Raw genomic sequence first — 48514 nt, 5'->3', positions numbered from 1 at the left:
GCGATCCCGAGCAGGTGGTTGACGAGGGAGCCGGCGCCGGACCCGCGGGCGGCCACGCGGACGCCCCGCACCAGGGCGTGGTCGGCGGCCCGGCCGGCGAAGACGATCCGCCCGTCGGGGAGCCGGCGGGCCAGGTCGCCGGTGGCGAACAGGCGTGCGCCGGGCTCGCCGCCGAACGGGTCGGGCAGGAAGCGTTCGGCGGTGCGGCTCCCCCGGTCCAGGTAGCCGCGGGTGACGGCCGGGCCGCCGATGTGCAGCTCACCGATCGCGCCGGTGGCCGCGATCGCGCCGCGCGGGTCCAGGACGTACGCCGTGGCGCCGGCCGGCAGTCCCAGCGGCAGGGGTCCGTGGTCCTCGCCCTCCGGGGCCCGCGCCGGGCCCGCGAGCGCGGGTCCGGCCGTCTCGGCGCAGCCGTACAGCTGGTGCACGTCCGTGGCCCCGGTGGCCACCGCGGCCGCGAGGGTGCCGGGGAACAGCGGCTCGCCCGTGGTGAGTACGGGGACCCGCGCGCCGCCGGTGAGCAGCCCGGCCAGCTCGGCGGGGGCCGCGAGGACGGTGGCCTCGTCGCCGCCGGTGGGGACGACCGCGCGGCCGCCCCGGGTGAGCGGGCCGAACAGCTCCAGGAACGCGGCGGGCGAGTCCGGGGCCGCCAGCTGGGCGACGGCCTCGAAGACGGTGGCGGGCAGCTCGCGGTGGGCCCAGCGCAGTCGGGACACCAGGTTGCGGTGCTCGGCGACGACCGCGCGCGGCTCGCCGGTGACACCGGCCGTGCGCAGCACCCAGGCGGCGCCCCGCGCGGTGACCCGTACGGTCTGCGGCGCCGCCCCGTCCTCGTCGGCGGCGGCGTCCTCCGGGTCGAGGACGTCGACCCTGGTGTGGTCGAACAGCGCGCCGGAGTACGCGTCGGCGAGGACCGTCCGCAGCCCCGCGTCGTCCACGGCGAGCCGCAGCAGGAACGCGGGCAGCTCCGGGTCGAGCGGTACGCAGGTCCCGCCCGCCCGGACCACGCCGAGCTGGGCGGCGGCCAGCGCGAAGGACTTCGGGGCGCACACCCCGACGGGGGTCTCGGGGCCGACGCCGAGCGCCTGCAGGCGCGCCGCCACCCGGTCCGCGGCGCGGTCGAGTTCGCGGTACGTCCAGGTGCGCGCCCCGGCGGCCACGGCGACCGCGTCGGGGGTGCGGGCGATCTGCTCGGCGACCAGCTCGTGGAGTGTGCTGTCGTCCTCGTACGCGGCCACGGGCGCCGGGGCCTCGGTCCGCAGCAGCGCGGAGACCCGGGCCGTCGGGTCCGCGCCGATCCGCTCCAGGACCAGGCGCAGCCGGTCGAGCAGCAGCCGGACGGTGGCCTCGTCGAAGAGGTCGGTGCGGAAGTCCGCGAGGGCCAGCAGGCCGTCCCCGGTCTCCACGGTGTCGATCGCCAGGTCGGTCTTCATGGTGGGCAGGCGCAGCTCGGCCGCGCCGAACCGGGAGCCGGCGGCCTCGTGGACGGGCGCGGCCGGCGCGTGCGTGTACATGACCTGGTAGAGCGGGTGGTAGCTCGGGTCGCGGGCGAGCCCGAGCCGGTCCATGACCTCGTCGACGAGCAGGTCGGGGTGGTCGAGGGCGTCCAGCAGGTCCCCGCGGACCCGGCCGATCAGATCGGTGAACTCCGGGTCGTCGGCCAGCTCGCCGCGCAGGACGACGGGCCGGGTGAGGTAGCCGATGACGCCGGCGCTCTCGGTGGTGTCGCGGCCGGAGACGGCCATGCCGGTCAGCACGTCGGTGCCGCCGTACTGGCTCAGCACCACGTCCACGGCGGCCTTGAGCACCATGAACAGGCTGGCGCGCCTGCCGCGGGCCAGCCGGCGCAGGGGCTCCACGACCGGCTCGGGTACGACGGTGGTCACCCGGGCCCCGGCGTGCCCGGCCCGCGCCCGGCGGGGCCCGGCGAGCGGCAGTTCGAGGAGTGCGGGGGCGCCGGCCAGGCGCTGCGTCCAGTAGGCCAGCCGTTCGGGCCTGGCCTCCTCGTCCTGTGCGGTGCGCGCGGCGAGGAACTCCCCGTACCCGACGGCGGGCCGGGGCAGCGGGTCGACCCGGCCGGCCGCGAACGCCTCGTAGAGGGCGACGAGTTCGGTGGTGAACAGGTCCAGCGAGGCCCCGTCGAACACGATGTGGTGAACGCCGACGAGGAGCTGGTGGCTCGTCGGGGACAGGCACAGCAGCTCGGCCCGCAGCAGCGGCCCGCCGTCGAGGTCGAAGGGGGTACGGGCGAAGGCGTCCGCGCGGGCGGCCGCCTCCTCCCGTGTCACGTCGACCGGGGCGAGGGCGACCGGTGCGGGCGCCCCGATCTGCTGTACGGGCTCGCCACCGGGGTCCCGCACGATGCGCACCCGCAGCGCGTCGTGCCGCCGGACGAGGGCGTCCAGGGCGCGCCGCAGGGCGTCGGCGTCGAGCGATCCCTCGATGGTGATCGCGAAGGGGATGCTGAAGAACGGGTCGGCGGGTCGGAGTTGGCCCAGCGCCCACAGCCGCCGCTGGGCGGGGGTCAGGGGAAGGGCGGGCAGGGGAAGCGTGCTCATGCGACGGCCTCCGGTTCCGGGGCGCCCGCCCGCCCGCCGCGGCCGCCGCGCAGCCGGGGGACGAGGAGGACGAGGGCGGCGACGATCAGGACGGCGCCGGCCACGACGATGGACGCGGCGATGCCGACGAGACCGGCGAGCAGGCCTCCGACGACCACGCCGAGGACGGTGAAGTTGACCATCAGGGCGTTGAGCAGGCCGACGCCCCGGCCGCGCAGCTCCTCGGGCAGGTCGCTGAGCAGCGTGTTGGCGACCGGCACCTGGAAGAGCCCCGAACCGAGCCCGGCCAGGACGCACCAGAGCAGGACGACGATCAGACCGAGGACGCCCTGGTCGGTGGCGTCCCACACGGTGCCCGTGGGGGCGAGCAGCAGCAGGGAGGCGCCGAAGAGCACGATCGACCCGATGAGCAGCCCCCGGTCGGAGTACCGGCGCACCAGCGGCGGACCGGTGAGCGCGCCGATCACACAGCCCGCGCCGAAGCCGGCCTGCGCCAGCCCGTACTCGAAGGCCGGCAGCTCGAAGACGCTCAGGAGCTGGGAGTTGAGGTTGGTGGTGAACAGGCCGAGGACCAGCATCACCGGGACCATGACGATCGCCAGGAAGCGCAGCGAGGGCACGGCGAGCACGCCGGAGATGCCGGTGCGCAGCGACTGCCAGTACCCCTCACGGCCGCTGTCGGCGCCCCGCACGGGCACCTCCCGCAGGACCGCCATGCCGGCCAGCAGCACCGCCGAGAGCACGAACGTCACGGCGTCGAGCACGAAGACCGTGGTGACGCTGCCGAAGGCGATGAGCAGCCCGCCGAGCGCCGGGCCCACCAGGTTGAGGGTGTGGTTGGTGGACTGGAAGAGGGCGACCGCCGTGGGGATGCTGTGCCCGCGCACGATCAGCGGGATCGCGGTGATGCGGGCCGTCTCGAAGAGGGCCTTGGCGATGCCGCTGAGCAGGATGAGGACGAGCAGCAGCAGCGGGGAGTCCCGTACGACGATCATCGCGAGCACCAGGACGACGCGGACCAGGTCCGAGCCGACCATGAGCAGCCGGGCCGGCAGCCGGTCGGCCAACGGACCCACGAACGCGCCGAGCACGCCGAAGGGCAGCAGCTGCGCGATGACGACCAGGGAGACGTACAGGACGGGGTCGTCGGTCTCGGTGGCCACCACGTAGATCAGGGTGATCTTGGTGATGGCGTCACCGAGGAAGGAGGCGACGACGGCCAGCCAGTACCGGATGTAGGTCCGGTCCTTCAGCAGCTCAAGCATGGTCGCCCTCACCGTTCCCGGCAGCGCCGTTCAGTACCTGGTTGAGGACGTCGGCGACGCCCTCGATGTGGGGGTGGCGCATCATCGTGTAGTGGTTGCCGCCGACCGTGCGGACGTCGAAGTGCTGCCCGGTGAGCTCGTTCCAGGAGGTGGCGAGGTCCCACTCCTCCTCGTCGGCGCGGATCAGCGTGACCTTGCCCTTGACGGGGTCGGGCCGGAAGTTCCACACCAGGCGCAGGTTGGCGACCCACAGCTCGTAGATGTCGCGGATCTGCTCACGGCCGGCGTCCGGCGGCAGGTAGTCGCAGTCGCGGGCGATGCCGAGCAGGTAGTCGAGGTGCGCGTCCTCGTCCATGGCCTGGAGTTCGGCGAGCGGCTTGAGGCGCTGCCCGTAGTCCCACTGCAGGTTGGCGGCGATCGCCTCGACGATCTCGGCCGGGTCCGGCTCGGAACCGGCCGGCACGATGGCGGGCGCGTGCGCGTCCATCATGACCACCGACACCTCGGCGCCGCTCTTCTCCAGCTCCCCCGCGACGGCGAAGGCGTTGGCCCCGCCGTAGCACCAACCGGCCACCGTGTACGGGCCCTCGGGCTGGGTCTCACGGATCAGCGCGGCGTACTGGGCGGCGCGGTCACCGAAGCCGGTGAACGGCAGCTCGCCGTCGACGGGCGGCGGCGAGGCCAGGGCGTACAGCGGGCGCCCGGCGGGCTCGACGAGCGCCGCGAACGGCATGTAACAGACGACCTCGCTGCCGGCCGGGTGGGCGAAGAACACCGGGGAGCCGGTGCCGTCGCCGGAGCCGAGCTCGACCAGGTGCACCCCGGTCTCGTCCTGGTAGCCCTCGCGCAGCATCCGGGCGAACCGCTCGACGGTGGCTCCCCGGAAGATCGCCGCCATCGGGAGCTGCCGGCCGAACCGCTTCTCGATCTCCGCCATCAGGCGCAGCACGAGCAGCGAATGGCCGCCCAGGTCGAAGAACCGGTCGTGCAGGCCGATCGGGGAGACCCCGAGGACCTCCTCCCAGATGTGCGCGACCTCCAGCTCGACCGCGTCGCGCGGCGGCACGTAGCTCGCCGCGTCGCGCTCGACGGCGGGGGCGGGCAGCGCCCGGCGGTCGATCTTCCCGCTGGTGTTCAGGGGGAAGGTCTCCAGGCGGACGATCGCGGCGGGGACCATGTAGTCGGGCAGGAAGCCGCGCAGGTGCTCGCGCAGCTCCTCGGCGCCGAGCGCCTCGTCGGCGGACTCGACGTAGCCGGTGAGCCGCTTGTCGCCGGGGCGGTCCTCGCGGACCAGGGCGACCGCGCGGCGCACCGCCGGGTGCTCCTCCAGCCGGGCCTCGATCTCGCCCAGCTCGATGCGGAAGCCGCGCAGCTTGACCTGGCCGTCGTCGCGACCGAGGAAGACGAGCGTGCCGTCCTCGCGCAGCCGCGCCTTGTCACCGGTGAAGTAGAGGCGGGCGCCGGGGCGGGCGCCGAACGGGTCGGGCACGAACCGCTCCGCGGTCAGGCCGGGCCGGCCGCGGTAGCCGCGGGCGACACCGGTGCCGCCCAGGTACAGGTCACCGGGCATGCCGACGGGGACCGGCGCGAACCGGTCGTCCAGGACGTACACCTGGGTGTTGTCGAGCGGCCGGCCGATGGAGATCTGCTCGCTGCCGCTGTCCAGGCGCCGGCACGTGGACCAGATGGTGGTCTCGGTGGGGCCGTACACGTTCCAGGTGCGGCCGGGCTCGCGGACCAACTGCTCGGCCAGGGCGGGCGGCAGGGCCTCGCCGCCGACCAGGACGCGCAGCGAGCCGTCGTTGCGCCAGCCCGCCTCCACCAGCAGGTGCCAGGTGGCCGGGGTGGCCTGCATGACGGTGGCACCGGTCTCGGCGAGCAGCTCGGCGAGCCGCAGGCCGTCGACGGCCTGCTCCTTGGTGACGACGTGCACCCGGGCGCCACTGATCAGCGGGGCGTACAGCTCCAGGCCCGCGATGTCGAAGGTGACGGGGGTGACGGCGGCGAGCGTGTCGCCGGGGGCGAGCGCGGTCTCCCGGGCCATCGCCAGCAGCAGGTTGACCAGGTTGCGGTGGGTCACCTCGACGCCCTTGGGGCGGCCGGTGGAACCCGAGGTGAAGATGACGTACGCGAGGCGGTCCTCACCGGAGGCGGGCTTCGCCGGGACGGCGGGCGCGGCGGCGATCGCCTGCGCGTCGGTGTCCAGGCGGATCCGCTCGCCGGGGCAGTCGGCGAGCGCGCCGAGCAGACCCTCGCGGGTGAGCAGGAAGCCGGTGCCGGCGTCGCCGGTCATGTCGGCCAGGCGCTGCGCCGGGTAGGCGGCGTCGAGCGGCAGGTAGGCGCCGCCCGACATGATCACGCCGAGCAGGGCGACGACGAGGTCCACCGAGCGGTCCAGGCAGACGCCGACGACGGTCTCGGGGGCGACGCCCCGCGCCTGCAGGTGGGATGCCAGCCGGCCGGAACGGTCCAGGAGTTCGCCGTACGTCAGGCGCTCGTCGCCGCAGGAGACGGCGACCGCGTCGGGGGTGGCGGCGGCCTGGCGGCGTACGAGTTCGTCCAGGCCGAGGCCGGGCTCGCGCTCGGCCTCGGTGCTGTTCCACTCGACGAGCAGGGTGTGCGCCTCGTCGGCGTCGACCAGGGACAGGTCCTCGACGGTGCTTCCGGCGTCCTCGGTCATCTGCTCCAGGAGCCGCACGACCTGGCGGGCCATCCGCGCCATCGTGCTCTCGTCGAACAGGTCGGTGTTGTACTCGAACAGGCCGTGCAGGTGGTCGGCGGCGAGCTGCGGGTCGTCGAGGAACCCGAGGAACACGTCGTCCTTGGCGGTGGCGTTGTCGAGCATCAGCTCCTCGACGCGCAGCCCGGCCATCGGCGGCGGGTCCTCGTGGACGAAGTCCACCAGGATGAAGGAGGCCTGGTAGATCGGCGTCCGACTGGGGTCGCGGGGGATGTCGAGCTCGTCCAGCAGGGTGCCGAACGGGATGTCGAAGTGGTCGAAGGCGCCCAGCATGGTGGAGCGGGTCGCCTGGAGCAGCTCGCGCACCGTCATCGCGGGCGAGACCGTGGTGCGCAGCGGCAGCATCGTGAGGAAGTAGCCGATCATCGGCTCGGTCTCGGGCCTGCCGCGGGTGGACGAGGTGGTGCCGACGACCACGTCCTGCTGGCCGGTGAGCCGGTGCAGCAGCGTCTTCCAGGCGGCGAGCAGCACGATGTTGATCGTGACGTCCTCGCGCTTGGCGAGGTCGCGGATCGCCTGGGTCAGCTCCGGGGTGAGCGGGAACTGGTAGCGGGCGCCGTTGGAGGTCATGACCGGCGGGCGCGGCCGGTCGGTGGGCAGCTCCAGGACCAGTTCGGCGCCTTCGAGCTGCTTCTTCCAGTACGGCAGGTGCTTGTGCCGGACCTCCTCGCGCAGCCACTGCGGCTGCCACTCGGAGTAGTCCGCGTAGTGCACCTCGACGGGCGGCAGCTGCGGCTCGCGGCCCGTCGCGAACGCCGTGTAGAACTCGGCGAACTCGGCGTTGAAGATGCCCATCGAGCCGCGGTCCCAGACCAGGTGGTCGACCGTGCCGACGAGCACGTGCCGGTCGTCGGCGACCCGCAGCATCGCGATGCGCAGCAGCGGTCCCTCGACCAGGTCGAAGGGGGCGCGCATCTCCTCGGTGGCCAGGCGCATCAGCTCCGCCTCGCGCCGCTCCTGCGGTACGGAGCGCAGGTCGACGTGGCGGACCGGCACCTCCATGGCCGGGTGCACGACCTGGACGGGGGCGTGGCCGTCCTGCTCGAAGGTGGTGCGCAGGGCCTCGTGGCGCTGCACGAAGGCGTCGGTGGCGCGCTGGAGCGCGTCCCGGTCCAGCTCGCCGCGCAGCTTCGAGGCGAAGTACACGTTGTAGAGGGGGTCTTCGGCGTCGAACTGGTGGATGAGCCAGATGCGCTCCTGGTCCACGGTGAGCGGAATCCGGTCGCCGCCCGTGCGGCGGGGGATGGGGCCGGCCGTCGCGGGCGTCCCGGCGCGCTCGCGCATCTTCTTGTCGAGGAGGGCCCGCTGGGCGGGGGTGAGGCCGGCCAGCCGGTTGGCGAGTTCGGTCACGACTGGTCTCCTTCGGCGGAGGCCTCGGCGGCCCGGTACCGGTTCTTGAGTTCGGTGAGGTGTTCCAGGCCCTTGACGACCTGGCCCGGTGCGAGGCCGAAGTCGACCAGGCAGGCCACCTCGTCCACACCGATGTCGACCAGGTCCTCGATCAGGGACTCGCACTTGTCGGGCGTGCCGAGCAGCGCGAGCGTGTCGAAGTACCGCTCGAAGGTGGCGTTCAGCATCACGTCGCGCTCGGCCTCGGAGAGCTTGGAGTACTCGCTGCCGAAGCTGTCCTGCTGCGCGAGGAAGGTCTTGAGGTAGCCGGTCAGCGGCTCCCGCACGATCTCCCGGGCGCTCTCGTCGTCGGAGTCCAGGAACGTGTGCACCATCGCGGTGACCTTGGCGCGGGACGGGTCGTGCCCGGCCCCGACGAGCGCCTCGCGGTAGGCGGCGATCTTGTCCTTGAGGTCGGCGGGCCGCTGGGCGACGAGACCGGTCAGCAGGTACGCGCCGGCCTCACCGGCCTTGACGAACGTCTCGGGGCTGCCCTGCGCCGACACCCACACCGGGAGCTCGGCCTGGATCGGGCGCGGCAGGGTGCGTACCGACTGCAGCGAGCCGTCGGCCCGGGGCAGTTCGACGCTCTCCCCGGCCCACAGCCGCTGGATCGTCTCGATCGCCTCGAACATCTCCTCCTTGCGGCGCGGGTAGCGCTGCTGCCCGTCGCCGGGGGCCAGGAGGAAGTCGTCGGGGTGCCAGCCGGAGGCGGCGGAGATCGCGGCCCGCCCGCCGGACAGGTTGTCGACGACCGCCCACTCCTCGGCGACGCGCACCGGGTGGTGCAGCGGCAGCACGCAACTGCCCGCCCGGATCTGGATCGACTGCGTCTGTACGGCGATGGCCGCGGCCAGGACCGACGGGTTGGGGTAGAGCCCGCCGAAGTCCACGAAGTGCCGCTCGGGCACCCAGATCCCGGCGAAGCCGTTGGCGTCGGCGATCCGGGCGCTCTCCATGAGCAGGTCGTACTTGCCCGGACCGGCGGCGGTGCCGTCACCGGAGAAGAAGAACAGGCTGAACTCCATGGTGCTGCCGGGGCGCCGGGCGCGGCGCGGCGCGGCGGCCTGCCGGGCGCCGGTCTTCTCCCCCGCGTCCACGGTGGCGGGCGCCTTGAGGCCGCGCTCGCGCATCGCGCGCAGCAGGACCTCGCGCTGGTCCGGGCTCAGCGAGGCGAGCCGCTCCTGAAGCATGCGGGCCTGCGCCGCCTCGGCGTCGTCGGTCGTCTTCTGGTCAGCCATGGTCAGCTGTCACCCTTCAGCTTGTGCTCGGCCTCGGCGGCGGAGAGGGCTTCGACCTCGCGCAGCATCGCCTCGAACTCGTCCAGACCGATGGACTCGGCCTGGTGGGCGCGGATCGCCGCCGCGAGCCCGGGTACGGTCGGCGCCTCGAAGACGGCGCTCATCGGGAAGTCACCGTGCGCCTGGCGCAGCCGGCCCACGATCTGGATGGCGAACAGCGAGTTCCCGCCCAGGTCGTAGAAGTCGTCGTCCGGGCCGATGGGGGAGGCACCGAGCGTCTCCTGCCACACCCGGGCCACCGACTGGGCGAGTTCGTCGTCCGGCCACACCGTGGCGGGGTCCCAGTCGCCGACCTCGCCCCTGCCGCCGCCGAGCGCGTTCGTGAAGGAGGCCGCGGTCATGCCCTGCTGGTCGGCCAGGACGTCCTGGAAGTCGGCCCGGGACACGACCAGCTGGGGCAGGCCCGCGAAGAGCGCGGCGCGGGCCAGGGCGAGGCCCTCGGCGACGGGGATGCCCTGGCTGACGCGCAGCCGCTCGTACAGCTCGCGCACCTCGGGCAGTCCGGCCATCTGCAGCTCGAACCAGTCGTCCCACTCCCACTGCGACCAGTCGAGGGTGACGGTGTTGCGTCCCTGGGCGGAGCCCGCGGCGGCGAAGGCGTCCAGGAAGGCGGCGGCCGCGCAGTTGTCGGCCTGGCCGAAGCCGCCGACGATGCCGGTCGTGGCCGAACCCGACAGGAAGAAGTCCAGCTCGTCGTCGGCGAGCAGTTCTTCGAGCAGCAGCGTGGAGCGCACCCGCGCCCCCAGTACGGCCTCGAAGTCGTCCCGCGACTTGAGCGCGACGAGTCCGGTGCCCCGGGCGTCCGCGCAGTGCAGGACGCCGTCGACGGCGCCCAGCACGGAGCGGGCCTCCTCGACGAGCGCCCGGGCCTGCTCCGGGTCGGCCAGGTCGGCCGTCCGGTAGGTGACGGCGTCGGGACGGGCGGCGCGCAGCGCGGCGATCCGCTCGGCGCGGGTGCGCTCGGCCCCCGCGGGCAGCGCGGCCCACTCGCTCTCGGCCGGGAAGTGCGGGTCCCCGACGAGCACCAGGCGGGCGCCCGCCGCGGCGAGCTCCTCGGCGAAGCTCAGCCCGGCCTCGCCGGACACGCCGGTGACCAGGTAGCCGGCGTCGGCCCGCCAGGCCCGCTCGACGGGTACGGCGGCCGGCTCGACCGGCGCGAAGGCGCGGGTCAGCCGCTGGGTGCCCCGGTAGGCGACGAGGGTCTCGCCGCCGGGACCGGCCAGTTCGGCGGTCAGCTGCCGGGTCAGACGCGTCCGGGCGGCGGGGTCCGCCGGGGGCAGCACGTCGACGCTCCGGCACGTCAGCCAGGTGTACTCCTGCGGCAGGACGGTGACCGCCCCGTACAGGGCGGCCCGCTCCGGGCGGGTGACGTCCGAGCCGTGCGCGTCCTGCAGCCGGTCGGTGAGTACGTCGACGCGCACCGGGGTGTCGGTGCCGCTCTCGCCGAGGGCCTGGGCCAGCGCGACCAGGCTGTGGAAGCCGGTGGCCACGCCGTCGGCGTAGCGGTCCCCGGCCGTGGACGGGGCCGAGCCGTCCGGTCCGGTGACGGCCCAGCCGTGCACGATCCGGTCCGGGACCGTGCCGTCCTGGCGCAGCTCCCGCAGGACGCGGCCCAGGTGCTCGGCGTCCGCCGGGTCGGCGTCGAAGCCGTGCGCGCAGGTGCGGGCGTACGCGGCCGCCTTGCGCACGGTGGTGACGCTCTCGCCGCGCTCGCGCAGCGCGGCGGCCAGATCGTCGGTCAGTCCGCGGGCGTCGGCCAGCACCAGCCAGGTGGCCGGTCCGGCCTGTTCCGGGGCGGCGGCCAGCGGCGCGCGGTGCCAGACCGGCGCGTACGTCCAGCGCGCGCTGTCGGTGCGGACGTTCGTGGTCCGGGTCGGCTTGGAAAGCAGGTGGCTGCGGCCCTGGAAGGGGTAGGCGGGCAGCGGTACCCGGCGGCGCCCGTCGCCCTCGTGCAGGGCGCTCCAGTCGACGCCGACGCCGTGGCGCCACAGCTCGGCCAGGCCCTCGCGGACCGCGCGGTGCTCGGCGGACGCCTCGGCGCCGGCGCGCGGCTTGCGCAGCAGGGTGACGACGGGGCCCGGCTCCGGGTGGGTCTTGACGAGCCCGCCGAGCTGGCTGCCGGGACCGGCCTCGACGAACACGGCTGGGCCGCGCTGGGCGAGGGCGGCGACGCCGTCGGAGAACCGCACGGGCCGGCGGGTGTGGGCGACCCAGTACGCCGGGTCGGTGGCCTGCTCGTCGGTGATCCAGGTTCCGGTGACGTTGGACAGGAAGGGGATCTTCGGCGCGTTCAGCGTGACCGAGCGCAGCACCTCCTCCAGTCCGGGCAGGGCGGACTCGACCAGCGCGGTGTGGAAGGCGTGCGAGGTCTCCAGCTCGCGTACGGAGGCACCCCGGGCCTCGAGGACCCGGCGGGCCTCGGCGACCTCTTCGGGCGTGCCGGCGACCACGCAGGAGCCGGGCGCGTTGACCGCGGCGATCGTCGCGCGGCCCTCCAGCGCCCGGGTGAGCGCCTCCTCGTCGAGGAGTACCGACAGCATCCGGCCGGGCGCGAGGTCCTGCATCAGCTGGGCGCGGCGGGCGACCACGCGCAGGATGTCCTCCAGGCTGAACACCCCGGCCAGGCAGGCCGATACGTACTCGCCCAGGCTGTGGCCGGTCATCGCGGACGGCTCGACGCCCCAGGAGAGCAGGAGCTGCGCGGTGGCGTAGTCCACGCAGAAGACGGTGGGCTGGGTGTAGAGGGTCTGCCGCAGCCGCTCGCGGGTCTCCTCGCCGTCGGCGGCGAAGGCCACCTCCCGGACGTCCCAGCCGAGGTGGGGCAGCAGGAGCTCGGCGCAGCGGTCGATGGCCGCGCGGAAGACGGGCTCGGTGCGGTACAGGTCGGCGCCCATGCCCGGGTACTGGGCACCCTGGCCGGGGAAGAGGAACACCACCTCGGGCGTCCCCTCGCCCTGCCCGGCGGCCACGGCGGGCCGGTCCTGGCGCAGCGCGGCGGCGGCTGCCTCCCGGCCGTCGGCCACCACGGCACGGCGGTACGGGAGTTCGACGCGGCCCGACTGCAGGGTGTGGGCGGCGTCGGCGAGGGCCGGGCCGCTCCCGGTGAGCGCGTCCGCGAGGCGCTCGGCGGCGGCGTCGAGGGCCTCGGGAGTACGGGCCGACAGGGGCAGGATCTGCCAGTCGCCGGCCGTGTCGGGTTCCGCGGCGACGGCGGGGGCCGCCTCCAGGACCACGTGGGCGTTGGTGCCGCCGATGCCGAAGGCGCTCACCCCGGCGCGCGGCGGGGTCGCGGTCCGCGGCCAGGGGGTGCCTTCGCCGGTGACGACGAAGGGGCCCTTGTCGAGGGCGAGGCGCGGGTTGGGGGCGCGGAAGTGGGCGGTCGGCGGGATGAAGCGGTGCTCCAGGGCGAGCGCGGCCTTGATCAGGCCGGCCACGCCGGCGGCGGCGTCGAGGTGGCCGATGTTGGACTTCACCGAGCCCAGGTGGACGGAGCCGGCGGCCGCGTCGGGACCGAACGCCTCGGTGAGCGCCTGCACCTCGATGGGGTCGCCGAGCGGGGTGGCGGTGCCGTGCGCCTCGACGTACTGGACGGTGCCGGGTTCGACACCCGCGACGGCCAGCGCCTCGGCGATGACCTCGGCCTGGCCGTGCGGGGACGGCGCGGTGAAGCCGATCTTGGCGGCGCCGTCGTTGTTGACGGCCGAGCCGCGGATGACGGCGTGGATGTGGTCGCCGTCGGCGACCGCGTCCTCCAGGCGCTTGAGGACGACCAGGGCGACCCCGTCGCCGGAGACCGTACCGGAGGCGTCCGCGTCGAACGGGCGGCAGTGGCCGTCCGTCGAGAGGATCGCGCCCTCCTCGTAGCGGTAGCCGCGCGGCTCGAACTCACGGACCGCGACGCCGCCGGCGAGGGCCATGTCGGACTCGCGGCCGAGCAGCGACTGCACGGCGAGGTGCACGCCCACCAGGGAGGAGGAACAGGCGCTCTGCACCGTGAAGCTGGGGCCGGTCAGGCCGAGCTTGTAGGAGACGCGCAGCGCGAGCATGCCGGGGTCGTTGCCGATCGCGACCTGGATCTCGTCGGAGATCCGGCCGTCGGTGCCGGCGTCGGCGATCCGCTCGCGCAGGTAGCCGCTGCCCGAGGTGCCGGCGAAGACGCCGGTGCGGCCCTCGAAGGAGCCCGCCGGGTAGCCGGCCCGCTCCAGGGCCTGCCAGGCGGTCTCCAGCAGCAACCGGTGCTGCGGGTCCATCAGTTCGGCCTCGGAGCGGGTCACACCGAAGAACTCGGCGTCGAACCGGTCGAACCCGTCGACGGGGAAGCCCGACTTCACGTAGGCCGGGTCGGTCAGCAGCCGCTCGGGCACGCCCGCCTCGGCGAGCTGCTCGTCGGAGTAGTCGGTGCGTCCCTCTTCGCCCGCCGCCACCATGCGCCACAGGGCATCGACATCGCCGGCACCGGGGAAGCGCCCGCTCATCCCGATGATGGCCACGGACTGCTCGGGCAGCGGCAGATCCGCTTCGTACGTCATGCGTTCTCCCCGTGCGGGTTGGTGGTGGACTGTGCGGCGAGCAGCTCTTCCACGGCCGCCGCGAGTTCTCGGACCGTGGGCAGGTCGAAGAAGATCCGCAGCGTCATGGCGACGCCGAACTGCTCCTTCGAACGCGCCACGACCTGGGTCGCGAGCATCGAGTGCCCGCCGAGGTCGAAGAAGTCGTCGTCGAGGCCGACGCGGTCGACCGAGAGCACGTCGGCCCAGATCTCCGCGAGAGCCTTCTCGACCGGGGTGCCGGCGGCCTCGAAGTCGCCGCCCAGGTCGGGGCGTACGGCCTCGGGCGCGGGCAGGGCCCGCCGGTCGACCTTGCCGTTGAGGGTCAGCGGCAGGCGGTCCAGCGCGACGAAGACGTTCGGCAGCATGTACGCGGGCAGGGTGCGCCCCAGGTGCTCGCGCAGCTCGGTGGTGCTGTCGGCGAGTTCCGCCCCGCCGGACACCCAGTACGCGACCAGGCGGGGCTCGCCGACCGAGTCCTCGTCGACGATCACCACGCAGTCCCGGACGTCCGGGTGGCGGGTCAGGGCGTTCTCGATCTCGCCCAGCTCGATGCGGTAACCCCGGACCTTGACCTGGTGGTCGAGCCGGCCGAGGTACTCGTGGTCGCCGTCCGCACCCCGTCGGGCGCTGTCGCCGGAGCGGTAGCGGCGGGCACCGGGCTCGCTCGCGTCCGGGTCGGGCAGGAAGCGCTCGGCGGTCAGGGAGGGCCGTCCCAGGTAACCGCGGGCCACGCCGGCGCCGCCGACGAACAGCTCACCGGCCTCGCCGTCGGCGGCCCGGGTGCGCTCGGCGTCCTGCGCGCCCTCGACGGGGGCGACCTGCATCGTCCAGCCCTCGAAGGCGCCGCCGATCATGGAACCGGCCCCGGCGTCGAGGTCGGCCGAGGTCATCCGCCGGTAGGTGGAGTGCACCGTGGTCTCGGTGATCCCGTACATGTTGACGAGCTCGGGCCGCACCTCACCGTGCCGGGCGATCCACGGCCGCAGCATCTCGGGCGGCAGCGCCTCCCCCGCGAACACGACCAGGCGCAGCGCGTCGAGGTCGGCCGGTCCGACGCCGGGCGGCTGCTCCTCCTCGTGGCGCACCAGCTGACGGAAGGCGGCCGGGGTCTGGTTGAGGACGGTCACCCGCTCGCGGTGCAGCAGCGCGTGGAACTCCTGCGGGGAGCGCCGGGTCTCCTCCGGTACGACGACGAGCCGCCCGCCGTGCAGCAGCGCGCCCCACATCTCCCACACCGACACGTCGAAGGCGGCGGAGGCGAACATGGACCAGACGTCCTCGGGACCGAAGCCGAAGTGGCCGCGGGTGCCGGTGAGCAGGCTCGTCACGTTGCGGTGCTCGATCATGACGCCCTTGGGGGTGCCGGTCGAGCCGCTGGTGTAGATGACGTACGCGAGGCTCGCCGGGCCGGTGCCCGGGTCCTCGGGAGCGGTGTCCGGGCAGGCGCTCAGGTCGGTGCCGCCGGGGCCGGTCAGGACGGTGTGCGCGGCGGGCAGGCCCCTCCCGTCCCGGTCGGTGACCAGGACGGTGGCGCCGGCGTCGGCGAGGGTGAAGGCGATCCGCTCGTCCGGACTCGCCGGGTCGAGCGGGACGTACGCGCCGCCCGCCTTGAGCACCGCGAGCAGCGCCGTCACCAGGGCGGCGGTGCGCTCCACGCAGACGGCGACCGGCACCTCGGGGCCGACGCCGAGGGAGCGCAGGTGGTGGGCGAGGCGGTTGGCGGAGCGGTCGAGCTCGCGGTAGGTCAGCCGGCCGTCGATGCCGGTCACGGCGATCGCGTCGCCCCGCACCGAGGCCTGCCGCGCGAACCAGGCGTCGATGGTGCCCGTTCCCGGGGCGGCCAGTGGGTCAGCGGTCACGGTGCGTGTTCCTCTCGGTGCCGGACTGTTGGAAGCGGACCGCTGGAAGATCCAGCACGGGCCCGTCCGGGAAGGTGATTGCGTCGTGCAGCGTCTGCTCGTAGGCGGCCAGCAGCGCGGCCGGGGTCTCGGGCCCGAACAGGTCGGTGTCGTATTCGAGGGTCAGCGCGACACCCGCACCGCTCTCCTGCGCGTACAGGCTGAGGTCGTACTTGGCGGTGTCCTGTGGGCCCGTGAGGTCGAGGGAGCAGTGCTCCAGCCCGGCGAAGACCGGGTCCGACTGCTCCTTGAGGAAGCTGAACATCACGCGGAACACCGGCAGGAAGTCCCGGCCGCGCCGGGACACCAGGGCCTCGACCAGCTTGTCGAAGGGCAGTTCCTGCTGCGCGGACGCGTCGAGCAGCGCGGTGCGGGTCCGGGCGAGCAGCCCCCGGAAGGCCGGGTCCCCACCGAGCCCGACACGGACCGGAACCATGTTGATGAGGCAGCCGAGCAGCTCCTGGAGCTCGGGCCGGGTGCGGCCCGCGACCGGGATGCCGACGGTGACGTCGTCGGTCCCGGACCAGCCGGCGAGCAGCGCCTGGAACCCGGCGAGCAGCGTCATGTTGAGCGTCCCGCGCTCTCTCCGGCCGAACTCGCGCAGAAGGGCGGTGAGTTCGGGCCCGAGTGCGCGGGTGGCGACCGCGCCGCGGAAGGACCGGTGGCGGGGCCGGGGGTGGTCGGTGGGTACGGCGAGGGCCTGCGGGTCGTCGCCGAGCACGGCCCGCCAGTGGGCGGTCAGGGCGTCCAGGGTGTCGCCCTGAAGCCGCTCGCGCTGCCAGACGGCGTAGTCGGCGTACTGCAGCACCGGTGCGCCGCCCGCACCCGGGTCGCCGTACAGCTCCCCCAGCTCCCGGAAGAAGATCTCGACGGACCAGCCGTCGATGGCGATGTGATGGAACGTGACCACCAGGTGGTGGTCGTCCGCGGCGAGCCGCAGCAGGTGGGCCCGTAGCGGCAGGTCGGCGGCGAGGTCGAAGACGTACGCGCCCACGTCGGCGGCGACGCGCCCCGCCTCGGCGGCGGGCCGCGCCTCGGCGGTCAGGTCGGTGTACGGGAGCGCGAACTCCCCGGGTGCGGCGACGACCTGGTGGGGCACCCCGGACGACGCCCGGTAGGTCGTGCGCAGCACCTCGTGGCGGGCGACGAGCGCGGTCAGCGCCCGGCCGAGCCGGTCGTGGTCGAGGGCGCCACGCAGCCGCAGCACGGTCGGCACGTTGTAGAGCGTGGTCTCGGGGTCGATCTCCTGCATGAACCAGAGCCGCTGCTGGGCGAAGGACAATGCGGGCCGCTCCGGCCGCGCCCCGGCCCGCGGGCCGGCCGCCGGTGCGGTCGCCACCTTCCTCGCCGCCATGGCCCCGCGCACCAGGCGGGCCATGCCCTCCAGGGTGCCCGCGTCGAGCAGCCCCGCGGGCTCGACGCGGGCACCGAGCTCCTCGTCGATGCGGTCGGCGAGGGTGCCTACGGCCTCCGGCCGCCCGCCGAGGGCCTGCCAGTGCGAGCCGAGCGTCACGTCGGTGGCGTCGAGGATCTCGGCCCACATCTGGGCGAGCTCCTCCTCCACGAATCCCATGACCGTCATATGAGTTGTGTCCCGGGGTGAGAGTGACGCACGGCGTCCTGGAGCAGTTCGAGGAATTTCGGCGGATTGCCGCTGAAGTAGAAGTGGTCGCCCTCGAAGACGTGCACGTCGGCGTCGGCCGTCGTGTGGGCGCCCCAGGCGCCGGCCTCGGCGAGGGGCACGTCGTGGTCGCCGTCGGCGACGAACACGGTGACCGGGCAGCCGACCACGGCGCCCGCGTCGACCCGGTACTCCGCCAGGGCGCGCAGGTCGCCGCGGATGGCCGGAAGCACCAGCTGCATCAGCTCCGGGTGCCCGCTCACTCCGTCGCGCGTGCCCCCGAGGCCCATGATCCGGGCGAGCACGGCCTCGTCGGGCTCGGGCTCGGTCCCGCCGTGGGGTGCGCCCGCGCCGGCGGTCAGCCGGTCCGTACGCACCGAGGGCGCCGAACTGGCCGAGGCGACGAGGAGATGGGGAGCGGTGCCCCCGGCCGCCTCCAGCCGCCGGGCGACCTCGAAGCCGATGAGCCCGCCCATGCTGTGCCCGAAGAAGGCCGGGCGCCGCGGCAGCCGGGTACGCAGCGCCTGGTACACGCCGTCCGCCAGCGCCGCGACCGATCCCGCGGGCTCCTCGAAGAGCCGGTTCTCGCGGCCCGGGTACTGGACCACCAGCATCTCGATGTCCGCGTCGAGCGCGGCCGACAGGTCGAAGTAGTAACTGGCCGACCCACCCGCGTGCGGGAAGCAGACCAGGGTGTACCGGGCCGCCGGCTTCGGGTGGAAGCAGCGGATCCAGGTGGTGGGGGCGGGGCCGGCCGCCAGGAAGCGGACCGGCGCCGTCGGGGCGGGGCCGCCGTCGGGACAGTGGTCGCCGTCGGGACAGTGGCTTTCGTCGGGACAGTGGCTTTCGTCGGCGCCGCTCATCAGGCGTGCACCGCGTCGGCCCGCAGCGACCGGTGGGCCCGGCGCGCCTCCGCGAACTCGACGACCTGGCCGGCCATCGCGGTCAACTGCTGCTGGATGTGCGGGTCGGAGCACGCGCCGTCCGTACCGAACCCGGCCGTCGCGCTGTTGATCGCCACCCCCAGCGGGGTGGTCCAGCCCCGCAGGGCGTGCACGATGTCCCGGAGCGCGGCGAGCGTGGTCACCGCACCCTGCCAGCCCATCCCGACGGACAGGCAGCCGACGGCCCGCTCCGAGAAGTAGGGCCGGGGGTCGCCGCGCAGCTCCTCGGTGTAGTCCAAGGCGTTCTTCAAAAGCCCGGACACCGTGCCGTGGTACGCGGGGCTCGCCAGCACCACCCCGTCCGCCGAGGCCACCTCGTCGAGGAGCCGGCGCGCCTGGGGCGGGCAGCCCGCCACGCGCGGGTCGTACAGCGGCATGACCAGGTCGGCGCCGCTGACGAGACCGACCTGCGCGCCCAGCCGGGCGGCCTCCGCGAGCACCACCCGCAGCCCGAGCTCCGCGGTGGAGCCAGGTCGGGAGGACCCCCCGATTCCGACGACCTTCACGGCCTGCTGCATGAACTCCCCGTTTCGCGTGTTCCGGTCCGGAATCCCGGCTGCCCGTCCTCTCGGCGCGCTGGATTCCCCGGTGGTCGATCTCCCCGGTCGATCAGGACCGGCCACAGCCTTCGGCACGTCAACTTGCAGGTCAACGCCCGCTGTCCGGGGAGATCCGATGGCCTCGTTCGGACATTCCGATGCCGCTCGCGGTAACGCCCGGCGCCCGTCGGCGGCCTCGCCCGCACCGAGCACCCGGGCCGCCGCGACCGATCGCCCCCACTGATGGGAGCCATCGGAGATACCCGTCGACCCACCCTTTGCCGGACCCCCCGGATGCGCGGATCATCGGAGCGGCGCCGATCGCGCACACCGCCCCTTGCCGAACTTCCGGCCCGTACTCGAACAGGGTCATGTCCCGGAATCGACGGCCCGCACGGCCGCCGGCCGTCCGTGTCCCCTGCCCATCGCGGATCCGAGAAGCCCATGCCCCAGGTCGACGACCCCGCCGCACCCCGCATCGCCGTCGTCGGAGCGACCGGCGCGGTGGGCGGCACCCTGCTCGAACTCATCGAGGACCGCGCCCTGCCGTACCGGCACCTTGCCCTGGTGGCCTCCGCCAGCTCGGCCGGCCGCACGATCCGCGTCGACGGCCGCGACCACCGCGTCACCGAGCTCCCCCGGTTCGCGTTCGGCACGGTCGACGCAGCCCTGTTCTGCGCCGGCGAGCAGGTCAGCAGGGAGTGGGTCCCGGTCGCCGTCGCCCACGGCGCCCTGGCCATCGACAGCACCGCCGCCTTCCGGATGACCCCGGGCACCCCCCTGGTCGTCCCGCAGCTCGACGCGGCCGAGCTGGGCCGCCGTCCGGCGGGCGGGGTGATCGCGGTGCCCGGCGCCGCCACCGTGCCCGTGGTCCGGGTGCTGCGGGACGTGGAGCGCCGCTGGGGCATCCGCCGGATCGTCGTCAGTACGTACCAGGGCGCCTCGGGAGCCGGGCACAGCGGTATCGAGGAGCTCCAGGACGGCTCGCGCACGGTCCTGCAGGATCCGCAGGCCACCGTGCCCTCGACGCGGTTCTCGCCCCCGCTGGCCTTCAACGTGCTGCCCGGCATCGGCGAGGTCCTGGAGGACGGCTCGACGCTCCAGGAGCGGGAGGTGGCCGACGAGGTCCGTAAGGTCCTGGGGCTGCCGGGCATCGAGGTCACGGCGACCTGCGTGCGGGTCCCGATGGTCAGCGGGCACGGCGCGGCGGTGTGGACGCAGTGCCGTTCCGCGGTGGACCGCGCCGAACTGGTGGCACTGCTCCGGGCATTGCCCGAGGTCGTGGTCCACGACCCCGGCGGTCCGACCCCGGCGGCGCTGAGCGACCCGGACCAGCTCCACGTGGGGCGGATCCGGGTCTCCACCACCGCCCCCGACGGCTTCTGGGTGTGGCTGGCCACCGACAACCTCCGGGTGGGGGGCGCGCTGGACGCCGTACGGGTGGTGGAGGAACTGCTGGCTCGGGGCGCGTTGTGAGCACGGCCCCGCCGGCCCGCCCGGAGGCGGCTCCGGCGGGGCCGTACAAGGGCCGCGCTCAGCGGCCCTCGGCAGCCACGGCGGCCACGGCGGCCTCGGCCGCCGTCAGCACGCCACCAGCTGCTGCCGGTCCTGCTCCGCGAACCGGACCATCCAGTCGATGAACACCCGCATCTCACGGGTGAGATGGCGCCCGTACCGCCACGCGATCTGGGTGTAGACCTCGAACGGAGCCTTCCAGTCCAGTACGGTCAGCGACTGCGCCTCGATCTCGGCGGCCACCGCCATCGCGGGCAGCACACTGACACCCAGACCGGCCGAGACCCCGCGCTTGATGGACTCGATGTTGCCGAACTGCAGCAGCGGTACGGGCTGCTCGGCACCGCCGTTGAGCTCCGCCTCGAACATCGCCCCGTACGAGCAGCCCGCCTCCGGTGCCAGGATCGGCACCGCACGCAGATCGCCGGTGGAGACGTTGCGGACGCCCGCCAGGACGTGGTCCGGGGCGGCGACCGCGACCAGCGGTTCGGAGCCGAGGATCTCGGTCCTGACCCCGGGGTGGTCGGTCTCGGCCTCCATGAGGAAGCCCAGGTCGAAGGTGCCCTGCCGGAGCGCCTCGCAGGTGTCCCGGCACAGGCTGGGCCGCAGGGCGAGCTGGAGCTGCGGGTAGCGGTGGTGGAAGTACTCGAGGACCGGGGGCATCCGGTAGGACGTGAAGCTCTCCATCGTGCCGATCGTCAGCACCCCCGAAGGCTCGCCCAGGCCGGTGGTCCGGTCCCGGGCCTCATCGACCAGGGACAGGATCCGCTCGGCGTACGGAACGAGACGTTCCCCGGCCGGAGTCAGCCGGATCCGTCCCCGCAGGCGCTCGAAGAGCTCCACCCCCAGCGCCACCTCCAGGCCCTTGACCTGGGCGGTGACGCTGGACTGCGCGTACTTCAGGTCGGCCGCGGCGCGGGTGAAGCTCAGCAGTGTCGCGACCCGGTGAAAGGTGGTGAGCTGCTTCAGATCCATGCGCTGTCCCGGCGGTGCGCCGTCCCCGTGCTGGTGGTGTCGGTCACTGCCAGCCCATGTCCGTCTTCTGGGCGTCCGCCTGAGTGGTGGGCGCGGCGGCGCCCTGCGGTGCTTCGGTGGTGTCGGCCTGCGCGACGGCGGGCGCCATCAGCGCGGCGGTACCGAGGACGACGATCGCTACGGCCTTGCCCATACGAGTGCTAAGCATGAAGAACATCCCCCTGTGACATGCGTGTTTCTTGCGGCTCCAGCATCACCACGCGTCACAGACTCGGGAAAGGGGTTTCCGGTGGCCGGATTGGGTCCTGACCCAATCTGGCCAGCACGGGCCGAACGGGCCGCACCGGAGATAATGGCCTCTGCTGACGGATGGGGGGCCGATGCTCGACGTACTGGGACTGGACAGACCGACCGAAGCCGTTTACCGAGCGATGTTGAGCCACCCGCGGGACGACGCCGAGGAGCTGGCGGAGCTGCTCGGGATCCCCGAGGACGCCGTGCACGAGGCATGGGCCCGACTGTGCGGCCTCTCGCTCGTCCAGTACCCCGCCGACGGACCGGCCGACGCGTCGGCGGTGCCCCGCGCGGTCAGCCCGGAGATCGGCCTGGAGTACCTGCTGGCCCGGCGCCAGGCCGAGCTGGCGCTGGAGAACGAGCGCATCGCGGGCGCCCGGGCCGTGGCCCAGCAGCTGATCTCCGAGTACGAGGACCTGCGCCCGGTGGGGGCACCCGTCAGTGTGGAGCACCTCGCCGACGTCGACGAGGTCCGGACCCGCCTCGCCGTACTCACCGAGAACGTCCGGAACGAGGTGATGGTCTTCGCCCCCGGTGGGGCGCAGACGGAGGCGAACATGGCGGCCTCCCGCCCGCTCAACGAGCGGCTGCTCGGCCGGGGCGTCACCATGCGGACGATCTACCTGGACAGCGTGCGCAACAACCCGGCCAGCGAGGCGCACGCCAAGTGGCTCACGGAGCTGGGCGGCCAGGTCCGTACGATCGCCGTGCTGCCGCTGCGGATGACCATCGTGGACGGTACGACCGCCGTCCTGCCCGTGAACAGCGAGGACAGCGGGCAAGGGGCGGTCGCGCTCACCGGCCAGGGCACGCTCACCGCCCTGTGCACCCTCTTCGAGACGGTGTGGGAGAACGCCCGGCCGCTGGGCCGGGCCCCGCGCCGCGACGAGGCCGAACTGGACCACCAGGAAGCCGCCAGCCTGCGCCTGCTCGCCGAGGGCCACACCGACGAGGGGATCGCCAAGCGCCTCGGCGTCTCCCACCGCACGGCCCGCCGCATCGCCACGGTCCTGATGGAACGCCTGGGCGCCCGAAGCCGCTTCGAAGCCGGTGTCCGAGCGGTCCAGCGCGGCTGGCTCCCCCCGGACGCGTGACCCGGAACCCGTGACCCGGAACCTGTGACGGGCTAGCGCACGCTCAGCGGGCGCTGGTCCGTCCACACCTCGTCGATGTGCTCGAGGCACTCCTCCTTGGTCCCGGTCACGCCCGTGTCCCGCCAACCCAGGGGCACTTCGCGCCCTTCCGCCCAGATCGAGTACTGCTCTTCGCCGTTGACGACAACGGTGAACCGCCCCACTGCGCACCTCCACCTACGCGCCGGCCCGACAGCCCGGCGACCTCATCTGCGGGCCCCAGCCTCATCGGCCCGCCCCGCCACCACAACACCCACCCCATACCGGCTCCCGAACCGCACAATCGCCCCAGCCGATCGCCGGCGGCGTACGCCCCGTTGAGTAGACGCAACGTCTAGTCTAATGTCCACTCAGACGCAACGCACCGTCCAGTCCTACGCCGGAGGCGATCCCATGCCGCACACGACCGACCGACCCGACCGAACCGACCGACCCGACTCCCCGACGACCCGTCGTGGGCTCGCGACCGCCGCCGTGGCCTTCGCCTTCTGGATCACCATGGCGGGGACCACGGCGCCCACCCCGCTCTACCCCGTGTACGGCGAGGAGTTCGACTTCTCCCCGATCACCGTGACCGTGATCTTCGCCGTCTACGCCCTCGGGGTCGTCGTCGGACTCCTCGCCTTCGGGCGCCTGTCGGACCGGATCGGGCGACGCCCCGTACTGGTCGCGGCGACCCTGCTCTCCGTCGGCGCCGCCGGGGTGTTCCTGGCCGCCGACGACGTGGCCGTCCTGCTCGTCGCCCGCGTGCTCTCCGGCTTCTCCGCCGCCCTCGTCACCGGCGCCGCCACCGCCGCGCTCACGGAACTCGTCCCGCAGGACCGAAGGGTCCGGCCCGCGACGCTCGCGCTGTTCGCCAACATGGGCGGCCTCGCCTGCGGCACGCTGCTCGCCGGGATCCTGGCCGATGTCGCGCCCGCACCGCTGCGCACACCGTGGATCGTGATGCTCGTCCTGGCGGCGATCGGGCTCGTCGGCGTGGCCTCGTCCCCGGAGACCGCCGCTCACCGCTCCGGGTTCACCCTCCAGTTCCAGCCGTTGCGCATACCGTCGGAGATCCGCTCGGACTTCCTGCGCTCCGCGATGGCCGCCGGCGCGGGCTTCGCGGTGCTCGGCGTACTCACCGCCGTCACCGGCCTGTTCCTCGGCACGGTCCTCCACCGGAGCAGCCACACGCTCACCGGACTCGTCGTCTTCACCGCCTTCGCCTGCACCGCCCTGGGTCAGCTGCTGGTCCGCCGGATCAAGCCGGGCGCCGCGCTCCGGGTGGCCTGCCTGGGGCTGATCCTCGCCGCGGCACTGATCGCGCTGGCCATGGCGATCACCTCCCTGGCCCCGCTGCTCGTCGGGGCCGCGGTGAACGGCCTGGCCACCGGCATCGCCCTCAGCCACGGCCTCGGCAGCATCACCACCCGCGGCAACCCGCAGCACCGCGGCGCGTCGGTGTCGACGTTCTTCGCGATCCTCTACTCCATGCTCGCCGTCCCCGCGATCGGCGTCGGCGTATTGATCCGCGCCACGAGCCTGCGACCGGCCGGGGCGATCTTCAGCGCCGCGGTCGCCCTGCTCGCGCTCACGGTGCTGCTGAGCCTCGCCCGCAATCGCAGGACGTCCGCGTGATCAGCCGATCGCGACACCGATCCGGTGTGCCAGAATCGCGGCATTCGCACGAAACAAGAGGTGACCGACCATCAGCGCCGCACGGAAGACCGAAGGCCGCCGCGCCCCCTCCCCCGTCGTGAGCCGCACGGGTCCGCGGCGCAGTGAGAGCATCCGCGTCGCGGTGCTGAACGCCGCCGACGACCTGCTGGTGGAACAGGGCTTCGCCGCGACGACGATCGAGGGCATCGCCACCCGGGCGGGCGTCGCCAAGCAGACGATCTACCGCTGGTGGAAGTCGAAGGTCGAGATCCTGCTCGACGCCCTGGAGGAGGACGCCCTCGAAGGGCTGGCCTGGGCCGAGCCGGCCGGAACCCCCGCCGAGGACCTCACCGCACACCTGCATCGCGTCGCCGACTTCTTCCAGGAGCCGGCGGGCCGGGTACTCCAGGCCCTTCTCGGCAACGCGCAACTGGACAAGGACGCCGCCGCCGCCCTGCGCGAGGGATTCCTCCTCAAGCAGCGCGCACGCGACCTGGCCGGCCTGGCCGCGATCATCGAACGCCACACGGGCAGCACCCCGGACGAGGACCACCTCGGCCACCTCGCCGATCTCCTGCTGGGCCCGATCTACTACCGGGTCCTCGTCTTCGGCGCACCGCCCGCCAAGGACCTCCTCGAACCCGCGGCCCACCTCACCCTGAACCTCGCGACCCCGACCGACAACTGAGCCCGCGCGGCCGCGTGCTCGTCGCTCGATTCGTCGCCCGCCCGCCCGCCTCGCCGAGCCTCCCGAAGCGGTGTCCGAGCAGGACGGCATCACATCAGGGCGCGAAGATCATCGCGTTCCGCCCCCGATCGATCGGGGCATGGAAAAGCCCCAGGTCACGGCGAGTGAGTCCTGGGGCTGATCCGAGCCGCCTTCGGGATTCGAACCCGAGACCTACGCATTACGAGCCCCAGACGCTTCCTGTCGGATAGGTTCACAAGGTGCCATCGTGGGGCGGTTTCCACAGGTCAGCGCCATGCGATGGCACTTCCCCGGGCCAACCCGTGCCAACCGGTTCAGGGCAGTTCGGGCACGCGATGGGCACGCATTGGGCACGCGGTGGGCACTCAAAAAGAGGGCCCTGACCTGCGCAAACGGCGCGCCTTCAAACCTCACGCTACACGCTGCCCCGACAGACAGAAGGGGCCGCACGGCTCGTGCCATGCGGCCCTTTGTCATGCGGCCCGGGGGGCGTCTCCCCCGACCCTCGGGCCGCCCCCGCAGGGCTGCTCTTGTAGATGGTTCAGCACTTGTTCTAGCGCCACCGCGCCCGCCGGCGTGATGTGTTGGCCGTCGATAGCGATGTACGTCGTGCCCCTTGTCGCGGTAGCGACGGCCCACACACCAGTATCGAGCGGCGCCCGGATTACAGAGATCATTACCGCCCCCCGCCGTCGCGCCCCTTGTGGGGGCGCTCCCCTTGCGCAGTCTGTCCGTGTTGCCTGTTCTTAGTTCCAAGAGCTGTCGCCGAGGCGCGACATCGTCGACTCGGCGGGCGCAGGCTGGGACGGCGACGGCGTAACGAGGTTCCACGAGCTGTCGTCCGCCCGCACGGGGCGGGGGGCGTCAGGGTCGGCGAGCGCGAGGCCGCCCGCCAGAGCGCCGACGGCGAGCGCTGCGACGAGAGCTTGGCGGATCCTGTTCATGATCATTTAGTGGGTTCCCCTCCCAGATGTTGGATATGCCACCCAGATACACCGGCGACATAGATTCCGGTGCAGCTATGGCCTGACCGCTTCCAGGGGGATCGAACACAGTTTCCACAGGTCAGACATAGGAAGTTCCAAGATCCGAACCGCGGGGGGTCGCGTGCCGTCGTCGTCGTTGTCCAAGACCGAGCTGCATGTCTACGGCCTGATCGCCGAGGGCGAGCCGATCAAGGAACGTGACGCCGCCATCGCCGACCGCCTCGCCTCAGCGGGTCTGATCCTCCGCGATGCCTTCCAACCGAGCGGGTACGCCCCGGTAGAGCTCGACGAGATAGAAGGCCGGTTGCGCAAGTCTGTGCAGCGCGAGCTCGAAGGAGCAGCGCGGCAGCTCGCCGAGATCCCCGGCTTCGTGTCCCAACTTCGCTCGTGCCGAACGGACCGCCTCCGGGCGGCGGGTGCGTCGTCGATGTGGATCGAGGGGAAGGAAGCGGTGAACGCCGCCATCGCGTCCGCCGTCGACGGTGCCCGTCACGAGCTGATCACCGCGCAACCCGGCCCCCGCCCCCGAAAGGTCATCGACCTGTCGACGGACCGCGACCGCTCGGCGGTCGAACGGGGCTGCACCATGCGCACCCTCTACAGCACGAGCACGCGATCGAACCCTGGAGCGATCGACCGCGTGAACCTCTTGACCGCCCTCGGCGCGCAGTTCCGCACGCTCACAAAGCCGTTCATGCGCGTGGTGCTCGTCGACCGGCAGTACGCGATTATCGAGGACCACGCTGACGGCCGACCCAGCTTCGACGGGGCGTACTTGGTTCGCGACCGGGCGACGTGCGGGTTCCTCGCCGCCGCCTTTGACCTCGACTGGCAGATCGGCCTCGACTGGCACAGCGCCGAGCCCACACAGCAGCCCACGATCACCACACCCCTACAGCGCACGATCCTGCGTGCCCTGTGCGCGGGGAAGGATCAGCAGCAGATCGCGAAGACGCTGGGCTACAGCGCCAAGACGATCAACCTCTCGCTGGGCGACCTACGAACCAAGCTGGGACTTGGCACCGTGGATCAGCTCATTGCGTGGTGGATGGGCCCCGACGCAGTCGCCGAGCGGGCGAACGAGCAGCACTAAGGGCTGTCCCGGCCCTCAGGTCTCTACTGGCTTGATAATGACGCGTTCCACGTTTGCGTGATGTGGCGGATCGAACATTTCGTTGTGCGCTTTTGCAACCTGCAGGGCTTTGCCTCTGGTGGCCCAAACCATGCCCTCGATAAAGCCGTCCTTAATGCACCACACTTCCCAACCAATTCTTTCCTGGAGTGGTCGGCTATGTTCCTGTATGGAGTTCTGCGGGCTGGACGCTGTCATCATGATCACCCCTATCGGAAAAGACCGGCTCACTTTGACCGGGGCACGAGACGCCAGAACGGGATCGTCCCGCTCGGAATGCAGCCCGCTGGCGGGATAGCCGAGCCGTGCGCTGTCGCTGTCTTCAACGCTGCAGATCTGCGTTGCGGCCGACTCTCTGGGTACCCGGGAAATCGCTCGGGCGTTCCGTTCATGTTCATCATCGCTCGATGGTCAGCTCGGTGCACATCGACCATGGCGCGCCGCCAAGGGGGATGGGCGGGTGAGGTCTCACCCAGCCGTTGTCGCGCCTGGGGCGCGGACGGTCGCGGGCCGGTCCAGAAACGTACTGGCCGACGGCGCCGCCGTACTCACTACGGACAGATGGGGAGCGCGCGTTAGACATACGGTCGAATCATGGAGAGTCCGCCCATAAATCCTCACTACGTTCGCATTACTTCCCATGCAAGTGGCGGGGTCGTTGCTCTCGATGGCGTCGACATCTCGAACATTGTCGGTTATTACAGCCTGCACCAGATAAGGGCTGCCCCGTAATCCCCGGTGTATCAGCGCACGGCGTCACATGAACATCGCCGACGCGGACGATCAGGACGGGCGCGCCCGCCTCGGTGACCTGCTCGCGTTGGTCGGGGCCGGGAAGGAGAGCATCCCCGATCTCGACGAGACGAAGCGGCGGTTCGGCACCGGCCAGGCGCGCACTCAGCACATGACCGTCGCCGAGTGGCTCGACCTATGGCTCGCCGGCAAGAAGGCGCTGCGCAAGAGCGGCCACGCCCGGTACGAGCTCGACATCCGGTACCACCTGCGCCCCCGGATCGGGCACATCCGGCTCGACCGCCTCACCGTGCCGCACCTCGACGCCATGTTCGAGGGCATCGCCGAGACGAACATCGAGATCACCGAGGCGAACGCGGACCGCCGGGCGGCACTCGCCGAGCTCAAGGCGACCCCGTGGAAGGGAGGAGAGCACCGCGCCCGCCGGAAGGTGATGAGGGACACCATCGACGCGATGGCTCCGTTCCGGCGGGTCACCGGGCCCTCTACGCAGCAGCACATCAGGGCCACGCTGCGGGCGGCGCTCAACACCGCGATAGCCCGGGGCTCGATCACCTTCAACGCGGCGCAGCACGTCGAGCTCGCCCCTGCCAAGCGTCCGAAGGCGATGGTGTGGACCGACGCCCGTATCGCCGAGTGGCTGCGGACCGGCGACAAGCCGAGCTCGGTCATGGTCTGGACTCCCGAGCAGGCGGGCGCCTTCCTGGACTTCCTCGCCGACACCGATCAGCGGCTGCTACCGCTGCTCCACCTGATCACGTTCCGGGGCCTGCGGCGGGGCGAGGCGTGCGGCGTTCGGTGGTCCGACTACAACGCCGCGACGAGCGAGCTCACGGTCGCGACGCAGCTCGTGCAGGACGGTTGGGAGGTCGTCGAGTCGGCGCCGAAGACCGACAGCGGCGAGCGGATCATCTCGCTCGACGAGTACACCGCCGAGGTTCTCGAAGCGCACCGGATCAAGCAGGGGGCCGAGCGTCTCGAATGGGGCGAGGCATGGACCGACAGCGGTCGCATGTTCACGCAGGAAAACGGGGAGTGGCTGCACCCCGGCACGTTGACCGATCAGTTCGAGCGGCTGGTCGAGCTCTCGGGTCTGCCGCCGATCCGTATGCACGACCTGCGGCACGTCGCCGCCTCGCTCATGCTCGCCGCCGGCGTCGATGTCAAGATCGTGTCCGAGACGCTCGGTCACAGCGACAGCCGGATCACGCGGGACATCTATCAGTCCGTCATGCCCAAGGCGGCGCGCGACGCCGCCGAGGCCACGGCCGCCATGGTCCCGAGGGGCACTGTGCGTCGACCCGTTCAGGTCGCCGCCGAACCCGAGGCCGAGGTCGAGGCCGAACCCTCGAACGCCGAGGTCACACCGGGTGTCGGGCACGCAGATGGGCACGCAATGGGCACGCAGGGGGGTGCGAAGATCATTTTGTTCCGCCCCCGTCTGGCCCGGAAATAGCAAAACCCCCAGGTCACGGCGAGTGAGTCCTGAGGGTTCTACAGAGCCGCCTTCGGGATTCGAACCCGAGACCTACGCATTACGAGTGCGTTGCTCTGGCCAACTGAGCTAAGGCGGCACCGCTGGTCAGACAAGTGTTCCCTCGAAGAGGGGCGCTCATCAGCAGCGGCGCCAAGTCTACAGGGTGTGGACGGGTGCCCCGAACCAGGTTTCGCCGAGGGGGGAGGTAGGCCACCTATCGGGGTTGTCCCGGCAAACCGGGCACGCTTCGCCTCCCGGCCGGACGCGGGTCCCGCAGGTGCTCCCGCCGCCCGCTCGGGCGGCCGGCGGTGCTCGGCGCCCGTACGCCACGGGGCGGCGGTCTCAGCATTTCTTGCCGTCCTGCGGAGCCTTGCCCTCCAGGAGGTAGCGGTTGATCGCGGCGTCGATGCATTCGCTGCCGCGCCCGTACGCCGTGTGGCCGTCGCCGTCGTAGGTGAGGAGCGTCCCCGATTCGAGCTGGCCGGCCAGCGCCTGGGCCCACTTGTACGGGGTCGCCGGGTCGCGGGTGGTACCCACCACCACGATCGGCGCGGCGCCCTTCGCGGTCAGCTCCCTCGCCTTGCCCGTGGCCTTCACCGGCCAGTACGTGCAGTTCAACGCGGCCCAGGCCAGGCCCGCGCCGAAGACCGGGGAGGCCTTCTCGAAGGACGGCAGGGCGGTGTCCACGGCCTCCGGGCCGGTGAAGGCCGCGGGCTGGTCGAGGCAGTTGACGGCGGCGTTCGCGAACATCAGGTTGGCGTACTTGCCGTCCGCCTCGCGCTCGTAATAGCTGTCGGCCAGGCTCAGCAGCCCCGATCCGTCGCCGTTCATCGCCGAGTTGAGCGCCTCGCGCAGCTGTGGCCAGGCGCTCTCGTCGTACAGCGCCGCGATCACCCCGGTCGTCGCCAGGGCCTCCCCCAGCGGACGGTCCGGGTCGCCGGTCGCGACGGGCTGTGCGTCGAGCTTGCGGAAGAACTCCTTCAGGCGCGCCGCCACCGCGTCCGGGCCGCCCTTGCCCATCGGGCAGTCGGGCTGCTTCGCGCAGTCCTTGGCGAAGGAGGTGAAGGCCGTCTCGAAGCCCTCCGTCTGGTCCCGGTTCAGTTCGAGCGCGGGCCGGGTGGGGTCCATCGCCCCGTCCAGGACCAGCCGGCCGACCCGGTCCGGGAAGAGGTCCGCGTACGTGGCGCCCAGCAGGGTGCCGTAGGAGGCCCCGACATAGTGGAGCTTCTGGTCACCGAGCACCCCGCGCAGCAGGTCCATGTCCCGGGCGGCGTCGACGGTGGAGACGTGCGGCAGGACCCGCCCCGACTTCGCCTCGCAGGCCTGCGCGAATTCCTTGAAGGCCGCCACCAGCTCCGCCCGCTCGGCCGCGTCGTCCGGCGTCTGGTCCACCTGCGTGTACTTGTCCATCGCCGGACCGTTCAGGCACTCGACGGGGCTGCTGCGCTCCACCCCGCGCGGGTCGAAGGACACCATGTCGTACTGGGCCCGTACGGCCGCGGGATAGCCGATGCCCGCGTACGCCTGGAGGTAGCCGATGCCGGAGCCGCCGGGACCGCCCGGGTTGACCACCAGCGAGCCGAGGCGCTTGCCGGGACCGGTGGCCGTACGGCGCGACACCGCGATCTCGACGTCTTGGCCGGAGCCGGGGTTCGCGTAGTCCAGCGGCGCCTTCATCGTGGAGCACTGGAATCCGGGGACACCGCAGTCGCGCCAGGTCAGCTTCTGCGCGTAGTACGGGCGCAGCGCGGCGGCGTCGGGGGACTGCGGCGCCGAGGGCAGGGAGGCCGCAGCGGCCCCGGGCTCCCCCGATCCACCCGAGGTGCACCCGGAGAGCAGCAGCCCGGCGGCTGCGATCACGGTTCCGGTGGTACGCAGCAGGCGACTGGTGTCCATCCCCGGAGCGTACGTCCTGCCGGTGGACCTGGGCCGGCGCTCCGGGACCGGACGGCCGCACGCCTTCCGTGGCCCGCGCCGGGCGTGGCACGGACCGGGCACGGCCCGGCCTCGACGGCCGGTTCGCCCGTACGGGTGAGCCGGTCAACCGGGTGTGGACCGCCGCCCTGCGGCCCGGCCACGGCCCGGCCACGGCCCGGCCGCAGTCAGCCCGCTGTCAGCCCGCGCGCAGGGCCATCGTCATCGCCTCCACCGCGAGGAGCGGGGCGACATTGCGGTCGAGGGAGTCCCGGCAGGCGATGATCGCCTCGATCCGGCGCAGGGTCCGCTCAGGCCCCGAGGCGCGGGCGATCCGGTCCAGGTCGTGCCGTATCTCCTCGTTGGCGATGGCCACGGACGAGCCGAGCTGCAGGGCCAGGACGTCCCGGTAGAAGCCGGTGAGGTCGGTCAGCGCCACTTCGAGGGTGTCGCGCTGGGTACGGGTGCGACGGCGCTTCTGCCGGTCCTCCAGCTCCTTCATCACGCCCGCCGTGCCGCGCGGCATCCGGCTGCCGGCGCCCGCTCCGGCGCCGAGCGCCGTCCTCAGCTCCTCGGTCTCCTTGGTGTCGACCTCGTCCGCGACCTGCTTCGCGTCCTCCGCGGCGGCGTCGACCAGCTCCTGCGCCGCCTTGAGGCAGGCGCCGATGTCGTCCACCCGCAGCGGGAGCTTCAGGACCGTCGCCCTGCGCTCCCGGGCCCCCTCGTCGGTGGCCAGCCGACGGGCGCGGTCGACGTGCCCCTGGGTGACCCTGGCGGCGGCCAGGGCCACCGTCGGCTCGATGCCGTCCCGCCGCACCAGCATGTCGGCGACGGCCGCGACCGTGGGGGTACCGAGGTTGAGGTGGCGGCAGCGCGAGCGGATGGTGGGCAGCACGTCCTCCACGGAGGGCGAGCAGAGCATCCAGACCGTCCGGGGCGCGGGCTCCTCCACGGCCTTGAGGACCGCGTTGGCGGACTTCTCGTTCAGCCGCTCGGCGTCCTCGACCAGGATGATCTGCCAGCGGCCCGTCGCCGGGGACGTGTAGGACTTGCGGACGGTGTCCCGCATGTCGGCGACGAGGATCTGGCTGCCGACCGCGACCACGGTCGAGACGTCCGCGTGCGTACCGACCATCGTGGTGTGGCAGCCGTCGCAGAACCCGCAGCCGGGCTCACCGCCGAGGGCCCGGTCGGGGCTGGTGCACTGCAGCGCGGCGGCGAAGGCCCGCGGGGCAGGGGCCCGCCCGGATCCGGGCGGACCGGTGAACAGCCAGGCGTGCGTCATCTTGGAGGCCGCGGGCGGCGCGGTCCCGGCCGTCGCGGCCGTGACCAGTGCGTCGGCATCACGGGCGGCGGCGGCCAGCTGCGCCTGGATCCGCTCCTGTCCCACCAGGTCGTCCCATACGGGCATCCCGCCCACCACCTTTCGCTCTCCGTGCACCCATTGTGGCGGGCGCCACCGACAATCCTGTCCCCGCCGAGGTCAGCGGCGGCGGCGCGATCCGCGTTCGCCCTCGTCGCCGTCCTCGTCGTCCCGGTGGCGGCCCAGCAGTTCGTCCGCCAGCGTCGGCAGGTCGTCCAGCGGGGTCTCCTCGGCCCACTCCGGGCGCGGCCGGCGCGGCCGGCCCTCGTCGTCGACGACGGGAAGCTCCCGCGTCCGGTCGTTGCCGGCGTCCCGGAAGATGCCCGAGGGCACCCGGTCGGTCGGGTTCTCCTCGGGGCGCTGGGCCGTCGGCCGCGTGGCGGACCGGGGCCGCCCGGCACCGCTCCCCTGCGGGGACTGCGGCGCCTGCGGGGCAGCCGGGCGTACGGGCGGCAGCACCGTCGTCTCGTCCGTCGCGCGGACCGGCGGCAGCACCGCGGTCTCCGCGGCCGAGGCCGGGTCGACCTTCGGCACCGGGACGGTCTGGGTGACGTCGTCCGGCTGGACGACCCGCTTGACCGGCTTGGTCTCCGGAGCCGCCGGGGCGACCGGCACCACCGGGGTCTCCACCGTCACCGCGTCGTCCGGGTGCGGCTCCGGCTCCGGCTTCTTGGTCATGCCGACCTTGGGCGCAGGCGCAGCAGGCTCAGCAGGCGAGACCGCAGGCGCGACCGCAGCGGCCTCCGCCGCCGCCACGGCGGCAGCGGCCGCGGCCTTCGCCGCCGCCTCGGCCGCCACCAGCCGGCGGGCCTCCTCGGCCTTCAGCAGGGCCTCCTCGGCGCGCCGCTGCTTCTCCAGCCGCCGCTCCTCGGCCTCGGCCCGCAGCCGGGCCTCCTCCTCGGCCTGCCGACGCAGCCGCTCGGCCTCCGCCGCGCGTGCCTTCTCCTCGGCCTCCGCGCGCAGCCGCTCGGCCTCGGCCCGGGCGCGGGCCTCCTCCTCGGCGCGCAGCCGCTCCTCCTCCGCCTTGCGGGCGGCTTCCGCCTCGGCCTTGATCCGCGCCGCCTCGGCCTCGCGGGCCAGCCGCGCCTCCTCCTCGGCACGCAGCCGGGCTTCCTCCGCCTTGCGCGCCGCCTCTTCCTCGGCCTTGCGCCGGGCCTCCTCCTCGGCGAGGCGCCGCGCCTCCGCCTGGGCGGCCACCTCGGCCTCCGAGAGCGGCAGCATCCGGTCCAGGCGGTGCCGTACGACGGTGGTCACCGACCCCGGGTCCTGGCCCGCGTCGACCACGAGGTAGCGGCCGGGGTCGGACGCGGCGAGGGTCAGGAACCCGGACCGCACCCGCTGGTGGAACTCCGCCGGCTCCGACTCCAGCCGGTCCGGTGCCTCCGTGAACCGCTCGCGCGCCGCCTCCGGCGATACGTCGAGCAGCACGGTCAGGTTCGGTACGAGCCCGTCGGTGGCCCAGCGCGAGATCCTGGCGATCTCCGTCGGGGAGAGGTCGCGGCCGGCGCCCTGGTAGGCCACCGAGGAGTCGATGTAGCGGTCCGAGATGACGACCGCGCCGCGCTCCAGGGCCGGGCGCACCACCGTGTCCACGTGTTCCGCCCGGTCGGCGGCGTACAGCAGTGCCTCGGCGCGGTTCGACAGACCGGCCGAGGAGATGTCGAGCAGGATCGAGCGGAGCCGCTTGCCGACGGGGGTCGCCCCGGGCTCCCGGGTCACCACGACCTCGTGGCCCTTGCCCCGTATCCACTCGGCCAGCGCCTGGACCTGGGTGGACTTGCCGGCTCCGTCGCCGCCCTCCAGGGCGATGAAGAACCCGGTGGCGGACGCCGCCTGTACGGGCTCCCCGCCGCGCAGCGCCTCGCGCAGGTCCCGCCGCAGGGGGACGCCCCGGCGGTCGTCGGCCTTGGTGAGCACCACCACGGCGACCGGCAGCAGCAGGGCGCCGACGAGCATCAGGGTGAAGGCGGCGCCGCCGTGCGCGAAGACGACCTCGGCACCGGTCAGCCGGTGCGGGCCGATCGCCGCGGCGAGCACGGGCGCGGCCACGGCGCCGAGCGCCACGGCCACCCGTACGACCGCCTGGAGGTGCTCGGTGATCCGGGCCCGCCGGAACTCCTCGGTCTCCTGGTCCAGCAGGGTGTGGCCGGTGTTGGCCGCGACGCCGGCGGCAGTGCCGGCGAGCAGCGAGAGGAACAGCACGGTCGCCATGTCCGGGACGAGGCCGGTCAGCAGCAGCGCGAGCCCGGTGACCGCTATGGCGAGGGCCAGCAGCCGGCGGCGGGACAGGGCGGGCAGCACCTTGCCGGCCTGGGTGGCGCGGATGCCCGCGGCGGTGCCGCCGACCAGCGCGAGGACGAACAGCGCGAACGCGGCCGGGCCACCGCCCAGGTCGAAGGCGTGCAGGACGGACACGGCCACGGCGCTGGACACCGCTCCGGCGACCGCGGCGCAGCTCAGGACGAGAAGGGGGATGACGCCCGTACGACCCTTGTCGGGCCGGTCGCCCGCCTTGGGGGTGCGCAGACCCTCCAGCGGCGAACGCGGACGCGGGGTCGCCCCGCCCGGCAGCACCAACGGCAGCAGCAGCGAGACGGAGGCGGCGAAGAGGCCGGAGGCCACGTACGAGCCGAGGGCGGCCTGGTTCGCGGCGAACCAGTCGACGCCGAGGCCGAGCGCCTTGCCGACCAGGGTCGCGGCGAGCAGCGCGGCCGCGGCGATCGGGAGCGCCGCGAAGGCCGTACGCAGGGTCAGCCGGCGCAGCGCGTCCAGGTGGTCCGGGAGCGGCCGTACGGTGGCCCCCTCCGGCGGCGGCGCGGGCAGCAGGGCGGGCGCCGCGCTCTCCTTCGCCAGGGTCCACAGCCGCTCGGCGGCACCGGAGACGAAGACGGTGGCCAGCAGCGCGGTCAGCGCGTGGGCCGGGATCCAGTCGAGCCACAGCGGGGCGACGACGAAGAGCCCGAGGCGGACCCCGTCGGCCCCGATCATGGTCCAGCGGCGGTCCAGCTTGCCGCCGGCGCCCAGCAGCCCGGCCAGCGGGCCCAGCAGGACCGCGCCGAAGAGCAGGGTGGCGAGGATGCGGACCCCGAAGACGGTGGCGACGGCGAGGGCCGCGCCGCGGGATCCGCCGCCGAAGGCCCCTTCCGAGGCAGCCGCCTGGACGGCCAGCAGCACCAACACCAACAGGGCCAGGGCATCGCCGATGCCGCTCACCAACTGGGCGCTCCACAGCCGGCGCAGCCTGGGAGTGCGCAGCAGTGCGCGCACCGCACGCTCGCGGGAATCCGCGGCTAGGGCTTCGTCGTAGGTGGGGTTCGCCGGGGCGGTCACGACCGCCGGCTGCTCGGCTCGCGTCATCCGCCCAGCCTATCCGCTGCGCCATGCGGGTGCGGAAGCCTGTGGACGAGGTCGGATGTGACCCCGGACCCACCTTTTTCCGGGAGCGGCCCGGCGCGGCCCGGGCCACTGCCCCGGACCCCGCGCCTCAAACGCCGGCGATGCTGGAATCAGCCCCGCCGGCGGTGAAGCGGCTACTCGTCCCCGGCCGGAGCGGCGGCCGTCTTCTTGGCCGTCGCCTTCTTGGCCGTGGTCTTCTTCGCGGCCGTGGTGGTCTTCTTCGCGGCCGTCGTCTTCTTCGCGGCAGCGGCCTTGGTCGCCGTCGCCTTCTTCGCCGGGGCCTTCTTGGCGGGGGCCTTCTTCGCCACCTTCTTGGCCGGGCCCTTCGCCCGCTTCTCCGCGAGCAGCTCGTAGCCGCGCTCCGGCGTGATCGTCTCGACGTCGTCGTCCCGCCGCAGCGTCGCGTTCGTCTCGCCGTCCGTCACGTACGGACCGAAGCGGCCGTCCTTGACCACGACCGGCTTCTCGCTGACCGGGTCGGTGCCCAGCTCCTTCAGCGGCGGCTTGGCCGCGGCCCGCCCGCGCTGCTTGGGCTGCGCGTAGATGGCGAGGGCCTCGTCCAGCGTGATCGAGAAGAGCTGGTCCTCGGTCTCCAGCGACCGCGAGTCCGTGCCCTTCTTCAGGTACGGGCCGTAGCGGCCGTTCTGGGCCGTGATCTCCACGCCCTCCGCGTCCGCGCCGACCACGCGCGGCAGCGACATCAGCTTCAGCGCCTCGTCGAGGGTGACCGTGTCCAGGTTCATGGACTTGAAGAGCGAGGCCGTCCGCGGCTTGACCGCGTTCTTGCCCGTCTTCGGGGTGCCCTCGGGGAGGATCTCCGTCACGTAGGGGCCGTAGCGGCCGTCCTTCGCGACGATCTCGTTGCCGCTGACCGGGTCCTTGCCGAGCTCGAACTCACCGCTCGGCTTGGCGAACAGCTCCTCCGCGTACTCGACCGTCAGCTCGTCCGGAGCCATGTCGTCCGGGACGTCGGCCCGCTGGTGGCCCTCCGCGTCCTTCTCACCGCGCTCCACGTACGGCCCGTAGCGGCCGACGCGCAGCACGATGCCCTCGCCGACCGGGAAGGAGGAGATCTCCCGGGCGTCGATGGCGCCGAGGTCGGTGACGAGCTCCTTCAGACCGCCGAGGTGGTCCCCGTCGGCCGGCACGACCTCGGTCGCGTCCTCCGAGCCGAAGTAGAACCGCTTCAGCCACGGCACGGACTGGGCCTCGCCCCGTGCGATGCGGTCGAGGTCGTCCTCCATCTTCGCGGTGAAGTCGTAGTCGACGAGGCGCCCGAAGTGCGTCTCCAGGAGGTTGACCACGGCGAACGACAGGAAGGACGGCACGAGCGCCGTGCCCTTCTTGAAGACGTAGCCGCGGTCGAGGATGGTGCCGATGATCGACGCGTACGTCGACGGACGGCCGATCTCGCGCTCTTCGAGCTCCTTGACCAGCGAGGCCTCGGTGTAGCGGGCCGGCGGCTTGGTCGAGTGCCCGTCCGCCGTGATCCCCTCGGCGGCGAGCGCGTCGCCCTCCGCGACCTGCGGGAGGCGCTTCTCGCGGTCGTCGAGTTCGGCGTTCGGGTCGTCCGCGCCCTCGACGTAGGCCTTCATGAAGCCGTGGAAGGTGATCGTCTTGCCGGAGGCGGTGAACTCGGCGTCGCGCCCGTCCGCGGCCCGGCCGCCGATCTTCACGGTGACGCTGTTGCCGACCGCGTCCTTCATCTGGGAGGCGACGGTCCGCTTCCAGATCAGCTCGTACAGGCGGAACTGGTCGCCGGTCAGACCCGTCTCGGCCGGGGTGCGGAAACGATCACCCGAAGGACGGATCGCCTCGTGCGCCTCCTGCGCGTTCTTGACCTTGCCGGCGTAGACGCGCGGCTTCTCCGGCAGGTAGTCGGCCCCGTAGAGCTGGGTGACCTGCGCCCGCGCCGCCGACACCGCGGTGTCGGACAGCGTGGTGGAGTCGGTACGCATATAGGTGATGAAGCCGTTCTCGTACAGCTTCTGCGCCACCTGCATCGTCGCCTTGGCGCCGAAGCCCAGCTTGCGCGAGGCCTCCTGCTGGAGCGTCGTCGTACGGAACGGGGCGTACGGGGAGCGGCGGTACGGCTTGGACTCGACCGAGCGGACGGCGAACGAGGTGTCCGCCAGCGCGGCGGCCAGCGCCCGCGCGTTCGCCTCGTCGAGGTGCAGCACCTCGCTCTTGAGCTGCCCGTTCGAGCCGAAGTCGCGGCCCTGCGCGATGCGCTTGCCGTCCACCGTGTTCAGGCGGGCGACCAGCGTCGACGGGTCGGAGGCGTCACCGGCTCGCCCGGTGGAGAAGGTTCCGGTCAGGTCCCAGTACTCGGCGGTGCGGAAGGCGATGCGCTCGCGCTCCCGCTCGACGACGAGGCGGGTGGCCACCGACTGCACGCGGCCCGCCGACAGCTTCGGCATGACCTTCTTCCACAGGACCGGCGAGACCTCGTAGCCGTAGAGGCGGTCGAGGATGCGACGGGTCTCCTGGGCGTCGACCATGCGCTGGTTCAGCTCGCGCGGGTTGGCGACGGCGTCGCGGATCGCGTCCTTGGTGATCTCGTGGAAGACCATCCGGTGGACGGGAACCTTGGGCTTGAGGACTTCCTGCAGGTGCCACGCGATGGCTTCGCCCTCGCGGTCCTCATCGGTGGCGAGGAAGAGTTCGTCGGACTCGGCCAGCAGCTCCTTGAGCTTCCTGACCTGGGCCTTCTTGTCCGCGTTGACCACGTAGATCGGCGCGAAGTCGTGCTCGACGTCCACACCGAGGCGGCGGACCTCGCCCGTGTACTTGTCGGGAACCTCGGCCGCGCCGCTGGGGAGGTCGCGGATGTGCCCGACGCTCGCCTCGACGACGTATCCGGGGCCGAGGTAGCCCTTGATCGTCTTCGCCTTGGCTGGGGACTCGACGATGACGAGTCGGCGGCCGCCCTTTGCGGTCTCGCTAGTCGGGGACAACTTGGCTCTTCTCTCCGGTCGGCACTCGGTCGCGGTACGGCGACGCTGCGGAGTGTGACGGTACAACCCGCCCCCGTGTCAAACGGCAGAAGCCCGCAACGGCCACTCGAACGGTAACCCGACAAGTGCCGTTTCTGCCGCCCGGATGCCGCGCCGGGGCGTTCCCGATCACCGGGCAGGGTGGCCGGAGGGCCGTCTGGCCGCGCCCTCGCACCCGGTCCCGCGCCTGCTCCGACCTCGGCTTTCGGAGCCGGATCCGCGGCCGGATCCAGGTCCGCCCGAGCGCCTCGATCTCGATGTCGGAGCCGCGCGAGGCGCCACGCTCCCAGGGCCGTCGACGCCCCGCCGACGAGCCCTGCCGGCGCCACGGCCGCGACGGGGCGCGTGACCTCCGCCACCGGCACGCGGTGGCGGGGCACGCGCCCCCGTCAAGCCTGCAGAGCGGCCCCGAACAGCGGGAACACGGCCGCCGCGAAGATCGCCGGACCGTTTTCCGCGCCGCTTCCCCTTGCCCCCGGGCCACTCTCGGGATCCCCCCGGATCCCCCTGCGCAGGAGACTGACAGCCGTACGGATACAGCGGGCGAACCCCGGGTTACATCCCGGGGCCGACTACTGCGCCGGGCCCGTCACGGGGTCCAGGAAACCCTGCTCGACCAGCAGCCGGATGGCCTCCGGAGTGCGGTCCCGCAGCACGATCGGGTCCTCCTGCATCAGCTGCGCGATCGCGTCGAGGATCCGACCCGCGCTCAGTGAGCCGTCACACACTCCGGCGAAGCCGGCGCCGACCGTGTCGACCTTGGTGGCGCGCCGCATTCCGCGGTTCTGCCGGAGCACGACGTGTTCCGGATCCTCCGCGCCGGGCGCGCCGACCTGCTCCTGGACCACTTCCTCGGCCAGCGTGAAATGGGCCTCCAGCAGGGCCGCGTCGTCGTGCCGGCGCAGGTAGTCCTGGCGGGCGAAGTGCGCCAGGACGGCCTCGCCGAGGGGCTGCTCCACCGTGTGGGGCCACTCCTCGACCACGATCGAGGGCTCGGCCGCGTCCGTCCGGCGCAAGGTGATCCACCCGAAGCCGACGGACTTGGTCCCACGGGCCTCGAACTCGTCCAGCCAATCCTCGTACCGCCGCGCGTACTCGGCGGGGTCGGTCCGGTGGTCGCCCGCGTCGCGCAGCCACAGCTCCGCGTACTGCGTCACGTCCTGCACGTCACGCTGCACGATCCAGGCGTCGCAGCCGCGCGGCACCCAGGAGCGCAGCCGGTCGCGCCAGTCCTCGCCCTCCACGTGCTGCCAGTTGCCGAGGAACTGCGCGTACCCGCCCTGGTTGAGCCGCGCGCCGGCCTCCTGGACCAGGGTCCGGCACAGGTCGTCGCCGCCCATGCCGCCGTCCCGGTACGTCAGCCGGGCGCCGGGGGAGATCACGAAGGGCGGGTTGGACACGATGAGGTCGTACGTCGCGTCGCCGACGGGCTCGAAGAGCGACCCGGCGAGCAGCTCGGCCTCGGGCGCCCCGGAGAGCGCCAGCGTCAAACGGGTGAATTCCAGGGCCCTGGGGTTGACGTCGGTGGCCGTGACCCGGGTGGCGTGCCGGGACGCGTGCAGCGCCTGGATTCCGGATCCGGTGCCGACGTCGAGGGCGGAGCCGACCGGGGTGCGGACGGTGATCCCCGCCAGGGTGGTGGAGGCGCCGCCGACACCGAGGACCACGGCCTCCTCGCGGCTGCCGATCCCGCCGGCCCCGCCGACGGAGCAGCCGAGGTCGGAGACGATGAACCAGTCCTCGCCGTCCGGCCCGCCGAACGGGCGTACGTCGACGGTGGCGTGCACCTCGTCGCCCTCCAACCGCAGCCAGCCGTCGGCCAGGGCCGTCTCGACGGGGAGCGCCGAGGCGGCGTGCACGTACGGCTCCGGCTGCTGGAGCAGGAACAGCCGGACCAGGCTCGCGAGTGCCCCGTCACCGGGGCCGCGGGTGGCGCGCAGGGCCGGGACGGTCTCGCTGCGGGCGAGCGCGGCGTAGGCGGGGGCGCCGAGCAGGTCGAGCAGCCCGTCGGCGGTGAAGCCGGCGTAGAGGAAGGCTGCGCGGAGCTCGGCGGCGCGGTCGGGCGTGGGAAGGCTGGTGGTACTCACGCGTCCATTGTGTCCGCTGGGACCCGTCCTGCCGATCGCACCGGGCCCGGAGCGCCGAAAGGGCGGCCGCGGCCCCTTCCGGGACCACGGCCGCCCTGAGCGACATACCGCGCGAAACGCCGCCCGCACGGGCCGGCGGTGCTGCCGGGGTGCTACTGCGACGCCGGTGCGGCCGCGACCTGGCAGCCCTTCTGGCCGTTGATGGCCTCGCCCAGGCCGCCCGCCTTGAGCTGGGCGAGCGCGTCCTGGCCGCCCTTGGTCACGTCCTTGAGCCCGCCCGCGACCTCCTTGAGGCCGTCGGCGAACTTCGCCTTGTCCTGTGGGTCGAGGGCGTCCGTCTTCGTCTTGAGGTCGGCGTAGCCCGTGGAGGTCGTCTCGAAGCCCTTGGCCGCCGCCTCCTGGGTCGCGGCGCCGTTCTTGACCGGCGGAACGCCCGCCGACCGTAGGGCGGCCGCCATCGCCTTGTACGACTCGGTCATGGTCCCGAACGCCGCCGAGTCGGTCTTCTGGACCTCGTCGGGCTTGCTGCTCTCGGAGGCCACCCGCTTGATCTCGACGTTGGCGGCTTCGATCTTCGCGATCTGGGGCTGCCACTGGTCACAGACCTTCTTGGCCCAGGAGCCGGCCTTCTGGTCGGTCTCGTCCCCGCCGCATCCGGACAGGACGAGCATCAGTGCCGCACCGCCCGACAGCGCGGCCGCAAACTTCTTGTTCACCGGATTGGTCCCTTCGAAGGCTTCCGCCCGGAAGATACACGCCCACCCTCCGCGGACGCACAAAGGCGGACAGACGGCGCGTGAGTCCGCGCCGCCCGTCCGCCTTTCGGGCGTACCGGCCGGCCCTGCCCGGCCCGGCCCGTACCGCTGACGGAACCTGGGGTCAGGAGACCGTCGCGGGGTCGGCCGGCTGGGCCACCCGCTCGGCGGCTCCGCCTTCGGTCTCGTCGCCGACGGCGATGCCGCGGCGCTTGGAGATGTACACGGCGGCGACGATGATCCCGATCGCCAGGACCGCGACGACGGCCCGGACGGCCGGGCTGCTGTCCGCGCCGTAGCTGAACTGCACGACCGCGGGGGCGATCAGCAGCGCCACCAGGTTCATGACCTTGAGCAGCGGGTTGATCGCGGGACCCGCGGTGTCCTTGAACGGGTCACCGACCGTGTCGCCGATGACGACCGCCGCGTGGGCCTCACTGCCCTTGCCGCCGTGGTGGCCGTCCTCGACGAGCTTCTTCGCGTTGTCCCACGCGCCGCCGGAGTTGGCGAGGAAGACCGCCATCAGGGTGCCCGTGCCGATGGCGCCGGCCAGGAAGGAGCCGAGGGCGCCCACACCGAGGGAGAAGCCCACGGCGATGGGGGTGAGCACCGCGAGCAGGCCGGGCGTGGCGAGCTCGCGCAGCGCGTCCTTGGTGCAGATGTCGACGACGCGCCCGTACTCGGGCTTCTCGCTGTAGTCCATGATCCCGGGGTGCTCGCGGAACTGGCGGCGCACCTCGTAGACGACGGCGCCCGCAGAGCGGGAGACGGCGTTGATGGCGAGGCCGGAGAACAGGAACACGACGGCCGCGCCCAGGATCAGCCCGACGAGGTTGTTGGGCTGTGCGATGTCCAGGCTGAGGTTCAGCTCCCCGGCCTTGGCGCCGACCTCCTTGACCGCGACGGCGATCGCGTCGTTGTACGAACCGAAGAGCGCCGCCGCGGCGAGCACGGCCGTGGCGATGGCGATGCCCTTGGTGATGGCCTTCGTGGTGTTGCCCACGGCGTCCAGGTCGGTCAGGACCTGCGCACCGGCGCCCTCGACGTCGCCGGACATCTCGGCGATGCCCTGGGCGTTGTCGGAGACGGGCCCGAAGGTGTCCATGGCGACGATGACGCCGACGGTGGTGAGCAGGCCGGTGCCGGCCAGGGCCACCGCGAAGAGCGCGAGCAGGATCGACGTTCCGCCGAGCAGGAACGCGCCGTAGACGCCGAGACCGATGAGCAGGGCCGTGTAGACGGCGGACTCCAGACCGACCGAGATGCCGGCGAGGACGACGGTGGCCGCTCCCGTCAGGGAGGACTTGCCGATGTCCCGGACGGGGCGCCGGTTGGTCTCGGTGAAGTAGCCGGTCAGCTGCTGGATCAGGGCCGCGAGCACGATGCCGATGGCGACGGCGACGACGGCCAGGATCCGCGGGTCACCGGTGTGGTTGGTGATCGCCGGGTTCTCGACGCCGACGAGCTCCTTGTAGGTGGCCGGCAGGTAGGCGTAGACGGCGATCGCGACCAGCACCAGGGAGATCACGGCGGAGATGAAGAACCCGCGGTTGATGGCGGTCATGCCGCTGCGGTCGCTGCGGCGCGGGGAGACCGCGAAGATGCCGATCATCGCGGTGATGACGCCGATCGCGGGCACGATCAGCGGGAAGGCGAGGCCCAGGTCGCCGAAGGCGGCCTTGCCGAGGATGAGCGCGGCCACCAGGGTGACGGCGTAGGACTCGAAGAGGTCGGCCGCCATTCCGGCGCAGTCTCCGACGTTGTCGCCCACGTTGTCGGCGATGGTCGCGGCATTGCGCGGGTCGTCCTCCGGAATGCCCTGCTCGACCTTGCCGACCAGGTCGGCGCCGACGTCGGCGGCCTTGGTGAAGATTCCGCCGCCCACGCGCATGAACATCGCGATCAGGGCGGCGCCGAGACCGAAGCCCTCCAGGACCTTGGGGGCGTCGGCGGCGTAGACCAGGACGACACAGGAGGCGCCGAAGAGGCCGAGGCCGACGGTGAACATGCCGACGACGCCGCCCGTCCGGAAGGCGATCTTCATCGCCTTGTGGGAGACCTCGGTCAGGTCCTTGGCGGGCTCCCCCTCGGCCGGGGTGGCCTCGCGTGCCGCGGCGGCGACACGGACATTGGCGCGGACCGCCAGGCGCATGCCGATGTAGCCGGTGGCGGCCGAGAAGACGGCGCCCACGAGGAAGAAGGCGGAACGCCCGCTCCGCTGCGTCCAGTCGTCGGCGGGGAGCAGGAAGAGCAGGAAGAAGACCACGACGGCGAAGATGCCGAGAGTGCGCAACTGCCGGCCGAGATAGGCGTTGGCGCCTTCCTGGACCGCTGCGGCGATCTCCTTCATGCTGTCGGTTCCCTCGTCGGCGGCGAGTACCTGGCGGACCAGGATCTGCGCGACGACGAGTGCGGCGAGTGCCACGGCCGCAATGACGATCACGATGAGCCGATTGTCATCGGTGAGTACTGCGGCTGCCAGATCTGTGGTGCGATCCGGCGCAATGGGGGTGAAGAGCCCCGTCATTCGTCCTCCTTGACGTGATGAGCTCAAGATGTGGACGGATTGTAGGGAGCGCGCCCGGATCAAAACAGTGCGCAGGAAACGCAATTGGCGCGCTCTCGCTCCTCAGCAATAGATCGCGTCACTCCATTACCCTCGAAAGTGGTAATGGGGCAAAGGCATTGACGCCCCGTCATTGATCTAGGGAAATGAAAAAGGCCCTGCTCAGCAGGGCCTTGATAAAGATCTGAAGATACGAAGGTTTAAGCGCGGGGCGGATCACGGTGGATCGCCGTGGATCTCAAGAGAGCTCGGAGACTCCGGCCACGGGCCAGCTCATCCGGATGGTCCCGCCCGATTCCCCACTGCTCACCTCGACGTCGTCGACGAGTCCGCTGATCACCGCGAGACCCATCTCGTCCTCGGTCTCGCCCTCGGACTCAAGGACGGCGGTCATGCCGGGAACCGCATCGGCCCCGCCGCCGGCCGGCGCGGGGACCTCGTCACCGACCTCGATGGAGAACACCTTGTCCTCCTCGGTCAGCACCACCCGGACGGGCGCGGTCAGCCCGTTGCTCCGGTGGAGTCCCACGGCACGCGAACAGGCCTCGCCCACGGCGAGGCGGACCTCGTCGAGGACGGCTTCCTCCACACCGACCCGGCGCGCCACGGCGGCCGCGACCAGGCGGGCCGTGCGGACGTGTTCGGGCTGGGCGCTGAAGCGCAGTTCAACGGTGGCCATGCGCATCCCCCTCGGACTACGGGCGTGCCTTGACAGGGGCCCGGGCCAACCATGGCCCGGTACCCCCGCTCTCCTTGTCGGCTCCCTGCCGCCCGGAGGCTGCAGGGGGCCGCGCGGAGCCGTCAGTCGGTCGCGTTGACGGCGTCTTCCACAGTGGTGTGGATCGGAAACACCTTGGTCAGACCGGTGATGCGGAAGATCTTCAGGATGCGCTCCTGGTTGCACACCAGACGGAGCGAGCCCTCGTGCGCACGGACGCGCTTGAGGCCTCCCACGAGCACACCAAGGCCGGTGGAGTCGAGGAAGTCCACCCGCTCCATGTCGACAACCAGGTGGTAGCTGCCGTCGTTCACCAACTCGACCAACTGCTCGCGCAGCTTGGGCGCGGTATACACATCAATCTCGCCACCGACCTCCACGACCGTACGGTCGCCGACAGTGCGAGTCGACAGGGACAGGTCCACGGATCCTCCAGCACCTTGCTATCGAGCGACGCCCCCTCACCCGAAGGTAGGCGAGGGATTGGCTGCCGCGATGGCATTCAATCACTTACCGGCAGGCGCGCACGACGCCTTCGGACCATTGTCCCGCACGCCGGTGACACACTCGGTTCCGATGGCCAACACATCTGGTCCCGGACGGCCCACGGCACCCGCGGACCCACGACCCACCCCCGACACGGTCCTGGACCGCCTGTCACGGGGGCCTTCCCGTGCTGCGCGCATCACCCATACGGAGCACTTGCCCCCTCGGGCGGGTCGTCATGCAGTCTGGCCCGACCGCATCCGAACGGACGTCGTAGCCGCGATCGGATCGGCCGGAATCGACCATCCGTGGGAACACCAGGCCGCCGCGGCCGAGCTCGCCCTCGACGGAACGTCCGTGGTCGTGGCCACCGGAACCGCCTCGGGCAAGTCCCTCGCCTACCTCGCACCCGTGCTCTCCGCCCTCGCGGACGGTGCCGAGGCTCCGAACGGCAGGGGCGCGACCGCCCTGTACCTGGCACCCACCAAGGCCCTGGCGGCCGACCAGCGGCGCGCCGTACGGGAACTGGCCGCCCCGCTGGGCAACGCCGTGCGCCCCGCGGTCTACGACGGGGACACGCCCGTCGAGGAACGCGAGTGGGTGCGCCAGTACGCGAACTACGTCCTGACCAACCCCGACATGCTGCACCGCGGGATCCTGCCGGCCCACCCGCGCTGGTCCTCCTTCCTGCGGGCCCTGCGCTACGTCGTGATCGACGAGTGCCACACCTACCGCGGGGTCTTCGGCTCCCACGTGGCACAGGTGCTGCGCCGGCTACGGCGGCTGTGCGCCCGCTACGGCGCACACCCCGTCTTCCTGCTGGCCTCCGCCACCGCGAGCGACCCGGCGGCGGCCGCGTCCCGACTGACCGGCGTACGGGTGATCGAGATCACCGACGACGCCTCACCGCGGGGTGAGGTGGTCTTCGCCCTCTGGGAGCCGCCGCTGCTCACCGAGCTGCGTGGCGAGAAGGGCGCGCCCGTACGCCGTACGGCCACCGCCGAGACCGCCGACCTGCTGACCGACCTGGTGATCCAGGGGGTCCGTACGGTCGCCTTCGTCCGCTCCCGGCGCAGCGCCGAGCTGATCTCCGTGATCACCCAGGAACGGCTCGCGGCGATCGACCGTTCGCTGCCCCGCCGGGTCGCCGCCTACCGGGGCGGCTACCTCCCCGAGGAGCGCCGGGCCCTGGAGCGGGCCCTGCACTCCGGCGAGCTGCTCGGACTGGCCGCCACGACGGCCCTGGAGCTGGGCGTGGACGTCTCCGGCCTGGACGCCGTCCTGATCACCGGCTACCCCGGCACGCGGGCCTCCCTGTGGCAGCAGGCGGGTCGCGCGGGCCGCTCCGGCCAGGGCGCCCTGGCCGTGCTGATCGCCCGGGACGACCCGCTGGACACCTACCTCGTCCATCACCCGGAGGCGCTGTTCCGGCAGCCGGTGGAGGCCACCGTCCTGGACCCCGACAACCCCTACGTCCTCGCCCCCCACCTGTGCGCGGCGGCGGCGGAGCTACCACTGACCGAGGCGGACCTGGAACTCTTCGGCCCGGCGACCGAGGACCTCCTTACCCAGCTCGAGGCGGCGAAGCTGCTGCGCCGCCGGGCGACCGCCTGGCACTGGACCCGCCGGGAACGGGCCTCGGACCTGACCGACATCCGGGGCGGCGGCGGCCGCCCGGTGCAGATCGTCGAGGCCTCGACGGGCCGGCTGCTCGGCACGGTCGACGAGTCGGCGGCCCACACCGCCGTCCACGAGGGCGCCGTCCACCTCCACCAGGGCCGCACGTACCTCGTGAAGCACCTGGACCTGGAGGATTCCGTGGCCCTCGTGGAGCAGGCGGACCCGCCCTTCTCCACCACGGCCCGTGACACCACCTCCATCTCCATCCTGGAGACCGAGACCGAGATCCCGTGGGGCTCGGCCCGGCTCTGCTTCGGCTCCGTCGAGGTCACCAACCAGGTCGTCTCCTATCTGCGCCGCAAGCTGATCACCGGCGAGGTGCTCGGCGAGGCCAAGCTCGACCTGCCGCCCCGCACCTTGCGCACCCGGGCCGTGTGGTGGACGGTGACCGAGGACCAGCTCGACGAGGCCCGGATCAACCCGGAGATCCTCGGCGGGACCCTGCACGCCGCCGAGCACGCCTCCATCGGCATGCTCCCGCTGTTCGCCACCTGCGACCGCTGGGACATCGGCGGCGTCTCCGTGCCGCTGCATCCCGACACCCTGCTCCCCACGGTCTTCGTCTACGACGGCCACCCCGGCGGCGCCGGCTTCGCGGAGCGGGCCTTCGACACCGCCCGCGCCTGGCTGACGGCGACCCGCGACGCGATCGCGGCCTGCGAGTGCGAGGCCGGCTGCCCTTCCTGCATCCAGTCCCCCAAGTGCGGCAACGGCAACGAGCCCCTGCACAAGCGCGGCGCCATCCGGCTCCTCACCCGCCTCCTCTCCGAATCCCCGGCCGCCGAGCCCTCCGAGGCCTGACGGGACCTGACAGGGCCTGGACGGGACCTGACAGGGCCTTGACGGGACCTGACAGGGCCTGACAAGGCCTGGCGGGCCCGCCGTGGCGCCCTGGGCTCGCCAGGCCCCCCGGGCCCGCCGTGGCCCCTGCCCCGGGCCCTCAGTCGGGCGGCGCCGCAGGCGGCTCCGCGGGCGGGCCTGCCCGGGCCCGGACCGTCGGGGTGAACGGGCCGGCCGCGACCTCGGCGGTGATCTCGGCGACCTCGCCCCGGAGCAGGCACCCGCCGGTGGCCCTCCGCACGGTCGCTATCTCGCCACCCTCACCGGCCCGGACCGAACCGGCGCCCCCGGAC

The 48514-nt window shown here is 72.6% G+C and carries 29 protein-coding genes, 1 tRNA gene and 1 pseudogene; 7 read left to right on the top strand and 24 right to left on the bottom strand.

Features of this window, described 5'->3' with window-relative positions; genetic code table 11:
- From AB8A24_RS32275 to AB8A24_RS32235, 9 genes are all read right to left on the bottom strand, one after another.
- A partial coding sequence (locus tag AB8A24_RS32275; protein WP_369478288.1) for a condensation domain-containing protein occupies positions 1–2558 on the bottom strand: 2558 nt, incomplete at its 3' end.
- Positions 2555–3823: an MFS transporter gene (locus tag AB8A24_RS32270; RefSeq protein WP_328962272.1), complete on the bottom strand. Its 1269-nt coding sequence runs from the start codon at positions 3821–3823 to the stop codon at positions 2555–2557. The genes AB8A24_RS32275 and AB8A24_RS32270, both read right to left, overlap by 4 nt.
- The gene (locus AB8A24_RS32265; RefSeq protein ID WP_369478287.1) at positions 3816–7913 is read right to left on the bottom strand and encodes an amino acid adenylation domain-containing protein; all 4098 of its coding nucleotides are present in this window, start codon (positions 7911–7913) and stop codon (positions 3816–3818) included. Before AB8A24_RS32265 ends, AB8A24_RS32270 begins: the two co-directional genes overlap by 8 nt.
- Complete coding sequence (locus tag AB8A24_RS32260; protein ID WP_369478286.1) at positions 7910–9193, bottom strand: MupA/Atu3671 family FMN-dependent luciferase-like monooxygenase; 1284 nt, start codon at positions 9191–9193, stop codon at positions 7910–7912. Before AB8A24_RS32260 ends, AB8A24_RS32265 begins: the two co-directional genes overlap by 4 nt.
- Before the next feature lie 2 nt (positions 9194–9195).
- Entirely contained in the window at positions 9196–13782 is a 4587-nt protein-coding gene (locus tag AB8A24_RS32255; protein WP_369478285.1) for a beta-ketoacyl synthase N-terminal-like domain-containing protein, read from the bottom strand.
- Positions 13779–15662 carry an amino acid adenylation domain-containing protein gene (locus AB8A24_RS32250; protein ID WP_369478284.1) on the bottom strand — a complete coding sequence of 628 codons (1884 nt, stop codon included), beginning with the start codon at positions 15660–15662 and terminating at the stop codon, positions 13779–13781. Before AB8A24_RS32250 ends, AB8A24_RS32255 begins: the two co-directional genes overlap by 4 nt.
- Positions 15652–17283, bottom strand: coding sequence for a condensation domain-containing protein (locus AB8A24_RS32245; protein ID WP_369478283.1), 1632 nt, complete (start codon positions 17281–17283; stop codon positions 15652–15654). Before AB8A24_RS32245 ends, AB8A24_RS32250 begins: the two co-directional genes overlap by 11 nt.
- Positions 17280–18185 (bottom strand): alpha/beta fold hydrolase, encoded by a 906-nt coding sequence (locus tag AB8A24_RS32240; RefSeq protein ID WP_328962278.1) that lies wholly within the window; start codon positions 18183–18185, stop codon positions 17280–17282. The genes AB8A24_RS32245 and AB8A24_RS32240 overlap by 4 nt, the downstream gene beginning before the upstream one ends.
- Positions 18185–18784, bottom strand: coding sequence for an NAD(P)H-dependent oxidoreductase (locus AB8A24_RS32235; protein WP_328962279.1), 600 nt, complete (start codon positions 18782–18784; stop codon positions 18185–18187). Before AB8A24_RS32235 ends, AB8A24_RS32240 begins: the two co-directional genes overlap by 1 nt.
- Before the next feature lie 465 nt (positions 18785–19249).
- On the opposite strand from AB8A24_RS32235, the gene AB8A24_RS32230 reads away from it, so the two are divergent.
- Complete coding sequence (locus AB8A24_RS32230; RefSeq protein WP_369478282.1) at positions 19250–20281, top strand: aspartate-semialdehyde dehydrogenase; 1032 nt, start codon at positions 19250–19252, stop codon at positions 20279–20281.
- Positions 20282–20386: 105 nt separating this feature from the next.
- On the opposite strand, the gene AB8A24_RS32225 is transcribed toward AB8A24_RS32230, so the two are convergent.
- Positions 20387–21295: a LysR family transcriptional regulator gene (locus AB8A24_RS32225; RefSeq protein WP_328962281.1), complete on the bottom strand. Its 909-nt coding sequence runs from the start codon at positions 21293–21295 to the stop codon at positions 20387–20389.
- Positions 21296–21338: 43 nt separating this feature from the next.
- A complete protein-coding gene (locus tag AB8A24_RS32220; RefSeq protein ID WP_328962282.1) occupies positions 21339–21503 on the bottom strand; it encodes a hypothetical protein in 165 nt (54 codons plus the stop codon).
- A gap of 172 nt (positions 21504–21675) precedes the next feature.
- Between AB8A24_RS32220 and AB8A24_RS32215 the strand changes: the two genes are divergently transcribed.
- A complete protein-coding gene (locus AB8A24_RS32215; RefSeq protein WP_328962283.1) occupies positions 21676–22683 on the top strand; it encodes a helix-turn-helix transcriptional regulator in 1008 nt (335 codons plus the stop codon).
- A gap of 32 nt (positions 22684–22715) precedes the next feature.
- Here AB8A24_RS32215 and AB8A24_RS32210 read toward each other — a convergent pair whose 3' ends face one another.
- A complete protein-coding gene (locus AB8A24_RS32210; RefSeq protein WP_266382248.1) occupies positions 22716–22886 on the bottom strand; it encodes an MbtH family protein in 171 nt (56 codons plus the stop codon).
- Between the two features lie 178 nt (positions 22887–23064).
- Between AB8A24_RS32210 and AB8A24_RS32205 the strand changes: the two genes are divergently transcribed.
- A complete protein-coding gene (locus AB8A24_RS32205) occupies positions 23065–24342 on the top strand; it encodes an MFS transporter (protein WP_369478281.1) in 1278 nt (425 codons plus the stop codon).
- A gap of 118 nt (positions 24343–24460) precedes the next feature.
- Positions 24461–25051, top strand: coding sequence for a TetR/AcrR family transcriptional regulator (locus AB8A24_RS32200; RefSeq protein ID WP_328962285.1), 591 nt, complete (start codon positions 24461–24463; stop codon positions 25049–25051).
- 767 nt (positions 25052–25818) lie between these two features.
- Here AB8A24_RS32200 and AB8A24_RS32195 read toward each other — a convergent pair.
- On the bottom strand, positions 25819–26022 hold the full coding sequence (locus tag AB8A24_RS32195; RefSeq protein WP_328962286.1) for a hypothetical protein: 204 nt from the start codon (positions 26020–26022) through the stop codon (positions 25819–25821).
- Positions 26023–26194: 172 nt separating this feature from the next.
- Between AB8A24_RS32195 and AB8A24_RS32190 the strand changes: the two genes are divergently transcribed.
- Entirely contained in the window at positions 26195–27151 is a 957-nt protein-coding gene (locus AB8A24_RS32190) for a LuxR C-terminal-related transcriptional regulator (protein WP_328962287.1), read from the top strand.
- A gap of 799 nt (positions 27152–27950) precedes the next feature.
- A complete protein-coding gene (locus AB8A24_RS32185) occupies positions 27951–29399 on the top strand; it encodes a site-specific integrase (RefSeq protein WP_328962288.1) in 1449 nt (482 codons plus the stop codon).
- A 44-nt stretch (positions 29400–29443) separates the two neighbouring features.
- Here the strand turns inward: AB8A24_RS32185 and AB8A24_RS32180 are convergent.
- From AB8A24_RS32180 to bldG, 10 genes are all read right to left on the bottom strand, one after another.
- Positions 29444–29517, bottom strand: a tRNA-Thr gene (locus tag AB8A24_RS32180).
- A 245-nt stretch (positions 29518–29762) separates the two neighbouring features.
- On the bottom strand, positions 29763–31316 hold the full coding sequence (locus AB8A24_RS32175) for an alpha/beta hydrolase (RefSeq protein WP_328962289.1): 1554 nt from the start codon (positions 31314–31316) through the stop codon (positions 29763–29765).
- A 217-nt stretch (positions 31317–31533) separates the two neighbouring features.
- Entirely contained in the window at positions 31534–32745 is a 1212-nt protein-coding gene (locus AB8A24_RS32170) for a DNA polymerase III subunit delta' (protein WP_369478280.1), read from the bottom strand.
- A gap of 72 nt (positions 32746–32817) precedes the next feature.
- The gene (tmk, locus tag AB8A24_RS32165; protein ID WP_369478279.1) at positions 32818–36054 is read right to left on the bottom strand and encodes a dTMP kinase; all 3237 of its coding nucleotides are present in this window, start codon (positions 36052–36054) and stop codon (positions 32818–32820) included.
- Between the two features lie 173 nt (positions 36055–36227).
- Positions 36228–39050: a type I DNA topoisomerase gene (topA, locus tag AB8A24_RS32160; protein ID WP_369478278.1), complete on the bottom strand. Its 2823-nt coding sequence runs from the start codon at positions 39048–39050 to the stop codon at positions 36228–36230.
- Between the two features lie 611 nt (positions 39051–39661).
- Positions 39662–41176 carry a methyltransferase gene (locus AB8A24_RS32155; RefSeq protein WP_369478277.1) on the bottom strand — a complete coding sequence of 505 codons (1515 nt, stop codon included), beginning with the start codon at positions 41174–41176 and terminating at the stop codon, positions 39662–39664.
- A 152-nt stretch (positions 41177–41328) separates the two neighbouring features.
- Positions 41329–41892 carry a small secreted protein gene (locus AB8A24_RS32150; protein WP_328962294.1) on the bottom strand — a complete coding sequence of 188 codons (564 nt, stop codon included), beginning with the start codon at positions 41890–41892 and terminating at the stop codon, positions 41329–41331.
- A gap of 163 nt (positions 41893–42055) precedes the next feature.
- Entirely contained in the window at positions 42056–44458 is a 2403-nt protein-coding gene (locus AB8A24_RS32145; RefSeq protein WP_328962295.1) for a sodium-translocating pyrophosphatase, read from the bottom strand.
- 277 nt (positions 44459–44735) lie between these two features.
- Positions 44736–45176 carry an ATP-binding protein gene (locus AB8A24_RS32140; RefSeq protein WP_369478276.1) on the bottom strand — a complete coding sequence of 147 codons (441 nt, stop codon included), beginning with the start codon at positions 45174–45176 and terminating at the stop codon, positions 44736–44738.
- A 122-nt stretch (positions 45177–45298) separates the two neighbouring features.
- Positions 45299–45640 carry an anti-sigma factor antagonist BldG gene (gene bldG / locus AB8A24_RS32135; RefSeq protein ID WP_008743037.1) on the bottom strand — a complete coding sequence of 114 codons (342 nt, stop codon included), beginning with the start codon at positions 45638–45640 and terminating at the stop codon, positions 45299–45301.
- Positions 45641–45710: 70 nt separating this feature from the next.
- On the opposite strand from bldG, the gene AB8A24_RS32130 reads away from it, so the two are divergent.
- Positions 45711–48182, top strand: coding sequence for a DEAD/DEAH box helicase (locus tag AB8A24_RS32130; RefSeq protein ID WP_369478275.1), 2472 nt, complete (start codon positions 45711–45713; stop codon positions 48180–48182).
- A gap of 139 nt (positions 48183–48321) precedes the next feature.
- Here the strand turns inward: AB8A24_RS32130 and AB8A24_RS32125 are convergent.
- Positions 48322–48514: pseudogene (locus AB8A24_RS32125) on the bottom strand (helicase); the annotation flags it as partial.

The organism is Streptomyces sp. BF23-19, from assembly GCF_041106355.1.
Lineage (GTDB): Bacteria > Actinomycetota > Actinomycetes > Streptomycetales > Streptomycetaceae > Streptomyces > Streptomyces virginiae_A.
This window is presented reverse-complemented; position numbering and strand designations above follow the sequence as displayed.

What these genes read in the sequence shown, in the direction of transcription:
- AB8A24_RS32270 (WP_328962272.1), bottom strand. Translation starts at nt 3,823, where the DNA reads ATGCTTGAGCTGCTGAAGGACCGGACCTACATCCGGTACTGGCTGGCC.
- AB8A24_RS32260 (WP_369478286.1), bottom strand. Translation starts at nt 9,193, where the DNA reads ATGGCTGACCAGAAGACGACCGACGACGCCGAGGCGGCGCAGGCCCGC.
- AB8A24_RS32255 (WP_369478285.1), bottom strand. Translation starts at nt 13,782, where the DNA reads ATGACGTACGAAGCGGATCTGCCGCTGCCCGAGCAGTCCGTGGCCATC.
- AB8A24_RS32245 (WP_369478283.1), bottom strand. Translation starts at nt 17,283, where the DNA reads ATGACGGTCATGGGATTCGTGGAGGAGGAGCTCGCCCAGATGTGGGCC.
- AB8A24_RS32240 (WP_328962278.1), bottom strand. Translation starts at nt 18,185, where the DNA reads ATGAGCGGCGCCGACGAAAGCCACTGTCCCGACGAAAGCCACTGTCCC.
- AB8A24_RS32235 (WP_328962279.1), bottom strand. Translation starts at nt 18,784, where the DNA reads ATGCAGCAGGCCGTGAAGGTCGTCGGAATCGGGGGGTCCTCCCGACCT.
- AB8A24_RS32230 (WP_369478282.1), top strand. Translation starts at nt 19,250, where the DNA reads ATGCCCCAGGTCGACGACCCCGCCGCACCCCGCATCGCCGTCGTCGGA.
- AB8A24_RS32225 (WP_328962281.1), bottom strand. Translation starts at nt 21,295, where the DNA reads ATGGATCTGAAGCAGCTCACCACCTTTCACCGGGTCGCGACACTGCTG.
- AB8A24_RS32220 (WP_328962282.1), bottom strand. Translation starts at nt 21,503, where the DNA reads ATGCTTAGCACTCGTATGGGCAAGGCCGTAGCGATCGTCGTCCTCGGT.
- AB8A24_RS32215 (WP_328962283.1), top strand. Translation starts at nt 21,676, where the DNA reads ATGCTCGACGTACTGGGACTGGACAGACCGACCGAAGCCGTTTACCGA.
- AB8A24_RS32205 (WP_369478281.1), top strand. Translation starts at nt 23,065, where the DNA reads ATGTCCACTCAGACGCAACGCACCGTCCAGTCCTACGCCGGAGGCGAT.
- AB8A24_RS32195 (WP_328962286.1), bottom strand. Translation starts at nt 26,022, where the DNA reads ATGATCATGAACAGGATCCGCCAAGCTCTCGTCGCAGCGCTCGCCGTC.
- AB8A24_RS32185 (WP_328962288.1), top strand. Translation starts at nt 27,951, where the DNA reads ATGAACATCGCCGACGCGGACGATCAGGACGGGCGCGCCCGCCTCGGT.
- AB8A24_RS32175 (WP_328962289.1), bottom strand. Translation starts at nt 31,316, where the DNA reads ATGGACACCAGTCGCCTGCTGCGTACCACCGGAACCGTGATCGCAGCC.
- AB8A24_RS32170 (WP_369478280.1), bottom strand. Translation starts at nt 32,745, where the DNA reads ATGCCCGTATGGGACGACCTGGTGGGACAGGAGCGGATCCAGGCGCAG.
- tmk (WP_369478279.1), bottom strand. Translation starts at nt 36,054, where the DNA reads ATGACGCGAGCCGAGCAGCCGGCGGTCGTGACCGCCCCGGCGAACCCC.
- AB8A24_RS32145 (WP_328962295.1), bottom strand. Translation starts at nt 44,458, where the DNA reads ATGACGGGGCTCTTCACCCCCATTGCGCCGGATCGCACCACAGATCTG.
- AB8A24_RS32140 (WP_369478276.1), bottom strand. Translation starts at nt 45,176, where the DNA reads ATGGCCACCGTTGAACTGCGCTTCAGCGCCCAGCCCGAACACGTCCGC.
- AB8A24_RS32130 (WP_369478275.1), top strand. Translation starts at nt 45,711, where the DNA reads ATGGCATTCAATCACTTACCGGCAGGCGCGCACGACGCCTTCGGACCA.